Genomic DNA, 40,434 nt, shown 5'->3' on the forward strand with positions numbered 1-40,434 from the left:
TCCACCTTCCTGGAGGTCGCCTACCTGCTCATCAACGGCGAGCTGCCGACCGTCGACGAGCTTTCCGGCTTCAGGAACGACATCACGCAGCACACCCTGCTGCACGAGGACGTCAAGAACTTCTACAAGGGTTTCCCGCGCGACGCCCACCCGATGGCGATGCTGTCGTCGGTGGTCTCGGCGCTGTCCACCTTCTACCAGGACAGCCACAACCCCTTCGACGAGACGCAGCGCAACCTCTCCACGATCCGTCTGCTCGCCAAGCTGCCGACGATCGCCGCGTACGCGTACAAGAAGTCGATCGGTCACCCGTTCGTCTACCCGCGCAACGACCTCGGTTACGTCGAGAACTTCCTCCGCATGACCTTCTCGGTCCCGGCGCAGGAGTACGAGCTCGACCCGACCGTGGTCTCCGCCCTGGACAAGCTGCTGATCCTGCACGCGGACCACGAGCAGAACTGTTCGACGTCGACGGTCCGTCTGGTGGGTTCGTCCCAGGCCAACATGTTCGCGTCGATCTCGGCCGGCATCAACGCGCTCTGGGGCCCGCTGCACGGCGGCGCCAACCAGTCCGTCCTGGAGATGCTCGAGGGCATCCGCGACGCCGGCGGTGACGTCGACTCCTTCATCCGCAAGGTGAAGAACAAGGAGGACGGCGTCCGTCTGATGGGCTTCGGCCACCGGGTCTACAAGAACTTCGACCCGCGCGCCAAGATCATCAAGGCGGCGGCGCACGACGTGCTCTCGGCCCTCGGCAAGTCCGACGAGCTGCTGGACATCGCGCTGAAGCTGGAGGAGCACGCGCTCTCCGACGACTACTTCGTCTCGCGCAGCCTCTACCCGAACGTCGACTTCTACACCGGCCTGATCTACCGCGCCATGGGCTTCCCGACCGAGATGTTCACGGTCCTGTTCGCCCTCGGCCGCCTCCCGGGCTGGATCGCCCAGTGGCACGAGATGATCAAGGAGCCGGGTTCCCGCATCGGCCGCCCGCGGCAGATCTACACGGGTGTGGTGGAGCGCGACTTCGTGCCGGTCGAGTCCCGCTGACCCTGTAAGCGCAATACAGCGCAACACAGCGCAATACAGAAGGCGCCCTGGCGTCGGTCCCCCCACGGGCCGACGTCCAGGGCGCCTTCCCTTGTCCCGGTACGGATTCCCCCCACGGGATCCGGCCGGGCGTCTGGAGAACCAGCGCCTGAATCGCTGTGTTGCGGTACTGCTTGGTGCTGCGTTGAGCAGAACGAGCAAAAATCCTCGTACTACTCATGTGTGCGGTCTGCCGGGACAGCGCACGCCGGAAGGGCCGCTCAAAGCTTCCCGGTGTACGTGCCCCGGCAACGCATCTCTGGGGAAGTCCCCCAAGACATCCCCAGATGCCAGTCTGCGCCCCCCAAGACGCTGCCTGACATCGTCAACTTAGACCTTCGAACCCCTTCGATGGTTACGTTCACATCACTGTGATCTGCGTCTCTTGCATATGTCCGTTAGATACGCAAGGGCCCGGTTATGTCGAACGAGACCCAAGCGTAAGGATGATGCGCGAGCCTTGTGAAGAGCTTATGTGAGGGTGGCGCCGGACTCCAGAGGGGGCCTTCATCGGAATGCCCGCAGCCGCAGGCTGTTGGTCACCACGAACACCGACGAGAAGGCCATCGCCGCACCCGCGATCATCGGGTTCAGCAGCCCCGCGGCGGCCAGCGGCAGCGCGGCCACGTTGTAGCCGAAGGCCCACACGAGGTTGCCCTTGATCGTGGACAGCGTCTTCCGGGACAGCCGGATCGCGTCCGCGGCCACCCGCAGGTCCCCGCGCACCAGCGTCAGATCGCCCGCCTCGATCGCCGCGTCGGTCCCGGTCCCCATCGCCAGGCCCAGATCGGCGGTGGCGAGCGCGGCCGCGTCGTTGACCCCGTCACCGACCATGGCGACGGTCCGGCCCTCGGCCTGGAGCCGCTGGACGGCGTGCACCTTGTCCTCGGGCAGGACGTCCGCGACGACCTGGTCGATCCCGACGGCCCGGCCGACCGCCTCCGCCACCACCCGGTTGTCCCCGGTCAGCAGCACCGGTGTGAGCCCCAGCGCGCGCAGTTCGCGCACCGCCTCGGCGCTGGTCTCCTTGACCGCGTCCGCGACGGCCAGCACGCCGCGTGCCGCACCGTCCCAGCCGACCACGACGGCCGTACGACCGCCCCGCTCGGCCTCGTCCTTCGCGCGGGCCAGCTCGGGAGGCAGGTCGTCGAAAAGGCGCCCCACGGCCACCTCACGGCCCTCCACGCGCCCGCGTACGCCGCGCCCGGGCACGTTCTCGAAGTGCTCGGCGTCCGGCAGCGGCCCGACCCGCTCCTCGGCGCCCACGGCGACCGCCCGGGCGACAGGATGCTCGGAGGCGTGCTCCAGGGCGCCCGCGAGCCGCAGGACCTGCTTCTCGGCCGTGCCCTCGTCGTCTTGGACGACGTACACCTCCTGGAGGGTCATACGGCCAGTGGTGACCGTGCCGGTCTTGTCCAGGACGACGGTGTCGACGCGGCGGGTGGACTCCAGTACCTCGGGGCCCTTGATGAGGATGCCGAGCTGGGCCCCGCGCCCGGTGCCGACCATCAGCGCGGTCGGTGTGGCCAGGCCCAGCGCGCACGGGCAGGCGATGATCAGCACCGCGACGGCCGCGGTGAACGCGGCGACCGTGTCACCGGTCGCGCCGAGCCACCCGCCGAAGGTGGCCACCGCGATCCCGATCACCACCGGCACGAAGACCGCGGAGATCCGGTCGGCCAGCCGCTGCACCTCGGCCTTGCCGTTCTGCGCGTCCTCCACCAGCTTCGCCATCCGCGCGAGCCGCGTGTCGGCGCCGACACGGGTGGCCTCCACGACGAGCCGCCCGCCGGCGTTGACGGTGGCGCCGGTGACGGTGTCGCCGACCGTGACGTCCACCGGGACGGACTCGCCGGTCAGCATGGACGCGTCCACCGCGGAGGCGCCCTCGACGACCGTGCCGTCGGTGGCGATCTTCTCCCCGGGCCGTACGACGAACCGGTCGCCGACGGCCAGCCGCGCCACCGGAACCCGTACCTCCCGCCCGGCCCGCAGCACCGCCACGTCCTTCACGCCCAGCTCCATCAGCGCCCTGAGCGCCGCCCCCGCGCGCCGCTTGGCGCGGGCCTCCAGATAGCGGCCGAGCAGGAGGAAGGCGGTGACTCCGGCGGCGACCTCCAGGTAGATCGTGGAGGCGCCGTCCATGCGCGCTGTGACATTGGTCGCTACCGCTCCGGGGGTGAACTCGAAGCCGTGACGCATGCCCGGCATGCCCGCGTCGCCGAAGAACAGCGCCCACAGCGACCAGCCGAACGCGGCCAGCGTGCCGAGCGAGACGAGGGTGTCCATGGTGGCCGCGCCGTGCCGTACGTTCGTCCAGGCGGCCTTGTGGAACGGCCATCCGCCCCAGACCGCGACCGGCGAGGCGAGCGTGAGGGCCAGCCACTGCCAGTTGTCGAACTGCAGCGCCGGGACCATGGAGAGCAGCACGACGGGGACGGCGAGGAGGACGCAGACGACGAGCCGCTGCCGGAGGGAGGCGAGCTCGGGATCCTCCTCGTGGGGTACCTCCTGGGGTGCGTCCTGAGGCGGCGCGGGCTCCTGTGCCGTGTAGCCGGTCTTCACCACGGTCGCGATCAGATCGGCGACCTCTACGCCCGCGGGGTAGGTGACCTTCGCCTTCTCCGTCGCGTAGTTCACCGTGGCGGTGACCCCGTCCATGCGGTTGAGCTTCTTCTCGACGCGGGCCGCGCAGGACGCGCAGGTCATGCCGCCGATGAGGAGTTCGACCTCCGAGGTATCGGTTATCGGGGTCTGTGCGGTGGTGCTGGACATGTCCGTGACTCCAGGGAGCGGACCGGGTCGTGCCGTGCCTGTGCCGGCCGGCACGACCCGGGGGCAGGTGTGCGTCAGGCCTTGCCGACCAGCTCGTATCCGGCCTCGTCGACGGCCGCGCGCACGGCCTCCTCGTCGAGCGGGGCCGCGGACACGACGGTGACCTCACCGGATGAGGCCACGGCCTGCACCGAGCTGACGCCGGGAATCTCGGAGATCTCGCTGGAAACGGAGCCCTCGCAGTGCCCGCAGCTCATCCCGCTCACCTTGTAGACGGTGGTGACGGAACCGGGGGTTTCGGTCTGGGCGCTCATGTCGTTCTCCTCGTCGAGGCGTCTGGGGCTTGCGTGACCCACGGTGGGGTCCGTACCTCCCACACTATACCCCTAGGGGGTACCTCTCCAAGAGGGGACGGTGGCGCGCCTGCGAAGGCCCGGCGTTAGCGTTCCATCGGAAACCTGGAAGGGGTGCTCATGCGGGCTGTGGTGTTCGAGCGGTACGGGGAGCCGGCGGAGGTGCGGGGGGTGGCGGACCCGGAGCCCGCGGAGCACGGGGTCGTGGTGCGGGTCGAGGCCACGGGTCTATGCCGTAGCGACTGGCATGGCTGGCAGGGCCACGACCCGGACATCGCGCTGCCGCACGTGCCGGGGCACGAACTCGCCGGAGTCGTCGAGGCGGTGGGCGCCCGGGTGACCTCCTGGCGGCCCGGCGACCGGGTCACCGTGCCCTTCGTCTGCGCCTGCGGCGGCTGCGAGGCGTGTGCGGCGGGCGATCAGCAGGTGTGCGAGCGGCAGACCCAGCCCGGCTTCACCCACTGGGGCTCCTTCGCCCAGTACGTGGCGCTGGACCACGCCGACGTGAACCTCGTCGCCGTACCGGAGGAGATGTCCTTCGCGACGGCGGCCTCGCTCGGCTGCCGGTTCGCCACGGCGTTCCGCGCGGTGGTCCAGCAGGGCCGGATGGCGGCGGGGGAGTGGGTCGCGGTGCACGGCTGCGGGGGCGTCGGCCTGTCCGCGGTGATGATCGCGGCGGCGTCGGGCGCGCGGGTGGTCGCCGTCGACGTGTCACCGGCAGCCCTGGACCTGGCGCGGAAGTTCGGCGCGGCGGAATGCGTGGACGCCTCCCGCACGCAGAACACCGCGGAGGCGATCCGTGACCTGACGGGCGGGGGCGCCCACCTCTCGCTGGACGCCCTCGGCTCGCCCGCCACCTGCGCCGCCTCCGTGGGCGGTCTGCGCCGCCGCGGGCGGCACGTCCAGGTCGGCCTGCTGCCCTCGCCCGACGGCACGACCCCGGTCCCCATGGCCCGCGCGATCGCCCTGGAACTCGAACTCCTCGGCAGCCACGGCATGGCCGCCCACACCTACCCGCCGATGCTGGAGCTGGTCCGGGCGGGCGTGCTGAGGCCCGACCTGCTGGTCACGTCCACGATTTCGCTGGAGGCGGCCCCGGCCGCCCTGGCGGCGATGGGGACCGCGCCGGGGGCGGGGGTCACGGTCATCGAGCCGTGGAGCTGAGGGTCCTGGGACGACTGTGCCCCACGCGGCAGGTGGGGCACAGGTTTTTCTCCGGGAGGTCAGTCTTCTCTGCGGCCGCGGTTGTTGCCCGGGCGGGACGCCACCCATGCCCGGACGGTCTCCGGGTACCAGAAGGGTTTGCCGGCCTCGACGTGGTCGGGCGGTGGCAGCAGTCCGTGCTTGCGGTAGGAGCGCACGGTGTCCGGCTGCACCCGGATGTGCGTCGCGATCTCCTTGTAGGACCAGAGCCGTCGGTCGGTCATCAGTTGCACCTCCCCGCGCGTACCGCGGCGGCGGCCGGGAGCGGCCGGCGGGGGAGCCGGGTACTGCGCTGGCGATCACAGAGCCTGTGCCCGGTGAACGACGCGGAGTGGGGTGGGGGAGGGCCTGTGCGCCGGGTGTGACGCAAGACCCGCAGACACGCGACACACGTGACACGAAGGGGGCGTTTGTGACACGAGCGGGACAAAGGCGTACGCCGGTTCAAGGGTGCGGCAGAGCAACAGAGGCGCCAGAGCAGCAGGAAGCGGCAGAGCAGCAGAACACAGCAAGACGGGTCGGATCCGCTGCGCCGGACCCGACCCGTCGGCTTCCCCGCATCCCCCGTGCAGCCGCCCGCTGCATCCCCCCGGGTGCACCCCCGATCAGTCGGCCGGAGGCACAGCGTGCCTTCGGCGCCCCTCGCCGGTCTTGGAAAAAACCGCACTACCGGTCTTGGGAAAAACCGCTCTACCGGTCTTGGGAGAAACCGCACTACGTCAGCAACACGTCCTGCGCCCGTCCACGCGGCGCGAGGACGAGGCTCGTCGCCTCCCCGCTCATCCGGTCGCCGGCCGGCGCCCCGGCCCCGACCGGCCCCTGTCGGGCCACCACGAACTCCCGGGGCGTACACCCCGTCATCGCCTTGAACTCACCGCTCAGATGCGCCTGGTCGTAGAAGCCGCAGACCGCGGCCGTCTCCGCCTGTCCCCGCCCCGCTGCCAGCAGCCGCCGGGCCCGTTGCAGCCGCAGCACCCGCGCCGCGGCCTTCGGGCCGAGCCCGATCTGCTCCCGGAAACGGTTCTCCAGGTGCCGTACGCTCCAGCCGACCTCGTCGGCGAGCTGTCGTACCGGCATCGCGCCGCCCGTGCGCACCAGCTCCGACCAGGCCCGCACCACCCGGGCCGAACTCGGCGTGCCGACCTCCCACCAGCGCGCGAGCACGTCGTCGAGCAGCCCGAAACGGTCCTCCCACGTCGGTAACGAGGCCAGCGCGGCGGACAGTTCGCGGACGCTGCGCCGCCGGTCGCCCGCCCGGCGCGAGGCCAGGGCGTGCGGCAGCTGGTCGGGGTCGACGGTGCGGTCGGCGAGTTCGTACTGCGGGGTGCCGAAGAGGGTGAACGCGGCCCAGGGAGTGAGCAGCACCTCGATGCCGGACAGCCGTCCGCCGTGCTCGCCGACGGCCGGGGTGGTCGTGGGCCCGCAGTACACCGACACGAGCGTGTCCGTGGGGCGGCCGGCGCGCGAGATGCGGACGGGCTGGTCGAAGCCCAGCAACAGGGTCGCCGCGCCGATGGGCGCCTCCAGCCTGCGGCGGGGCCGGTCCATCGCCAGCCGGATCCCGCGGTAGCTGAGCACACCGGGGCGTAACCGGGGATGGGGCAACGCAAGGGCGGCTTCCCACGAGCCCCAGGGACCGTGCCCCGACCGGACACGCACAGCACTTGTCATCCACCTATGCTGCAACGCCCCCAGGGGCGCGGGACAGTGTCAATATGCGGCTCCGCCGCGTGGGCGCGACAAGCCACAGATCACCCGCACTCGCCCTGCAACGGAACCTGGCAGATCAGTAGGCGCCTCTAAGCCCCGCACGACCTCAGGAACGCCCGCGTCCGCCGGGCAATCGGCAACGGGGTGTCCGGCTCGCACGGGTACATGTCCTGCTCGACGATCGCGAACAGGTCGACGTCCAGCTTCTGCGCCGCCTCCAGTACGGGCCCCAGCGCCGGCACCCCGGCGGGCGGCTCGCACATCACGCCGCGGGCGACCGCCGGTCCGAACGGGACCTCGTTCGCCCGCACATCCGCCAGGATCTCCGGGTCCACCTGCTTGAGGTGCAGGTACCCGATCCGCTCGCCGTAGGTCTCGATCAGCTTGACGCTGTCTCCGCCGCAGTAGGCGTAGTGCCCGGTGTCCAGGCACAGCGACACCACCGAGGAGTCCGTCCCGTCGAGGAAGCGGACGACGTTGTCCTCGCTGTCGATGTGGGTGTCGGCGTGCGGGTGGACGACGATCCGCAGGCCGTACCGCTCCCGCACCTCCCGGCCGAGCCGCTCGGTCAGCGAGGTCAGGTTGCGCCACTGCTCGGGCGTGAGCGTGTCCGGTTCGAGGACGTCACCGGTCTTGTCGTCCCGCCAGAAGGACGGGATGACCACCAGGTGGGACGCGCCCATCGCCTGGGCCAGGGCCGCGTTGTCCGCGACGTGCGCCCAGGTCTTCTCCCACACCGCCTCGCCGTGGTGCAGGCCCGTGAAGACCGTGCCCGCCGACACTTTCAGGCCACGTCGCGCGGTCTCCTCGGCGAGGACGGCGGGATCGGTCGGCAGGTACCCGTACGGCCCCAGCTCGATCCACTCGTAGCCGGAGGCGGCGACCTCGTCGAGGAAGCGCTGCCAGGGGACCTGCTGGGGATCGTCCGGGAACCAGACGCCCCAGGAGTCGGGGGCCGATCCGATCCGGATGCGGGACAGTGAGGGCTGAGGTGACAACGACGTCATGGCCGCCAGCGTGCGGTTCCCGAGCGGGGGGTGTCAAGGCCTGGTCCGAATGTCTGGACAAAACATTGACAGGGCTCCCCGCGCGGGGCTACAAAGCCGTGGAGAGCCGATACGAAGGGAACTCGATGGCGTACGACGTGATCACCATGGGGCGGATCGGAGTGGACCTCTATCCGCTGCAGACCGGCGTCCCGCTGCCGCAGGTGTCGTCCTTCGGCAAGTTCCTCGGGGGTTCGGCCACGAACGTGGCGGTCGCCGCGGCCCGCCTGGGACGGCGGACCGCGGTGATCACACGCACCGGCGACGACCCGTTCGGCGAGTACCTCCACGAGGCCCTGCGCGACTTCGGCGTCGACGACCGCTGGGTCACCCCGGTCCCCGGACTGCCCACCCCGGTCACCTTCTGCGAGGTCTTCCCGCCGGACGACTTCCCGCTGTACTTCTACCGGCAGCCCAAGGCGCCCGACCTGGAGATCGACGCCCACGAGCTCGACCTGGACGCCATCCGCGACGCCCGCATCTTCTGGGTGACCGGCACCGGCCTGAGCGAGGAGCCCAGCCGTACGGCGACCCTCGCGGCCCTGGCCCACCGGGCGAAGTCCGGCACCACGGTCTTCGACCTCGACTGGCGCCCGATGTTCTGGAAAGACCCGGATGCGGCCCGCCCCTTCTACACCGAGGCCCTGAAGCACACCACCGTCGCCGTCGGCAATCTCGACGAGGTGGAGGTCGCCACCGGAGTGCGCGAGCCGCACGCCGCCGCCCGCGCGCTCCTGGACGCCGGCGTCGAACTCGCCGTCGTGAAGCAGGGCCCCAAGGGCGTCCTCGCCGTCAACAACAAGGGCGAGTCCGCCGAGGTCCCCCCGCTCCCGGTGAACGTCCTCAACGGCCTCGGCGCCGGCGACGCCTTCGGCGGCTCCCTCTGCCACGGCCTGCTCGAAGGCTGGGACCTGGAGAAGATCATGCGGCACGCCAACGCTGCCGGCGCCATCGTCGCCTCCCGCCTGGAGTGCTCGTCCGCGATGCCCACCCCGGACGAAGTGGAAGCGGCGCTCGCGGCAGGGGCCGTACGGTGACCGTCGACATCGCGGACCTCGTCCGCACCCGCACCCTCCAGCCCGAGGCCATCGCGGAGGCCGCCGCCCGCCGCACGCGCCGACCGCTGCTCAATGACGACGGTCGCCTGATGATCGTCGCCGCCGACCATCCGGCCCGCGGCGCCCTCGGTGTCGGCGACCGCAAGTTCGCCATGGCCAACCGCGCCGACCTGCTCGAGCGTCTCTGCCTCGCCCTGTCCCGCCCCGGCGTGGACGGCGTCCTCGCCACCGCCGACATCCTCGACGACCTGCTCCTCCTCGGCGCCCTCGACGGCAAGGTCGTCCTGGGCTCGATGAACCGCGGCGGCCTCCAGGGCGCCAGCTTCGAGCTCGACGACCGCTTCACCGGCCACCGCCCCGAGGACATCGAGCGCCTCGGCTTCGACGCGGGCAAACTGCTGCTGCGGATCGACTACGACGACCCGGGCTCCCTCACCACCCTGGAGTCCACGGCCCGCGCCATCGACGACATGGCCGCCCGCCGACTCCCCGTGTTCGTCGAGCCGTTCATCAGCCGCCGCACCGAGGACGGACGCTTGAGGAACGACCTGTCCGCCGAAGCCGTCACCAAGTCGATCGCCATCGCTTCCGGCCTCGGGGGCACTTCGGCCTACACCTGGCTGAAGGTCCCGGTCACCGAGAACCCCGACGACATGGCCGAGGTCATGGCGACCTCCACGCTGCCGGCCGTGCTGCTGGGCGGCGAGGTCGGAGATGACCAGGACGGGGCGTACGAGAAGTGGCGCGGCGCCCTGCAACTGCCCACCGTCCGGGGCCTGGTGGTCGGCCGTTCGCTGCTGTACCCGGCGGACGGCGATGTGGCCGCCGCCGTGGACACCGCCGTAGGACTGCTGTGAGGGCCGCATGACGAGCAACGACCTCTACGTCGCGAAGGGCGCCACGAGCAACGCCCAGTACACCCTCGACATCGACCCCAAGCGGGCCGGCTGGACCCACAGCGGCCTGCGGATCGTCGAGCTGGAGCCCGGTGGCACGCACACCTTCACCACCGGGGACAGCGAGTGGATCGTCCTCCCGCTGCAAGGCGGATGTACCGTGCGAGCAGAGGGCGAAGAGTTCCAACTCTCGGGCCGGGAAAGCGTGTTCAGTGGAGTCACCGACTTCGCGTACGTGCCCCGTGACGCCCGGGCACAGATCGCCTCCGGCGCGGGAGGCCGCTTTGCTTTGGCAGGAGCGAAGTGCGAGCGACGACTCCCCGCCCGCTACGGCCCCGCGCCGGAGGTCCCCGTCGAACAGCGCGGCAGCGGCACCTGCACGCGCCACGTCCGCAACTTCGCCTCGGCCGACGCCTTCGACTGCGACAAGCTGATCGCCGTCGAGGTGATCACGCCCGGCGGCAACTGGTCCTCGTACCCGCCGCACAAGCACGACGAGCACCGGCCGGGCGAGGAGGCGGAGCTGGAGGAGATCTACTACTTCGAGATCGACGGCCCGAACGGTTTCGGCTATCAGCGCGTATCCCCTTCCCGTGAGGGCGGATCGGACGTCCTCGCGGAGGTCCGCTCCGGCGACGCCGTCCTCGTCCCCGACGGATGGCACGGCCCGTCGATCGCCCAGCCCGGCCACGACATGTACTACCTCAATGTCATGGCCGGTCCGGGGGAGACTCGGGAGTGGCGGATCTGCTTCCATCCGTCCCACGTCGACAGCACAGGGGGGTACAGATGACTCCGACGACCTCTACGACGAGGCTGACGGTCGCGCAGGCGCTCGTCCGCTTCCTGTCCGCCCAGTACTCGGAGCGGGACGGCGTACGGCAGCGGCTGATCGGCGCGACCTGGGGCATCTTCGGCCACGGGAACGTCGCCGGGCTCGGCCAGGCGCTGATCGAGTACGCGGGCGAGATGCCGTACCACCAGGGCCGCAACGAGCAGTCCATGGTGCACGCGGCCGTCGGTTACGCCCGCCAGTCCAACCGCCTGTCCACGCACGCGGTGACGACCTCCATCGGCCCGGGCGCCACCAACCTGGTCACGGGCGCCGCCCTCGCGACGATCAACCACCTCCCGGTCCTGCTTCTCCCGGGCGACATCTTCGCCACCCGCGTCGCCGACCCGGTCCTCCAGCAGCTCGAAGTGCCGTACGCGGGCGATGTGTCCGTCAACGACAGCCTGCGCCCGGTGTCGAAGTACTTCGACCGGATCACCCGCCCGGAAGCCCTGATCCCGGCGGCCCTGCAAGCCATGCGGGTGCTCACCGACCCGGTGGAGACGGGTGCGGTGACCCTCGCCCTCCCGCAGGACGTGCAGGCCGAGGCGTACGACTGGCCGGAGGAGTTCTTCGCCGAGCGCACCTGGGTCGTACGACGCCCGGGCGCCGACCCCACCGAGCTCGCCGAGGCCGTACGGGCCGTCCGGGCGGCCCGGCGCCCGCTGCTCATCGCCGGCGGCGGCGTCCACCACAGCCGCGCCGAGGAGGCCCTCGCCGAGTTCGCCGCGGCCACCGGCATCCCGGTCGCCTCCACCCAGGCCGGCAAGGGCTCCCTGCGCCACGACCACCCCCAGGACGTCGGCGGCGTCGGCCACACCGGCACGGCCACCGCCAACGAACTCGCCCGCCAGGCCGACCTGGTGATCGGCGTCGGCACGCGGTACACCGACTTCACGACCGCCTCCGGCACGCTGTTCACGGGTGACGGCGTCCGCTTCCTCAACCTCAACATCGCCGCGTACGACGGCCACAAGCTGGCCGGTCTGCCACTGATCGCGGACGCCCGCAGCGGCCTCCAGGAGCTGACCGCGGCCCTGGAGATGCACGCGCACCGGGTCACGGACGCGTACGTCGGCGAGTACACGCTCGACAAGGAGCGCTGGGAACAGCGCGTCGACGCCTGCTACGAGGCCGACGAGCCCGACGTACGGCCGACGCAGCCGCAGGTGCTCGGCGCCCTGGACGCCCTCGTCGACGAGTCCGACGTCATCATCAACGCGGCCGGTTCGCTCCCCGGCGACCTGCACAAGCTGTGGCGGGCGCGCTCCCGGGACCAGTTCCACCTGGAGTACGGCTACTCCTGCATGGGCTACGAGATCCCGGCCGCGATCGGCGTGAAGATGGCCGCTCCCGAGCGCAACGTCTGGGCGCTGGTCGGCGACGGCACGTACCTGATGATGCCGACGGAGATCGTCACGGCCGTGCAGGAGGGGATCGCGATCAAGATCCTGCTCGTGCAGAACCACGGGTATGCCTCCATCGGCGGCCTGTCCGAAGAAACCGGCGCCGAGCGCTTCGGCACCGCGTACCGCTTCCGGTCCGCCGACGGTACGTACACGGGGGCGCCGCTCCCGGTGGACCTCGCCGCCAACGCGGCCAGCCTCGGTATGCGCGTGCTGCGCGCGAAGACCGTACGAGACCTCCGCGCCGCCCTCGCCGAGGCGCGGGCCGCGGACACTCCCACATGTGTCTACGTGGAGACCGAAACCGCAGACACAGTGTCGGGCCCGCCTCCGGCGCAGGCCTGGTGGGATGTACCTGTGGCCGAAACCGCGACCCGCGCGTCCGCGGTCAAGGCCCGCGAGCTGTACGAACGGCACGTCTCTACCCGACGCCGCCATCTGTGAAGGAGCACTCGGTCATGACGAAGATCGTCAACCACTGGATCGGCGGCAAGACCGTCGAAGGCGCGTCGGGTACGTACGGGCCGGTCACCGACCCGGCGACCGGCGCGGTCACTACGAAGGTCGCGTTCGCCACCGTCGACGAGGTCGACGCCGCGGTCGCCGCCGCCAAGGACGCCTATGTCACTTGGGGCCAGTCCTCCCTTGCCAAGCGCACGGAGATCCTGTTCCGCTTCCGCGCCCTGCTCGACGCCAACCGTGACGCCATCGCCGAACTGATCACCGCCGAGCACGGCAAGGTGCACAGCGACGCCCTCGGCGAGGTCGCGCGCGGTCTGGAGATCGTCGACCTCGCGTGCGGCATCAACGTGCAGCTGAAGGGCGAGCTGTCGACGCAGGTCGCCAGCCGGGTGGACGTTTCGTCGATCCGTCAGCCCCTCGGCGTCGTCGCCGGCATCACGCCGTTCAACTTCCCGGCGATGGTGCCGATGTGGATGTTCCCGCTCGCCATCGCGTGCGGCAACACCTTCGTGCTGAAGCCGTCGGAGAAGGACCCGTCCGCGTCTCTCAAGATCGCCGAGCTGCTGGCGGAAGCCGGCCTGCCGGACGGCGTCTTCAACGTCGTACACGGTGACAAGGTCGCGGTGGACCGTCTCCTTGAGCACCCGGACGTCAAGGCCGTCTCCTTCGTCGGCTCGACCCCGATCGCCCGCTACATCCACACCACGGCCTCCGCGAACCACAAGCGCGTCCAGGCCCTCGGCGGCGCCAAGAACCACATGCTGGTCCTGCCGGACGCCGACCTCGACGCGGCGGCCGACGCGGCCGTCTCGGCGGCCTACGGCTCCGCGGGCGAGCGCTGCATGGCCATCTCGGCCGTGGTCGCGGTCGGCGCGATCGGCGATGAGCTGGTGGAGAAGATCCGCGAGCGCGCCGAGAAGATCAAGATCGGCCCCGGCAACGACCCGACCTCCGAGATGGGCCCGCTGATCACCGCCGCTCACCGCGACAAGGTGGCGTCGTACGTGACGGGTGCGGCGGCCGAGGGCGCGGACGTGGTGCTGGACGGCACCGGCTACACCGTCGAGGGCTTCGAGGACGGCCACTGGCTCGGCATCTCGCTCCTCGACAAGGTGCCCACGTCGGCGAAGGCCTACCAGGACGAGATCTTCGGCCCGGTCCTGTGCGTCCTGCGCGTCGACACGTACGACGAGGGCGTGGCGTTGATCAACGCGTCCCCCTTCGGCAACGGCACCGCGATCTTCACCCGGGACGGCGGCGCGGCCCGCCGCTTCCAGCTGGAGATCGAGGCCGGCATGGTCGGCGTGAACGTCCCGATCCCGGTCCCCGTCGGCTACCACAGCTTCGGCGGCTGGAAGGACTCCCTCTTCGGCGACCACCACATCTACGGCAACGACGGCACGCACTTCTACACCCGCGGCAAGGTCGTCACCACCCGCTGGCCGGACCCGGCCGACGCCCCCTCCGGCGTGGACCTGGGCTTCCCGCGCAACCACTGACGGTCGGCGACCGAGGGAGTGAAGTCGTCCGCGCCGCGGACGACTTCACTCCGGGGGACGGCTGTAGCGCTCCAGGGTCGCCTTGCTGGTGGAGCGGGACCGGTCCCGGGTCGTCGTCGATACCATCCTCGGCATGCCTTCCGATGAGGTGCGCAGACCCCCGGCTTCTGGGAGGCGGTCGTCGGCGGTGAGGCGACGAGCCCGGCATCTGGGGACGGACGAGGTCGGAGTAGATGGTTCGTATGCCGAGTAGACGTAGGTCGGCGCTGTTCGTGACAGCGCTGCTCAGCTTGACCGGCTGCACGGCGTCAACGGACACGTCGTCACCATCGACTCACCAGGCCCCGTCGGCGACATCTTCCTCCGCGACGCCCTCCTCACGCGGCCGGACCGCGTGCGGTCGTCTGCGCTTCCCAGATCCGGCTGCGCCGGCTTATGCCGGCCGAGGGCCACACCTGGCAGTGGCGGGAGACGCCGAGCCAGACGATCTCAGCCAATACCCCATCCGCAACGTCTTCACTTCACATTCGCTGCCGGAGGAGTGGATACCGCCAGACGACGAGTCCGTTATGACAGACAGTCAACAGGACGTGTCGCGGGCGCAGCTGGTCATCTGTTTGGCGGATGTGCGGTTACGGAGCGACACACCGATTGGCACGTGCGACTACCCCACCGTGCATGCCTACGTGTATCCGGCCGTCTACACCTTCGAGGTCTACGAAGCGAAGACAGCCCGACAGGTCACGGCGTTCACGCTTCGCGGCGATGAGACCGCTGACCTGTCCTGCCCGCCGTATTTTTCCCATTACGCCGACGACAATTCGGTCGACATCGCACAGTTCTTCAAGGATGAGACCCTGCACGGCCGACTGCGCCCGCTGCTCACGCGGCCTGCCGGTTAATCAGGTTGAACTGGAAGAGTCCACGGCCTGATCATGGACGACGACGCGACCAGACCATCGGACTCCACGAGTTCAACCCGGGTAACCGAAACGTTGCCCCGGGAATGAAGTATCCGCCCCTCCAGAGCCACACGGAGGAGAAGCGGCGACTCATTCGGGAAGCAGACGAGCGGGGCCCGCGGGAGTCCCGGCGGTCAGGCCACGGTCACCGACCACCCTCCACGCGAGAAGGTGAGGGTGCCGTCCGGGGTGATCCGGACCCGCGCCCCGTACACCGGCAATCCGCCCTCGCGGTTGAGCCGGTGACGGATCCGCTCCAGCTCATCCCATAGGCGGCGAGGGCCGCCCTGGTGCACCGTCGCCGAGTCGAGGAGCGTTATGCGGGTGGAGACGCTTGAGGACGTCCTCTTGCCGGGCCTGAACCTCATGGTGCGGCAGCTCATGACCTCCGATGGCAACGAGAGTTCCGCGGGCGCCGATCGTGGGCGCACGGCCGGGTCGAGCCTCCGACGCCCGCTGCTGCGCGGATGCCATACCCGCGCGGCAGGCGCCATCCTCTACCCGAGCGTGAGCATCGCCTCGGCGACCTCGCCGACCGCCGCATTGGGGATCGCAGTGGCAGCCTCCTTGAGGAGGAGCAGCCGCGCCCGGGGGATCTCGCGCGCGATCGCCTCGCCGTTGCCGACGGGGAAGAACCGGTCGCGGCGACCGTGGACGACGAGCGTGGGGATCTCGATCTCGGGCAGGCGCTCGCGCCAACGGGGTTTGCAGTCGAGCCTGGAAAACACCATGCCCATCTGGTTGGCCATCTGGACCGGGGATGCGGTGCCGGGCGTGCGGTCCCAGATGCGCGCGGCGATCGCGCGCGCGACGACGGGGTCGTCGCCGAGGATCTCCGCGCCGGCGGCGGCGAACTCCGCAACCGCCTCGCGGTCGGTCCAATCGGGCATCGGACGCGCGAACAACCGGCTCATCGTCGCCTGGTCATGGTCGGGGAGGTCGTCGTCGGGCGGGCCGGGCGCAACCGCGCGGGTGCCGACCAGGGTGAGCGCCGAGAACGCGCCCGGATGGTCGAGCACGGCCACCTGGGCGACCATCCCGCCGACGCCGATCCCCGCTAGGTGCGCAGGTCCCCCGCCGAGCGCGTCAGCAAGGGCCGCCGCGTCGGCGGCGAGGTCGCGCAGGGTGTAGGCGGGCGCCTCCGAGTCCGTCGTCGTCGACTCTCCGCTGTCGCGCAGGTCGTAGCGCACCACGCGGCGCCCGCCGGCGGCGAGGCGCTCGCACAGCGCGTCGGGCCAGGAGAGCATCGTCGTCCCGCCCGCGAGCAGGACGAGTGGCGCGTCGTCGTCACCGAACGACTCGATGCCCAAGGCGATCTCATCAACGTTGACGGTGGTCATCGGATCACCGTCAGGACGTCGTAGGTCAGATGCGTCGCGGTAGATGTCGAGGTCACGCTCCGCTGCATCAGCGTGCGCGGCGCTCCGCCGGTGAACAGTGGCGTCCCGGCGCCCAGCACGACGGGCGCGAGGTGCAGCGTCAGTGCGTCGACCAGCCCGGCGTCGAGCGCCGAGCCGACCGTGGCGCCGCCGCCCATGAGGACGACGTCGAGGTCCTTGCCGCTGTCCGACGATGCCGCCTCGGCGCGCTCGCGCGCGGCGGTGACGGCGTCGGGCAGACCGGTGGTGACGAATGTCCAGTCGAGGTCGGTGAGCCGCACCGACTCCGGCGGCGAGCTCGTCACGACGACGAACGCGGGCTTGCCGACCTCGCCGGCGCCGTAGCCGGTCTTGTCGTCCCAGCCGTTCGGCCCGTCGACCACGTCGAAGAGTTGGCGGCCGAGGACGACGGCGCCCGAGCGGGCGGTCGCCTCGCGCAGGATCCGGCGGTCGTCGGGGTCGTCGGAAAATGCCCAGGTGTGCAGGGCCTCGCCGCCGGTGCCCAGACCGTTGTCCGGGCCGGGGTCGGGCCCGGTGACGAAGCCGTCGAGGGAGACCGAGATGTCAGCGATGATGCGAGTCATGCCGGGGCAGACCCGATCCGCCGCCCAAACTCATCGCTCACGCATGGCGGACGGTCGCCCCCGGAGTACCTCAGAGCGGGTCATGGCCCAGTAATTGGCAGATCTGTTCCACCCTGGGAGGGGAAAACCCCAGGTCGGCGGTCCTGGTGGGTGGAACAGATCTGCCAATTACCTGGTGCCATGCGGCGCCCGTAGCGGTCCCCGCGCTCGATCGCCTCACCGGCCGCCTTTCCGGAGAGCTCCGGCGCTACAGCTTCTCGAAGAGGAACTCGTGCTTGAGGAAGGACGTGTCGTACTCGTGGCCGGGGTACGGCGGGAGCAGCTGCGAGGCCTGGAACAGGCGCCAGCCGTCCTCCAGTGCCGCGAGGCCGGTCCTGTACGGCGGCTCGTCGCTGTCTCCGGTCGTCGGCCGGGTGCGGCCGGTGCCGTCGTAGCGGGACCAGCCCACCACGTCGGAGTCGAGTGCCGACGAGGCGAGGTAGAGCACCAGGACCTGCTGCTTCATGCGAGTCATGCGTGGCTCCTCAGGGCGGGCCGGTTGCGGACGCGGGTGACCCAGTAGCCGATGTCGAACGTGTCGTCCCCGGTCAGCGCACGCCACAGCAGCACCCGGTTGTGGATCTCCAGCCGGGCGGTGGCCTGCTCGTACCACGGGAAAGCGGTGCTGAGTTCCTCCGTGACCGCGGGGTCGTGCAGGTCGGAGGTGTCCCAGAGGCGGACCTGCGGCACGGTCGGGTTGAAGCGGAGCTTGTACATGTAGCGCCGCCGTTCCGTGTCGTTGCGGCGCCCGCCGTGCCAGATCCCGTGGTGCACCAGGACGACGGTGCCCGCCGGGCAGGTCAGTCTGGTCTGCCCGCGCAGGTTCTGGACGCGCCCGATGTCGGTCTCGTTGACGCGGCGCAGATGGCTCCCCGGCACGCTGAGGGTTCCGCCCATGTCGGGTGTCACTTCGTGCGGGTAGTACATGAGCTGGACGTCGAAGGCGTCCGGCCGCACGTCGATGATCGCGTCCGCGTGGAGTGCCTGGGCGTTGCCCTCGTGCGGCTCGCGCACATGCACGGCGTGATGGTCGACCGTGGGATGCGGACCGACGAGGCTCTCCAGGGCGCCGGCCACGGCGGGCAGGGCGAGCAGGCGGTGGATGAACGTGTCCTCCGCAAACGCCCCGGCCAGCGGCGTGCCGTACGGCACCTCGGGTATACCTTCCCTGGACAGGGCCGCGATGGCGTCGTCGTTCAGCTCCTGAGGCACGACCCCGTCCAGACGCAGGAATCCCTGTGCCACGAAGCGGGCCATCTGGACCGAGGTGAGCAGCTGTTCGGTGGGTGACATACGGTGAAGCTAAAGCGCGGGGCCCTGGCCGGCGTGGGTTGTAATCACCGACTGCTGGTGAGTTTCCACCGCGCACGGCGAGAGCCTCCCCGCGCCCGCCGTACCACGCCTGCGGTACACGCCGTACGGCCGTACGCCCCTGGGAGGGCCAGCGGTTCGGTCTCCGGTAGACAACTTGCCGACAGGTTGACCCCGTACCGTTGAAGCATGGATCTTCGATTGCCCGGACTGCGGGGGCGTATGCGGAGGCCGCGACGGTGGATTGCCGCCGCGGCCTCCGTCGTCGTCCTCGCCGGTGCCGGTACATGGACGGCCGTCGCCTCCGACGACGCGCCGCCGGTGCGCAGCACCGACCGGGTCATGGACATGGGCGGCGGGGTGCGGATCGACACGTCGTACTTCACCTCCTCCGCGGAGGGCCGTCGTCCCGCCGTCCTCCTCGCCCACGGCTTCGGCGGCAGCAAGGACGACGTGCGGCAGCAGGCGCAGGACCTCGCCCGGGACGGGTACGCGGTGCTGACCTGGTCGGCCCGCGGCTTCGGCAGGTCGACCGGCAAGGTCGGGCTGAACGACCCCAAGGGCGAGGTCGCCGACGTCAGGAAGCTGATCGACTGGCTGGCCGAGCAGCCGCAGGTCGAGCTGGACAAGACCGGCGACCCGCGTGTGGGCGTCGCGGGCGCCTCGTACGGCGGTGCGATCTCGCTGCTGGCCGCCGGGTACGACGACCGGGTGGACGCCATCGCCCCGGCGATCACGTACTGGAACCTCGCGGACGCCCTGTTCCCGAACGGCGTCTTCAAGAAGCTCTGGGCGGGCATCTTCGTCAACTCGGCGGGCGGCTGCGAGAAGTTCGAGACGCGGATCTGTGAGATGTACGAGCGGGTCGCCGAGTCCGGGACGCCGGACGCACAGGCCCGGCAGATGTTGGAGGAGCGCTCGCCGTCCGCCGTCGGCGACCGCATCAAGGTGCCCACGCTCCTCGTCCAGGGGCAGACCGACTCCCTCTTCCCGCTCAGCCAGGCCGACGCTGCCGCCAAGGCGATCCGTGCCAACGGCGCCCCGGTCGACGTCGACTGGATCGCGGGCGGCCACGACGGCGGCGACCTGGAGGCGAGCCGCGTCCAGGGGCGCGTGCAGTCCTGGTTCGACCGGTACCTCAAGGACGACAAGGGCGCCGACACCGGCCCCGCCTTCCGGGTCACGCGCACCCTCGGCACCGGAAGCGGTGACGGCGAGACGCGGCTGAGCGGCGTGAGTGACGACACGTACCCGGGCCTGGAGGGTGACCGGCGTTCGATCGCCCTCTCCGGGCGTGAGCAGAGCTTCGACAACCCGCCCGGCGCCAACCCGCCCGCCGTGTCGGCCCTGCCCGGCATCGGCGGCGCCGCGGGCGGCCTCGCCCAGCTGTCTACGCTCGGCATCGGGGTCTCGCTCGACTTCCCGGGACAGTTCGCCGCGTTCGAGTCGGCGCCCATGACGGACGACGTGCAGATCACCGGCTCACCGACGGCCACCGTCCACGTGAAGTCGACCAGCGACGACGCCGTGCTCTTCGCCAAGGTGTACGACGTCGGCCCCGGCGGCGGTCAGCAGCAGGTGCTGCCCTCCCAGCTGGTCGAGCCCGTCCGGGTCGAGGGCGCCAAGGCCGGAAAGGACGTCGAGATCACCCTCCCGGCGATCGACCACGAGGTCGACGACGGCCACCGCCTGCGCCTGGTCCTCGCCTCCACGGACCTCGGCTACGCCTCCCCGGCGACCCCGGCGACGTACACGGTCTCCCTGAAGGGCGACCTGAGGGTGCCGACGGCCCTCGGCGAGACGAACCAGGCGGCGCAGCTCTCCGCGTGGGTGTGGTGGCTGCCGCCGACCGGCGCGGCGATCGCGCTGGCCCTGGTGCTGTCGGCCCGACGCCGCACCGCGGCGCCCGCCCCCGACCCCGCGCTGGCCGAAGTCCCGCTCCAGATCACGGACTTGAGCAAGCGGTACGCCAAGTCGGCGGACCGTTACGCGGTCCGGGACCTGTCCTTCCGGGTGGAGAAGGGCCAGGTGCTCGGCCTGCTCGGCCCGAACGGCGCGGGAAAGACGACGACCCTGCGCATGCTGATGGGCCTGATTAAGCCGGACGGCGGCGAGATCCGCGTCTTCGGCCACGCGATCGCGCCCGGCGCCCCGGTGCTGTCCCGCGTCGGCGCCTTCGTCGAAGGCGCGGGCTTCCTGCCGCACCTGTCCGGCCGCGAGAACCTGGAGCTGTACTGGCGGGCCACCGGCCGCCCGCCCGAGGACGCCCACCTGGACGAGGCCCTTCAGATCGCCGGCCTCGGCGACGCACTGGCCCGAGCGGTCCGCACGTACTCCCAGGGCATGCGCCAGCGCCTCGCCATCGCCCAGGCCATGCTCGGCCTGCCGGACCTGCTGATCCTCGACGAGCCGACCAACGGCCTCGACCCGCCGCAGATCCGCGAGATGCGCGAGGTCATGATCCGCTACGCGGCGGCCGGCCGCACGGTGATCGTCTCCAGCCACCTCCTCGCGGAGGTCGAGCAGACCTGCACCCACCTGGTGGTCATGGACCACGGCCGGCTCGTCCAGGCGGGCCCGGTCGCGGAGATCATCGGCTCGGGTGACACGCTGCTGGTCGGCACGGCCGCACCCGTCGACGAGCCCGTCGTCGACAAGGTCGCCGCGCTGCCCGGCGTGGCCTCGGCGGTCCTCACCGACGACGGCCTGGTGGTACGGCTCGACGCCGACGGCACCGCACAGCGCCTGGTCGCCGAACTCGTCCGGCTGGAAGTGCCCGTGGCGTCGGTGGGCCCGCACCGCCGCCTCGAAGACGCCTTCCTCACCCTGATCGGAGACCCCGCATGAGCACGGTGACCGACCGCGCCAAGGCCGTCGAGGTCGCCGACGGCTACCGCGCGGGCCGTACGCTGCCCATCCGGGTCGAGCTGGTCCGGCAGCTGAAGCGGCGCCGCACGCTCGTCATGGGCGGCATCCTGTTCGCCCTGCCGTTCGTCCTGCTCATCGCCTTCCAGGTCGGCGGCGAACCGGGCGGCGGCAACGAGGGCGTGACCCTCATGGACACGGCCACCGCGTCCGGGGCGAACTTCGCCGCGGTGAACCTCTTCGCTTCCGCGGGCTTCCTGCTCGTCATCCCCGTCGCGCTGTTCTGCGGGGACACGGTCGCCTCGGAGGCCAGCTGGTCCTCCCTGCGCTATCTGCTCGCCGCTCCCGTGCCGCGCGCCCGCCTGCTGTGGTCGAAGCTCGTCGTCGGGCTCGGCCTGAGCCTTGCGGCGATGATCCTGCTGCCGCTCGTCGCGCTCGCCGTCGGCATGGCGGCGTACGGCACGGGCCCGCTGGAGCTGCCCACCGGCGGCACGCTGCCCTTCGGTACCGCGGCCGAGCGCCTGGCGATCATTGTGGCGTACCTCTTCGTGTCCCAACTGATCACGGCGGCCCTGGCGTTCTGGCTGTCCACCAAGACGGACGCGCCGCTGGGCGCGGTCGGCGGCGCGGTCGGTCTGACCATCGTCGGCAACGTGCTGGACCAGGTGACGGCCCTCGGCGACTGGCGCGACTTCCTGCCCGCGCACTGGCAGTACGCCTGGCTCGACACCGTCCAACCCCAACTGGAGTGGTCCCGCATGATCGAGGGCACGGCCCTGTCGGTAACGTACGCCCTCGTGCTGTTCGCCCTGGCCTTCCGTGGTTTCGCCCGCAAGGACGTGGTGTCCTAGGGGGTGTTTTGGAAGTCCTGTGCGGTGCCCGCGGTGTTCGGTGCGTGCCCTCGGCGTGCCGGACGAAGGCCCTCGTAGCGGAGCTACTTGGGTCTTTGGCCGGTGCGGCGAGGGTGCGTGCCGGGCGCCGTGGGTGCTGTGCGGGACTTTCAAAACACCCCCTAGGTCAACGGAGGATCACCTACCGGTCTCGACGGCCCTGCCGCGTGGCCGCTTCGAGACCCATCCGCAACGCTTCGTAGCGCACGTTCCGGCTCCCTGGCCCGTCACAGTCACGTATGTCGACGTCAACGGACCCAGGGGGCACGGACGATGGAACGGCACCGAATACAAGGCGCGCTGCTCGCCCTCATCGCGGCGAGCGGCCTGCTGCTCACCGGCTGCGGCGCGAGCGACACCGACAGCGACAGCAGCAGCACGGACCGGGCGGAAGGGGCGACCGGCTTCCCGGCCCCCCACTACAGCCAGGGGGAACAGGACAGTACCCGCCCAGACGAAGAATCCCGTGACATCGCACCGTCCCCCGACCACCTCTCCACCTTCGCCCTCGACGTCGACACCGCCTCCTACGGCTACGCCCGCCGCACCCTCGCCGAAGGCCGGCGCCCCGACCCCTCGACCATCCGCCCCGAGGAGTTCGTCAACAGCTTCCGCCAGGACTACGAACGCCCCGACGGCAACGGCTTCTCGGTGACCGTCGACGGCGCCCGGACCGAGGAGGAGGACTGGTCCCTGGTCCGCGTGGGCCTGGCCACCCGCACCGCCGAAGAGCAGGGCGAACGCCCGCCCGCCGCCCTCACCTTCGTCATCGACATCTCCGGCTCCATGGCCGAACCCGGCCGCCTGGACCTCGCCCAGGAGTCCCTCGGCGTGATGACGGACCGGCTGCGTGACGACGACTCCGTCGCCATCGTCACCTTCAGCGACGAGGCCGAGACCGTCCTGCCGATGACCCGGCTCGACGGCAACCGGGACGAGATCCACGACGCCATCGAGGGCCTGGAGCCGACGTACTCCACCAACCTCGGCGCGGGCGTCGAGACCGGCTACGCGACCGCCGTGGAGGGCCTGCGCGAGGGCGCCACCAACCGGGTCGTCCTCGTCTCCGACGCCCTCGCCAACGACGGCGACACCGACCCCGACTCCATCCTCGAACGCATCGACGGCGCCCGCCGCGAACACGGCATCACTCTCTTCGGGGTCGGTGTCGGCAGCGAATACGGCGACGCCCTGATGGAACGCCTCGCCGACAAGGGCGACGGCCACACGGTCTACGTGTCCGGGGACGACGAGGCCGAGCAGGTCTTCTGCGAGCAGCTCCCGCGGAACATCGACCTCACCGCCCGCGACGCCAAGGCGCAGGTCGCCTTCGACCCGGAGACGGTCGCCGAGTTCCGTCTCGTCGGCTACGACAACCGCCGCGTCGCCGACGACGACTTCCGGGACGACCGTGTCGACGGCGGCGAGGTCGGCCCCGGCCACACGGTCACCGCCCTCTACGCCGTCCGCACCGAGCCCGGCGCCGAAGGCCACCTCGCCACCGCGACCGTCCGCTGGCAGGACCCCGAGACCCGCACCCCGCACGAGGAGTCCGGCCAACTGGAGTCCGGCTCCCTCGACGACTCCCTGTGGAGCGCAGGCCCTCGCCTCCAAGTCACCGCTGTGGCCGCCTACTTCGCCGACGTCCTGCGCAGGGGCGACGAGCGCTGGGACTCCCTGCCCGGCGCCCCGTCCGTCCATGAACTCGCCGAAAGGGCGGACGACTTGGCGGACACCACCGAGGACGAGGCGGTACGCGGGCTCGCCGACACGATCCGCCGGGCGAGGCATCTCGGGCGCTGAGGTTCCCTCACGACTCACCTCTACGGCCGCCACCTTCGGCGAGATCAACTACTGCTGCAACGCCTTCCCCGGCTGCCCGTTCGCCCCCGCTGCAACCTTCGGCCCGGCCGCCTCACCCCCGCCAAGGACGTCTCCCACTGTGCCCAACGGCGGCTCCCGCGGCATCGTCGGCGAGCCGGTTCCGGCAGGACTATGCCTTCACGCCAGCCGTCGCCGAACGGGCCCTGTCTGCTCGTCTCCTTGTGGTGCTGCTCCTTGCCTGTGCGAGGTCGAGCAACGCCAGCCGTACCCGCCGCACGTCGGCCGCTCTCGACGAGGCAGCCCCATCAGGCACGGCGCACCGTGAGGGCCACACTGCCCCCTGCTCACGCAACCGCACGCCTGTCCCGCCCGCACGCCGGAGCACCCCAAGTGCTCCGGCGTACGTCTGTCCCCGCGGAGGGTCACCGCCCCTGTGCGCCCTGCGCCGCTGTCACTCCGTCGCCGTACGCTTTCGTTTAATCACAGAGAGTGGCGGGGAGTGCTGGATCGACCCGTCATCCTCATCCTGACGAAACGAGGGGCTCCTTATGCGAGCGTGTGACTCATCGGTCATATCGGGATTCGGTGTGGCCCTTCCGGCGGTTGTCCACCGTCAGGAAGAGGTCGTCGGCTATCTGCTGGAGCGGGATGCGAACAAGCGGCTCGCGCGGCGGATCGCATCGAACTCCGGCATCTCGCGCCGCCACCTGGCGGTGAGCCCGTTGCACGAAGACATCACGCACTGGTCCACGGCCGCGCGGATGCGCCGCTATCAGGACGAGGTGCTGCCGCTGGGCAAGGACGCCGTCGCCTCGGCCCTGGACCGCACCCGCACAGATCCGGCCGATGTGGGACTGCTGTGCGTGGCGTCCTCGACCGGCTACGCGGCACCCGGTCTGGACACCCGTCTCGCTCGGGACGTAGGCATGTCACCGACAGTGGAGCGGCTCCTTGTGGGGCACATGGGGTGCCTCGCGGCGGTGCCGGCGCTGGCCGCCTGCTCCAACTTCGTACGCAGCCACCAGCGGCCGGCCGTGCTGCTGAACGCGGAACTGTCGTCGCTGCACCTGCAGCCGCCACCGTGGGATGGCGAACAACTCGTGGTGCACACCCTGTTCGGCGACGCGGTCACGGCCACCGTCATTCAACCGGACCCGCCGGCAGAGAGCGACCGCGGCCTGAAGGTCGTGGACATCGTCGCGCACACGGACACCCAGTACGAGGACTACATGTCGTTGATGCTGGGCGACCACGGGCTACGGATGGGCCTGTCCCCGCACGTGCCCGACGTCCTCGAACGCCTGGTGCCGGACACGACGGGCGTACTGCTGGCGCGCCACTCGCTGAGCCTCACCGACGTGCACTGGTGGGCGGTGCACCCTGGAGGGAGCCGCATCATCGATGCCGTCGAAAGCAGCCTCGGCCTCACCCCGGACGCGGTCGCCGCTTCCCGGTACGTGCTGCGCGAGCACGGCAACTGCGCCTCCGCCGGCCTGCCTCTGGTGATGGAGGAACTGCAGCGCCGCACACCCCTGGCCGCCGGGCAGCACGGCATAGCCATGGCTTTCGGACCTGGCCTGACCTTCTATGCAGCACTGTTCCTCGGCGTGTGACCACCATCCACGAATGGCCTCACAAACGATATGCCCGACGCCGCCGCCGAAACCCCGACGGACCGCCCGTCCAGCGATCCTCCACCCGGGCGGCCGCGGGCCGGCCGCTCCCGGCTGGCCGCCTTCGCACGGCGCCTGGTCCGCCACCGCATCCCGGTGCTGCTGGCCACACTTGTCGTGGCGGCGGTCGCGGTCCCCTTCGCCGGGGGCGTCACCGGCCGGCTGTCCAGCGGAGGCTTCACCGACCCGGCAGCCCAGTCCGCCGAGGCCGAGGAGTTCCTCGCCGACCGCTTCGGCACAGGTGTCCCCAACCTTGTGCTACTCGCCCGCGCCCCCGGATCGGTCGACGACCCGGCAGCGGCGGACGCGGGGCGGAAGCTCACCGGGCAGGTCGCCCGGATGCCCGGAGTGCTGTCGGCCGGGTCGTACTGGACGACGCCGGACGCCACACCGCTGAAGGCCCGGGACGGGCGCTCAGCGCTGGTACTCGTCCGGCTGGGCGGCGGCGAGGACGAGGTACGGGCGACCGCCGAGCGCCTGGTCCCGAGGTTCACGGGCCGTCAAGGGGTGCTGCGGGTCTCGGCCACCGGGTCCGCGCAGGTGGCTGTGGAGATCCAGCGGCACAGCGAGGAAGACCTCCTCCAGGCCGAGGCATTCGCCGCCCCCGTCGTCCTGCTCATCCTGCTGCTCGTGTTCGGCAGCGTGGTGGCGGCGGCCCTGCCCCTGCTCGTCGGACTGCTGGCCGTCCTCGGCACGTTCCTGGTGCTGCGGGTGCTGACCACCGTGACCTCGGTGTCCGTCTTCGCCACCAACATCATCACCGCGCTCGGGTTCGGACTGGCCATCGACTACAGCCTGTTCATCGTCACCCGCTACCGGGAGGAACTCGCCCGTGGCCGCGGCACCACAGAGGCGGTCACCGAGAGCGTCAGGACCGCCGGGCGCACCATGCTGTTCTCCGCGCTGACGGTCGCGCTGTCCCTGACCGCCCTGCTGGTCTTTCCGCTGTACTTCCTGCGTTCCCTCGCATGCGCCAGCGTGGCGGTGGTCGCGCTGGCGGCGCTGGCTGCCCTGGTGGTACTGCCCGCCGCTCTCGCCCTGCTCGGGCCGCGCATCGACGCGCTCGACATCCGGCCGCCGCTGCGGCGGCTGGTCCCGCGGACGGCACAGCGGGACCGGAACCGGGACAGTGGGGAGGAGAGCGGGTTCTGGCACCGCCTCGCCACCCGGGTCATGCGGCGTCCCGTCCTGTACGGCGCAGCCGTCGTCGCTGTACTCGTCGTGCTCGGGCTGCCCTTCGGGCGGGCGTCGTTCGGCCTGGCCGACGACCGGGTCCTGCCCGCCGACGCGGCCGCGCACCGCACGGCACAGCAGCTGCGGGAGCAGTTCGCGAGCCGCGAGTCCGCGGCCCTGTCCGTCGTGCTGCCGGCCGTCGACGCCACCCGCTCCGCACAGCGGATCGACGCCTACGCCGCCCACCTCTCGGGACTGCCGGACGTCGCCCGCGTCGACACCGCCACCAGCTCCTACGAGCGGGGCCGGCGAATCGCCTCCGCCGGTCCGGCCTCCACACGGTTCACCGCCCCCGGTGCCACCTGGCTGTCGGTGGTGCCGTCCGTCGAGCCGTACTCCGCCGCCGGAACGAAGCTCGTACAGCGGCTGCGGACGGCCGACCGGGCCCCGGGGGCGGTGCTCGTCGGCGGCGAGGCCGCACAGCTCGTCGACACCCGCGACGCCCTCGCCTCCCGGACACCCGAGGCCGCGCTGATCATCGGCGGGACGACCCTGCTGCTGCTCCTGCTGTTCACCGGCAGCCTGCTGATCCCGGTCAAGGCCGTGCTGCTCAACCTGCTCAGCCTGACGGCGACCTTCGGCGCCATGGTGTACGTCTTCCAGGAAGGCCACCTGCGCTGGCTCGTCGGCGACTTCACCGTGACCGGCATGGTTACCATCACCATCCCGGTGCTGATGTTCTGCGTCGCCTTCGGCCTGTCCATGGACTACGAGGTGTTCCTGATCTCCCGTATCAAGGAGGTGTACGCCGAGACCGGCGACAACACCCGCGCCGTCGCCGTCGGGCTGGAACGCACCGGACGCCTGGTCACCGCGGCGGCCGCGCTCGTCGCCGTTGTCATGATCGCCCTGGCCACATCCGGGATCACCTTCCTGAAGCTGCTGGGCGTGGGGCTCGCGCTCGCCGTCCTCATTGACGCCACGCTGGTGCGCGGCATCCTCGTACCGGCCGTGATGCGGCTCGCGGGGCGGGCCAACTGGTGGGCGCCCGCCTCGCTGCACCGTCTCCACGCTCGACTGGAGCCACCACCAGGAGACAGGCTTCGCGCGGCGACGAACTCCACGCCTGGCACGAGCCGTTCGTGGTGAGAACAGTCCCGTGCACGGCGCGGAACTCCGCCGAATCAGGTCGCAGGAAAGCGGCGGCGCCCAATCAACGCCGCAGATCGGCGTGCCAGGCCCCGCGTCTGCGGCATGATCCGCCGGACAGGCCCTAGGGCACTAGTCGGCACAGACGGACGGCAACGCCCGCGCCAGCCCCTCCAGATGCAGGGGGTCCAGGCGATGGCCGTACGCGGATCGCGCGGCGGCGACGGACAGCCGTGGCGCGCACGAGGGCCTGGTCCGCAGCACCTCCGTCTTGTCCAACTCGGTGAGCACCTCCGTCGTGATGCGGTCCAGCTGCGGCCGAACCTCCTTCACCAGGTCCGGCCGTTCGGTGGGCCGCTGCTCGGGGTGTGCGTCCCAGCGCGCGTACAGTCCGCGCTGCACCAGCTTGTTGGCCTCTATCTGGTCCCGGAAGACGGCCTGCACGGCGTCCGGATCCAGCCCGAGCCCGACCGCCCGGGCGGCCACGTCGTCCAGTATCTGCCGCTCGCGTACCGGGTCGTCGATCGGCTTGTCGGTGCCGTACTTCGCCGCGGCCACCTTGTCGGCGAGCAACAGCCGCTCGGCGAACAACTCGGTCAGCGGGGCGAGTCCGGGCGCGACGGCGGCCGCGGGCGCGGGGGACTGCGCGACCGCGGGCGCGGCACCGGACAGGACCACGACGGTGGAGGCGCAGGCGGCGACCACGGCCGACCTGAGACGTGAGGAACGCACGGGATGTGTCCTTTCGTGGGGGGAACGCGGCGCGGGCCAACCGGGTGAACCCGCGAAACCAATTCTTATGCGTCGGGTTGATGAAGCGGTACGGCATGCGACGCCATGAGAAAGGAAAGCCCAGTGCTCAAGAAGGCAATAGTACTGAGCCGACTCCTCAGCCCGGGCCGTCCGCGGTGACGCGGGCCTTTTTGGCGTAGCCACTCGACCGGGTCGAAAACCGTGCCGAGCTACGACTGACCGCCCCACGCACCAGCCTCCCGGCTGTGTCACGGCCACCTTGGACGTCGATCTCCCTTCCAAGGCCGGTTTTCCCAATTCTCCAAGCAGGAAGGCAATCACCTTGCGACAGACCCTGAGCAGGGGAGTGTTCGCGGCGGCCGCCGCCACGGGCATTCTGTCCCTCTACGGCAGCCCCGCCTTCGCCGACACGGACACGACAGCAGTCACCAAGGATTCTGGCGGTGTGCTGTCGGGGAACATCGTGCAGGTGCCGATCAAGGTGCCGGTGCAGGTGTGCGGCAACAGCATCAGCGTGGTCGAGGTGCTCGGCCGCGCGTACGGCAACCTCTGCGTCAACGACTCGAACGACTCGAACGGCTCGTACGGCGACGACGGTTACGGCAAGAAGGAGGACACGCCCCCGGCGCCGCCGAAGGTGAGGAAGACGCCTCCGCCCGCCGAGAAGGTCACCCCGCCTCCCACGCGCATCAGCGAGACCCATCGTCCCAAGACACCGCCCACGCGGACCAGCGACGAGAAGCCGCCCGCGACCCACCCTGAGAAGCCCGTCGAGAAGCCCGCCGGCGCGCCGCCGCAGCTGGCCGAGACCGGCAGCGACACCAGCAGCGAGGCCCTGGCGGCGGCCTCGGCCGCCAGTGCCGTACTGATCGCGGGTGGTGCGCTGATGTACCGCCGCGGCCGCGCCGCTTCCTACCGGTAGCCGCGCCTGGGTGCCGGACGCGACCCGCCCGGCACCCGCTCCTCACACCGGTCGAGTACGCACCACCACACGGGCGGGCCGCTGACGACTTACTCCGTCAGCGGCCCGCCCGTTCGGGTTCTGTCGTCAGCGGCGCACCGGCGACGGCGACTCGTTGCGGCTGCTGCCTCCCGGCGCGGGGACCGTCCCGCCCGCCGGGATCGTCCCCAGCCGGCGCCGTACCCCTCGGACGAGGGTCGACGCCGTGAAGGTCGCGCCCTGGACGAAGCGCATGGCCGGGCCGAAGCCGGAGGCGGTCACCAGGCCCGCGAAGAACAGGCCGGGGTGGGAGGACTCGAAGGTGCGCCCGACCGCCGGGGAGCCGTCGGGCAGGGCCGCCAACGTCCCGCGCAGTTCGGTGGAGAGCAGTCCGAGCCGGTCGCAGCGCGCCCGGAATCCCGTGGCGGCGATGACGTGTTCGGTCTCCAGGGTGCGCAGGGCGCCCTCGTGGCTCACCGTGTCCAGCCGTACGCCGCCCGGCACCGCGCAGGCCGCGGCGACCTCATGACCCGGCAGCAGCTCCACCACGCCCTCCACACGGTCGCGCACCCACCACGCGCCCGCAGGCCCCAGCGCCGTCGTCGCGATGCGTGCCCGGGTCGGCTCAGGCAGCCGCCGGAAGAGGCCGGGGCGCTCGGAGTAGAACCAGTTCCGCCAGCCGGGGCCGAGCCCGCTGTGCGGGGAGCGGACCGACTGCCACCAGGGGCGCTCCCAGGGCGGCGGCACATCGTTCCACCGCAGCCGCTCCGCCCGCGCCAGCACCCGTACGCGCGTGCCCTGTTCGGCGAGCAGCGCCGCGGTCTCCAGGGCCGCCTGGCCGCCACCGATGACCGTGACGTCCTTGCCGCGGAAGCGTTCCAGGTCGCTGTGGTGGCTGCTGTGCGTCACCAGCGCGGGGTGCAGTCCGCGCAGGGCCGGGGGCACCTCGACGAACGGCATCACACCGACCGCCAGCGCCACCGTCCGCGCGTGCAACTCCTCCCCGTCCTCGGTGACCACCGTGAAACCGGCGGGGCCGGGCGACACGCGGGTCACCACGCGCTCGTCCACCTCCGGTACGGCATGGCGTGCGAACCACAGGCCGTACGCCGCGAACGCCTCGACCGGAATCGGCTTCGCGTGACGTGCCGTCAGGCCCTGCTCCGCGCAGTACGCGTCCAGGCGGTAGCGCCCGGCCGGATCGGAAAGGTTGGAGGCCCAGGGCTCCGACTTCAGGAACATGCCGCGGGGCATGTTGTCCCGCCAGGACGCCATGGGCCGGCCGAACACGCGCAGGCTCAGCCCGGCGGCCGCGGCGTGGGACGCGATCGACAGACCGTACGGGCCTGCGCCCACCACCAGAAGGTCGTACATCGTCAACTGCTCGCTTTCTCGTTGTCGGTAAAGGAGGGCGAGGTCGCCCGGGGAATCAGGCGTGGCGCCGGCGCCGCCGCCTCCGTCGTGCCCAACCGCTCCCGCAGCCGCTGGGACACATGACGGCCCCACATGGCCCACATCGCCCATCCGGGAACGCGGTCGTCCGGGGCGTACCAGGCCAGTTCGCGCCCGCTCGGCGCAGGACGCAGCGCGGCGAGCGGCGCGTAGTTCTCCACCACGAACGCCCGCCCGACCCTCGGGGCCCCGTCCGGCAGCGGACGGCCCGTCAGGTCCAGGTGCAGGGCCCGTACGACGTCCAGCCCCGCGCTGTCCGTGAAGAGCCGGAACTGGGCGCCGGGGCGCGGGTTGAAGTCGAGCAGGTGATAGCGGCCCGTCGTGCCGCAGCGGCGGAAGTCGAGGTCGAAGATGCCGCGGTAGCCCAGCTCGCCGGCGAGCCGCTCGGCCAGCGCCTGCACCTGCGTGTTGGGCGTCCAGCAGCCCACCGCGGTCAGCCCCGCTCCGCGCGGCCAGGACAGCTGCTTGCGGCCCGGCCCGCCGGCGCGCACGGCACCCGAGTGGTCGGCGTAGCCGTGGAAGAACCAGTCCCGGTCCTCCCCCGGGGGCAGATACGCCTGCAGCAGCAGCCGGCTGCCCGCCTCCTCGACGCGCAGGTACAGCTCCTGCGCCTGCTGCACGGAGTGCACCAGCACCGTGCTGCGCAGCCCGCTGCCGGCGGGCAGCAGCCAGGGCCGGCTCCACTTCGCCACCAGCGGCAGCCCGAGTCGCCGTACGTCTTCGGCGACCCGCGCCGGACTGTCCGGGACCAGCGTCACCGGGTGCGGGACGCCCGCGGACGCGCACACGGCGGCCAGTTCCGCCTTGTCGGCGACGCGTTCGGCCAGCGTGCCCGCCATCGCCGGCAGCAGGTAGGAGGGGACGAGTTCGTCCCGCATCCGGCCCACTGCGATCGCGCTCGCGTCGTCCAGCGGGACCAGGACGGCGGGACGCGCGACCCGGTCGGCCACGCGGCGCAGCACGGCGAGGATGTCGTCCGGGGACGCTCCCGGGAGCGGCGGGGGATGCATCTGCCGTACGTAACGGGAGGAGTGGACGGGACTTCTCGCCGAGTCGGCGACGACATGCACCTCCACTCCCGCCCTGCCGAGCGAACGCACGGCCCCCAGCGTTCCGTGGTGAAAGGGATTCCGGTCGATCCGCAGCAAAACGGCGGGGACGCGGGTGTCGAGAAGCGACACGAATTCTCCTCCTTCTTTCGGATCGGCTCACCCGCACGGGCGAGCGTCAGCACTCGAAAGCCCCAACGGCAATGGCGCCATTGGCTTTTCTGTGCCTGACTTCATATGACTGCTCGTCAATAAGCGGAACTGAGGCAGAAGGCCGGACGAGAGCGAAGAAAGGAGCAGGCATGGCCCCACAGCACAAGCGGGTCCGGGTCGGCTGGCTGGCCGCGGGCGCGGTGGCGGTCACCGCGTCGGCCGCCCTGGCGTCCGGTCCCCGGGCGGGGGTGGAGGTGGTGCGCCCCGACGACCCTCGCCCGCCGGTGCCGACCCCGACGACCAGCCCGGTGACCAGCCCGACGACCACCCCCGGGACCACCCCGCCACCGGGCAAGGAGGTCCCGGCCTTCGGTGCCTTCCTCAAGTCCGACGAACGTGGCGTGGCCCGCATGGCACTGTTCAGCCACTGGCTGGGCGGCGCCGAGCTCCGCGTCGGCCACACCTATCTGCCCGGCCACCGCTGGCGCGACATCGAGGGCGCCCCCGGCTTCCTCGACGCGTGGGCGAACTGGCGCAACAAGAAGGCCGACCGGATGCTCGTCCTCAATGTCCCCATGCAGGAGCGCAACGAGGAGGGCGTCTCCGACGACGAGGTCCGGCAGCTGGTGCGGCAGGGCGCTGCCGGGAAGTTCGATCACCACTTCCGCGCCCTCGCCGAACGGCTGGTCGAGCTGAAGGTGCCGGACACGGTCCTCGTGCTCGGCTGGGAGATGAACGGCACCACGTACACCCATCGCTGCGGGCCGGACCCGGAGGCCTGGAAGAAGTACTGGAACAGGATCGTCACCACCATGCGTTCGGTGCCGGGCCAGAAGTTCCGGTTCGATTTCACGCCGACCCGTGGCCGGGACGCGATTCCCTGGACGCAGTGCTATCCGGGAGACGACACGGTCGACATCATCGGCATGGATTCCTACGACCAGCCGGCCGGGATGTCCTTCGACGAGCAGGTGAAAGAGCCCTACGGCCTTCAGGCACATGTGGATTTCGCGAAGGCCCACGGCAAACCCATCTCGTATCCGGAGTGGGGACTCTTCCGCAACGGCGACAATCCCGAGTACATGCGGCGCATGCTCGCGTGGATCGACGAGCACAGGCCGCTCTACAACACGCTGACCGACTACTGCCCGCACGGCGTGTGGCAGTGCGAGGCCAACCCCAAGTCGTCCCACCTCTACCGGTCCGCCCTCCTCGGCCGCACCGAGGCGACCCCGACCCCGAACCCGAACCCGACGACCACCTCCACACCGAAGCCGACCACTCCCACCCCACCGCCGTCCCCGGCGGACTGCACGCCGCTGGAACTGGGCAGCTGGGTGGAGCACTGGCTCGGCGGGCAGCTCTGCGTCCGCTTCGACTGGTGGTAGCCCACCCGTTGGCCCACCCGTCGGCGCACCGGCCGGCCCGGTCGTCCCCGCCGTCATCGCACATCGGCGGCGGCGGCCGGGCCGGGCACCGACGCGGCGGGGACGGGATCGTCGTCCTGGCCGGTCTTCCTCGGCCGCGCCAGCAGAGCCAGACCGCACAGCAGCCCGCCCGCGCTCGCACCCACCAAAGAGGTCACCGCCGGTGACGCGGACGTCGGCTCCGTCGGCTTCACCGCCCGCGAGAACTGCACGAGCCGGACCTGTGTGTTGCCGCTCGTGTGGTCCGCGTGCCGGGTCAGCGCGCGGGAGACCGCGTTGGCCATGTCGACGGCGAGGCCGGGGCGCGCGGAGGTGGCCGAGACGGCGACCATCGGCGCGTCCGGCGAGGTCGCCGTGCGCACGCTGCGCTGCAGTGTCCGCACCGGCACGCCCGCCCACACCTGCGCGTCCCCGAGCACCGCGAGCTGCGTGGCGACCCGGCCGTACGCCTGCGCGAAACCGAGGGCGGAGTCCGGGCCGGAGCCGGCCTTCGCGGTCGGTACGGCGATGACGTAGCTGGTGGCCGTGTACGTCGGGGGTGTGAGCAGGCCGTACGCGCCGCCCACCAGGCCCCCGACGAGGGTGCCGGCCGCGAGCACGGACCAGGACGGCAGCCTCCCGACACGGGCCCTGACACGGGCCCGGACACGGTCCAGGGACAGGCGCTGCTGACGGGTCGGGGTGTCGGTCATGACGGGCTGACTCCCAGAGGTGACAGAGGTGAGAGGGACGAGGACGAACCGGAGACCGCGGCCGCGTACACGTCCATGAGGCGCGCCGCGCTGCGGGTGATGCTGTGGCGGTGCGCGGCCTCCGGTACGGTGCGCGGCCGGGGGCCCGCCGCCCGGACCTCGGCGATCGCGCGGGCGTACGCCTCGTGTCCGCCGCGCACGCGCCGGGCGCCGGAGGCGGACGGCGGCAGGTCCTCGATCGCCGGGCAGGAGGCGTAGAGCACGGGCAGGCCGGAGGCCAGCGCCTCCACCGCCGCCAGGCCGAAGGCCTCCTCCGGCGACGGGGACGCGAGCAGGTCCATCGCGGCGGTGAGCGAGGGCAGGTCGGGGCCGGGGGAGCCGTCGGCGACGTAGGGACGCTCGCCGGTGAACAGGACGCGGTCGGCGACGCCGGCCTCGTGCGCCGTGCGGCGCAGGACGTGCTCCTCGGGGCCGCCGCCCACCAGCAGCAGCCAGTGGTCGTCCGGGAGCCGGGTGAGCGCGTGGATGAGGACGTCGAACCGCTTGCCCCGGGCGAGCCGGCCGACGCCCCCGACGACCCACGCGCCCTCCGGCAGGCCGAGGCGCCGGCGGGTGCGCTCGCGCCGCTCCGCGTCGAAGCGGAAGCGGTCCAGGTCGATGCCGTTCGGGACGACCTCGATGCGGGGCGCGGGCACGCCCCAGCGCTTCAGGCGCTCGGCCACCGCCGAGGAGACGGCGACCGTCGCCGAACCGAGCCGCTCGCTGGCGAGGTACAGCGCGCGCACCCCTGCCGTCAGCCTGCGGCCCTCCATCTGCGAGTCGCCCAGGGAGTGTTCGGTGGCGACGACCGCGCGGACCCCGGCGACGCGGGCGGCCAGACGGCCGTAGACACAGGCCCGGTACAGGTGCGTGTGCACCAGGTCGTAGCCGCCGGAGCGGATCAGCTTCACCAGGCGCGGGAGCGCGGCCAGGTCGCGGTTGCCGCCCATGCCGAGATGCACGACGCGGACGCCGTCGGCGGTGAGGCCCTCGGCGACCGCACCGGGGTTGGTGAGCGTCACGACGTCGCAGTCGACGGGCAGATGACGCAGCAGCAGACGCAGCTGCTGCTCGGCCCCGCCGACGCCGAGGCCGGTGATGATGTGCAGAGCCCTCATCTCACAGGCCCTCCACCGGGCGCCGGCGCAGCCGGTGCAGCCAGTGCTTGAGGTGCAGGCGCCAGGCCGTGTCGTCCTGGCCGACGTACACGCGCGGCAGGGCGTGCGGACCGGTCAGCGGGCCGGGGTCGATGGCGCAGGCGTAGGCGTATCCCGCTTCCCGTACGGCCTCTACGGCGCGGGCGTCGACCGTGCCGTACGGGTAGCAGAAGCCGTCGACCCGGGTGCCGGTCAACTCCTCGAGCCGCGCGCGGCTTTCTGCGACCTCGGTCTTGAGGGTGAGGTCGTCCGCCTTGGTGAGGTCGACGTGCGTCAGCCCGTGCGAGCCGATCTCCACGCCCTCGGCGGCCGCGTGCCGGATGCCGTCCGCGGTCAGCAGCGGCTTGCGCGGGCCGAGCGGGTCCCAGGCGTTGTCGCCGCCGAGTCGTCCGGGCAGTACGAAGAGGGTCGCGCCGCAGTTCCAGCGGCGCAGCAGCGGCAGGGCGTCGGTGACGAAGTCGGCGTACCCGTCGTCGAAGGTGAGCCCGACCATGCGCCGCCCCTCGCCCCGGGCGCGGGAGGCGAGCAGCTTGGCCACGGACACGCCCCGCAGCCCGCGCCGGCGCAGCCAGGCCAGCTGCCTCTCCAGCCGCTCCGGCGTGACCGTGATGCGGTACGGGTCGTCCGAGCAGTCGCCCACCGAGTGGTACATCGCCACCCATGGGACCGGGGCCGAGCCCGGGCGCGGGGCGGGGAGTCTGCCGGCGTGGACGGAATCAACGGAAGCGACCATGTGTGAGCCTTCGGGTGAGGGTGCGTACGAAGCGCAGTGCGGACGGGGAGCCCTGGGCGCCCAGCGCCCAGGAGAGCGGGATGAAGACGACGGTCACGGTCACGCAGCCGGACACCAGACCGGCCTCCGGGGACGGAAGCCGGCCGGCGACGAACGCCCCGGCGACGGTGGCGACGACGGCGGCGCACACGGGCCTGCTCAGCTCGGCCAGTACCTGCCGGACGCGGATCGAGACGCCGTAGGGGGTGTTCGGTCGCGTCGTTCGCAGGCCGGCGAGCATCAGGGCCGCCGTGACGGTGATGCCGAGGGCGTTGGCGGCGGCGATCCCCTCGACGCCCCAGGGACGCACGGTCGCGGCGCCGACCAGGGACGTCACGGCGATGCCCGCGGCCATCGCGCCGAAGGGATACCAGGTGGGCCGGCCCGCCGAGAAGTACGAGCGGAGCAGGGCGCCCACCAGGGTCTGGCCCAGCAGCCCGAGGGCGTACACGCGCATGACGTCCGCGGTCGCCGCGGTGTCGCTCGCGGTGAACGCGCCTCGCTGGAAGAGCAGTTCGACCATCTGCGGGGCACAGGCGATCACCGCGCACATGCCCAGCAGCACCAGACAGGAGGCCAGCGACAGATCCCGCTCGACGCGGCTGCGGGCCTTTTCGGTGTCGCCGTCCGCGAGCGCCCGCGCCACCACCGGGAAGGTGACCGTGCACACCATCAGCGACAGCGTCATCGGGATCTGGGCCACCTTCTGCGCGTAGTTCAGGTGCGAGATGGCCCCGGAGTGCAGGGTGGAGGCGAGGAAGCGTTCGACGAGGACCTGCGACTGGCGGCACAGGGCGAACAGGAGTACGGCGGCGACCAGGGCGAGTTGCATCGGCCGCGCCTCCACGTCGGCCCCGGCCGCGCCGAGGGCCGGCCTGCGTGACACCAGTTGCCGCCACAGCGACGGCAGTTGCACCGCCACCATCAGGCAGCCGCCCGCCGCGACCCCGACCGCGGCGGAGCGCACGCCCCAGCCGTCGCCGAACAGGAACATCGCGGCGATGATGCCGGTGTTGTAGGCGATGTAGATCGCCGCGGGCGCGAGGAAACGGCGGTGGGCCCGCAGAGCGGCGCTGCAGTACCCGGCGAGCCCGAAGGTCAGCACGCAGGTCGCCGTCAGCCGGGTGCAGTCGGCGGCGAGGCGGGGGTCCGGCAGGCCGGGCGCGAGGGCCTGGACCAGGTAGGGAGCCGTGCCGGCGACCAGCGCGGCCACCGCGGCGAAGGCGAGACACAGGCGGGGCAGGGTGGCGGCGACCAGGGCGCGGACCGGGTCGCCGGCGGCGCCCCGGGCGCGGCGGGCCAGCGCCATGCTGAACGCCGGGATCAGCGCGATCGCCAGCCCGTCCTCGATCAGCAGCGTCGCGGCGAACTCCGGCACTGTCCACGCGACCAGGAAGGCGTCCGTGTCGCTCCCGGCACCGAACAGCCGCGCCAGCGCCTGGTCGCGCACCAGGCCGAGCAGGGAGGCGGCGATGGACAGCGACGCCGTGACGAGCGCGGCCCTGGCGAGGAACTTCCGGGAGGACGGGGCCGAGGCCGGGTCGGCGCCGTCCCCGGCCGGGGTGGCGGCACGCGCCGCGGGTACGGTCGCCGCGGAGTCCTTCTCGGATCCGGGGGGTTGCGAAGGCACCACCGTCATCGCGCCAGGGCCCCCTCGACGCGCTCCGGCGCCGCGCCCCGCGGCATGACGTCCCCCCGCTTGTCGCCGGCCAGCGCCCACCACGCCACGAGCCCCAGGGCCACCCCGGTCAGCACGGTCGAGGGGCCGCCGATGTCTCCGTACACGAAGTCGGTCAGCAGCCAGACCAGCAGCCCGCAGGCGACGAGCGCGCAGTCGGGTCCCGGCCCGCGGCCGCGGACGCGCAGCAGCCTGCGCAGTGCGCACACCAGCAGCGCCAGCCAGCTCCCGGCGAGCCCGAGCAGCCCGATCAGGCCCTGCTCGCTCAGCACCAGCAGGTACATGTTGTGCGGCGACAGCAGCGGCTGCCTGTCATACGTCACTCCCGCGCCGTTGATGTCGCTGGCGGACGACAGCGCCAGGGTGGCGTGCCCGTCCCGGTACTCGGGAAAGCCCTTCAACCCGACGCCGGTCAGGGGGTGTTGGCGCCACATGTCGGTGGCGGACGCCCACAGGGTGTACCGGTCGACGACGGACTGGTCCGGGGCGTCCGTGACCTGCGTGATGCTGTCGATCCGCTGCTGCAAGAGCTCCGTACCGACGCCGAACCCGCCCACCAGGACCACGCCCGTGGCGGCCACGGCGGCGGCCACCTTCAGCGCGCGCCGCAGCCCGGCCAGCGCCAGCTGCACGGCGCAGGTCAGGGCGGTCGCGATCCAGGCGCCCCGGCTGAAGGAGAGCGCGAGCGGCACCAGCAGCGCCAGAGCGCACCCGGCGGCGGTCGCCCGCCGCCGTACCGACGCCGGGCCCAGCGCGATGCCGACCGCGCACACCAGGCCGAGGGAGACCGCCGTCGCCATGCCCATCACGTCGTGCGCCCCGAAGGTGCCCACCGCCCGGATGTTCTCGCCCTGGTAGGAGGCGCCGGTCCCCGTGACGTACTGGTGCACGCCGACGGCGCCCTGACACAGACCGAGCCCCACGAACGACCAGGCCAGCAGCCGGAAGTCGGCCCGGTCGCGGAGCAGCAGCAGCACGGCCGCCGGGACGAGCACGAAGATCTGCAGATAGCGGCCCAGGCCGGTGAGCCCGGCCGCCGGCGAGGACGCGTCCACGGCGGCGAGCGCGAGCCCCACGACCGGCAGGCCCAGCACCACGGCCGCGGCGGGCGACAGCGGGCGCCGCCGTTCCCGCAGGAGAAGGATCACGCAGTACACCACCGCCAGCCCTGAGACCACGTCGGCGGGCCCGGCGCCGTCCGGCGTCAGCGGCAGGGCCAGCAGGACGGGCACGGCCACCACGGGCAGGACCGGCGTCAGCGCGGCGGCCCGGCGCGGGAGCGTTGTCAGGGCGTGGCTCACGTCTCTCAGCTCCCCGTCGGACGCACCAGCAGGGACGCCGTGCGCAGCAGGATGCAGATGTCCTGCCAAAGCGACCAGTCGTCGACGTAGGCGTTGTCGAACCGGCAGCGGTCCTCGATCGAGGTGTCACCGCGCAGCCCGTGGATCTGGGCGAGGCCGGTGATGCCGGTCCGCATCCGGTGGCGGGCCGCGTAACCGGGGTAGGTCTGGCTGAACTGCCCGACGAAGTAGGGGCGTTCGGGCCGCGGCCCGACCAGGCTCATGTCGCCCCGGAGCACGTTCCACAGCTGGAGCAGCTCGTCGAGCGAGGTGCGCCGCAGCATCCGGCAGAACCAGCGCATCTCGTGCTCGTTCGCCACGCTCCACCGGGTCGCCGACTCATGCTCGTCGACCGGGCGGTGCGTACGGAACTTCAGCAGCGTGAACGGTTTTCCGTTCCTGCCGATGCGCTCCTGCCGGAACACCACGCCCGGCCCGTCGCTGATCCGCAGGGTCACCGCGCACGCCAGGAGCAGCGGGCTGACCAGCAGCAACAGCGTCCCCGACACCAGGATGTCGAGCGCCCGCTTGCCCGCGCCGCCGCGGCGCGCCGGGAACATGTCCAGACGCCGGCAGGAGAACCCGGCCAGCCGCTCCCGCGTCGCGTACGACGGGGAGTCGGCGTCGACCTCCCAGACCACGCAGCCCGACTCGGCCAGCGCCCGCAGCAGCGGCCCCTGTTCGGCGCGTACGGAGGGGTCCACGGCCAGCACCGCCCGCACCCCGTTCTGGATGACCGCGCGCTCGACCTCCTCGCCGGTGGTCAGCACCGGCAGGCCCTCGCCGCCGTCCTGCTGCCCGGCG

33 protein-coding genes and 1 pseudogene (1 of these 34 only partly in view) are annotated in these 40,434 nt (G+C 71.6%); 15 read left to right on the forward strand and 19 right to left on the reverse strand.

The annotated features are described in order from the left end of the window. Positions 1–1,050, forward strand: the 3' portion of a protein-coding gene (locus CLM62_RS14280; protein WP_095750236.1) for a citrate synthase. It extends 240 nt beyond the left edge of the window; the window shows 1,050 of its 1,290 coding nt (coding positions 241–1,290); its start codon lies beyond the left edge, outside the window; the stop codon is at positions 1,048–1,050. 546 nt (positions 1,051–1,596) lie between these two features. Here CLM62_RS14280 and CLM62_RS14285 read toward each other — a convergent pair. Next, entirely contained in the window at positions 1,597–3,864 is a 2,268-nt protein-coding gene (locus tag CLM62_RS14285; RefSeq protein ID WP_095750237.1) for a cation-translocating P-type ATPase, read from the reverse strand. A 74-nt stretch (positions 3,865–3,938) separates the two neighbouring features. Continuing rightward, positions 3,939–4,178: a heavy-metal-associated domain-containing protein gene (locus CLM62_RS14290; protein ID WP_095750238.1), complete on the reverse strand. Its 240-nt coding sequence runs from the start codon at positions 4,176–4,178 to the stop codon at positions 3,939–3,941. Positions 4,179–4,337: 159 nt separating this feature from the next. Here CLM62_RS14290 and CLM62_RS14295 point away from each other — a divergent pair, with 159 nt between their 5' ends. Then, positions 4,338–5,381, forward strand: a complete 1,044-nt coding sequence (locus tag CLM62_RS14295) for a zinc-dependent alcohol dehydrogenase family protein (protein ID WP_095750239.1) — start codon at positions 4,338–4,340, stop codon at positions 5,379–5,381. A 59-nt stretch (positions 5,382–5,440) separates the two neighbouring features. Here CLM62_RS14295 and CLM62_RS14300 read toward each other — a convergent pair whose 3' ends face one another. From CLM62_RS14300 to CLM62_RS14310, 3 genes are all read right to left on the reverse strand, one after another. Then, entirely contained in the window at positions 5,441–5,644 is a 204-nt protein-coding gene (locus tag CLM62_RS14300) for an AlpA family transcriptional regulator (protein ID WP_095750240.1), read from the reverse strand. Between the two features lie 490 nt (positions 5,645–6,134). Then, the gene (locus CLM62_RS14305) at positions 6,135–6,968 is read right to left on the reverse strand and encodes a helix-turn-helix domain-containing protein (RefSeq protein WP_257003841.1); all 834 of its coding nucleotides are present in this window, start codon (positions 6,966–6,968) and stop codon (positions 6,135–6,137) included. Positions 6,969–7,219: 251 nt separating this feature from the next. Then, positions 7,220–8,137 (reverse strand): sugar phosphate isomerase/epimerase, encoded by a 918-nt coding sequence (locus tag CLM62_RS14310; protein ID WP_095750242.1) that lies wholly within the window; start codon positions 8,135–8,137, stop codon positions 7,220–7,222. Between the two features lie 125 nt (positions 8,138–8,262). Between CLM62_RS14310 and iolC the strand changes: the two genes are divergently transcribed. The 6 genes from iolC to CLM62_RS14340 all read left to right on the forward strand — a co-directional run bounded on the left by iolC (position 8,263) and on the right by CLM62_RS14340 (position 15,231). After that, positions 8,263–9,213 carry a 5-dehydro-2-deoxygluconokinase gene (iolC, locus tag CLM62_RS14315; RefSeq protein ID WP_095750243.1) on the forward strand — a complete coding sequence of 317 codons (951 nt, stop codon included), beginning with the start codon at positions 8,263–8,265 and terminating at the stop codon, positions 9,211–9,213. After that, positions 9,210–10,091, forward strand: a complete 882-nt coding sequence (locus CLM62_RS14320) for a deoxyribose-phosphate aldolase (protein WP_095750244.1) — start codon at positions 9,210–9,212, stop codon at positions 10,089–10,091. The genes iolC and CLM62_RS14320 overlap by 4 nt, the downstream gene beginning before the upstream one ends. Before the next feature lie 7 nt (positions 10,092–10,098). Continuing rightward, a complete protein-coding gene (gene iolB, locus CLM62_RS14325) occupies positions 10,099–10,923 on the forward strand; it encodes a 5-deoxy-glucuronate isomerase (RefSeq protein ID WP_095750245.1) in 825 nt (274 codons plus the stop codon). Then, the gene (iolD, locus tag CLM62_RS14330) at positions 10,920–12,812 is read left to right on the forward strand and encodes a 3D-(3,5/4)-trihydroxycyclohexane-1,2-dione acylhydrolase (decyclizing) (protein WP_095750246.1); all 1,893 of its coding nucleotides are present in this window, start codon (positions 10,920–10,922) and stop codon (positions 12,810–12,812) included. The genes iolB and iolD overlap by 4 nt, the downstream gene beginning before the upstream one ends. A gap of 14 nt (positions 12,813–12,826) precedes the next feature. Then, complete coding sequence (gene mmsA, locus CLM62_RS14335) at positions 12,827–14,329, forward strand: CoA-acylating methylmalonate-semialdehyde dehydrogenase (protein WP_095750247.1); 1,503 nt, start codon at positions 12,827–12,829, stop codon at positions 14,327–14,329. Between the two features lie 461 nt (positions 14,330–14,790). Beyond that, positions 14,791–15,231 (forward strand): hypothetical protein, encoded by a 441-nt coding sequence (locus CLM62_RS14340; protein ID WP_143659069.1) that lies wholly within the window; start codon positions 14,791–14,793, stop codon positions 15,229–15,231. Positions 15,232–15,425: 194 nt separating this feature from the next. Here CLM62_RS14340 and CLM62_RS14345 read toward each other — a convergent pair. The 5 genes and pseudogenes from CLM62_RS14345 to CLM62_RS14365 all read right to left on the reverse strand — a co-directional run. After that, positions 15,426–15,599 (reverse strand): annotated as a pseudogene (locus tag CLM62_RS14345) (protein-L-isoaspartate(D-aspartate) O-methyltransferase); the annotation flags it as partial. Between the two features lie 189 nt (positions 15,600–15,788). Further along, entirely contained in the window at positions 15,789–16,631 is an 843-nt protein-coding gene (locus tag CLM62_RS14350; protein WP_095750249.1) for an alpha/beta fold hydrolase, read from the reverse strand. Next, on the reverse strand, positions 16,628–17,254 hold the full coding sequence (locus CLM62_RS14355) for a dihydrofolate reductase family protein (RefSeq protein ID WP_095750250.1): 627 nt from the start codon (positions 17,252–17,254) through the stop codon (positions 16,628–16,630). Before CLM62_RS14355 ends, CLM62_RS14350 begins: the two co-directional genes overlap by 4 nt. Positions 17,255–17,501: 247 nt before the next feature. Continuing rightward, positions 17,502–17,759: a hypothetical protein gene (locus CLM62_RS14360; protein WP_095750251.1), complete on the reverse strand. Its 258-nt coding sequence runs from the start codon at positions 17,757–17,759 to the stop codon at positions 17,502–17,504. A 5-nt stretch (positions 17,760–17,764) separates the two neighbouring features. Beyond that, positions 17,765–18,586, reverse strand: a complete 822-nt coding sequence (locus tag CLM62_RS14365) for a phytanoyl-CoA dioxygenase family protein (RefSeq protein ID WP_179382096.1) — start codon at positions 18,584–18,586, stop codon at positions 17,765–17,767. Positions 18,587–18,793: 207 nt separating this feature from the next. Here CLM62_RS14365 and CLM62_RS14370 point away from each other — a divergent pair, with 207 nt between their 5' ends. The 5 genes from CLM62_RS14370 (at position 18,794) to CLM62_RS14395 (ending at position 28,178) form a co-directional block, all read left to right on the forward strand. Continuing rightward, complete coding sequence (locus CLM62_RS14370) at positions 18,794–21,451, forward strand: CocE/NonD family hydrolase (RefSeq protein ID WP_095750252.1); 2,658 nt, start codon at positions 18,794–18,796, stop codon at positions 21,449–21,451. Further along, positions 21,448–22,320 (forward strand): ABC transporter permease, encoded by an 873-nt coding sequence (locus tag CLM62_RS14375; RefSeq protein ID WP_095750253.1) that lies wholly within the window; start codon positions 21,448–21,450, stop codon positions 22,318–22,320. Before CLM62_RS14370 ends, CLM62_RS14375 begins: the two co-directional genes overlap by 4 nt. A gap of 312 nt (positions 22,321–22,632) precedes the next feature. Further along, positions 22,633–24,162, forward strand: a complete 1,530-nt coding sequence (locus tag CLM62_RS14385) for a VWA domain-containing protein (RefSeq protein WP_095750254.1) — start codon at positions 22,633–22,635, stop codon at positions 24,160–24,162. 569 nt (positions 24,163–24,731) lie between these two features. Further along, positions 24,732–25,796 carry a type III polyketide synthase gene (locus CLM62_RS14390; RefSeq protein ID WP_095750255.1) on the forward strand — a complete coding sequence of 355 codons (1,065 nt, stop codon included), beginning with the start codon at positions 24,732–24,734 and terminating at the stop codon, positions 25,794–25,796. 30 nt (positions 25,797–25,826) lie between these two features. After that, positions 25,827–28,178, forward strand: a complete 2,352-nt coding sequence (locus CLM62_RS14395; RefSeq protein ID WP_095750256.1) for an MMPL family transporter — start codon at positions 25,827–25,829, stop codon at positions 28,176–28,178. 132 nt (positions 28,179–28,310) lie between these two features. Here CLM62_RS14395 and CLM62_RS51475 read toward each other — a convergent pair whose 3' ends face one another. Beyond that, on the reverse strand, positions 28,311–28,910 hold the full coding sequence (locus CLM62_RS51475) for a chorismate mutase (protein WP_257003839.1): 600 nt from the start codon (positions 28,908–28,910) through the stop codon (positions 28,311–28,313). A gap of 343 nt (positions 28,911–29,253) precedes the next feature. Here CLM62_RS51475 and CLM62_RS14405 point away from each other — a divergent pair, with 343 nt between their 5' ends. Further along, the gene (locus CLM62_RS14405) at positions 29,254–29,853 is read left to right on the forward strand and encodes a chaplin (protein WP_095750257.1); all 600 of its coding nucleotides are present in this window, start codon (positions 29,254–29,256) and stop codon (positions 29,851–29,853) included. 126 nt (positions 29,854–29,979) lie between these two features. On the opposite strand, the gene CLM62_RS14410 is transcribed toward CLM62_RS14405, so the two are convergent. Then, positions 29,980–31,245: an NAD(P)-binding domain-containing protein gene (locus CLM62_RS14410; RefSeq protein WP_095750258.1), complete on the reverse strand. Its 1,266-nt coding sequence runs from the start codon at positions 31,243–31,245 to the stop codon at positions 29,980–29,982. Between the two features lie 2 nt (positions 31,246–31,247). Further along, entirely contained in the window at positions 31,248–32,504 is a 1,257-nt protein-coding gene (locus CLM62_RS14415; RefSeq protein ID WP_095750259.1) for an ATP-grasp domain-containing protein, read from the reverse strand. A 170-nt stretch (positions 32,505–32,674) separates the two neighbouring features. Here CLM62_RS14415 and CLM62_RS14420 point away from each other — a divergent pair, with 170 nt between their 5' ends. Then, on the forward strand, positions 32,675–33,913 hold the full coding sequence (locus CLM62_RS14420) for a glycoside hydrolase family 26 protein (protein ID WP_095750260.1): 1,239 nt from the start codon (positions 32,675–32,677) through the stop codon (positions 33,911–33,913). 53 nt (positions 33,914–33,966) lie between these two features. Here the strand turns inward: CLM62_RS14420 and CLM62_RS14425 are convergent, their stop codons facing one another. From CLM62_RS14425 to CLM62_RS14450, 6 genes are all read right to left on the reverse strand, one after another. Then, a complete protein-coding gene (locus tag CLM62_RS14425; RefSeq protein ID WP_095750261.1) occupies positions 33,967–34,644 on the reverse strand; it encodes a lipopolysaccharide biosynthesis protein in 678 nt (225 codons plus the stop codon). Further along, the gene (locus CLM62_RS14430) at positions 34,641–35,801 is read right to left on the reverse strand and encodes a glycosyltransferase (protein WP_095750262.1); all 1,161 of its coding nucleotides are present in this window, start codon (positions 35,799–35,801) and stop codon (positions 34,641–34,643) included. Before CLM62_RS14430 ends, CLM62_RS14425 begins: the two co-directional genes overlap by 4 nt. Before the next feature lies 1 nt (position 35,802). Continuing rightward, positions 35,803–36,573 carry a polysaccharide deacetylase family protein gene (locus CLM62_RS14435; RefSeq protein ID WP_095750263.1) on the reverse strand — a complete coding sequence of 257 codons (771 nt, stop codon included), beginning with the start codon at positions 36,571–36,573 and terminating at the stop codon, positions 35,803–35,805. After that, complete coding sequence (locus tag CLM62_RS14440; protein ID WP_095750264.1) at positions 36,557–38,251, reverse strand: lipid II flippase MurJ; 1,695 nt, start codon at positions 38,249–38,251, stop codon at positions 36,557–36,559. The genes CLM62_RS14435 and CLM62_RS14440 overlap by 17 nt, the downstream gene beginning before the upstream one ends. After that, positions 38,248–39,591: an O-antigen ligase gene (locus CLM62_RS14445; RefSeq protein ID WP_095750265.1), complete on the reverse strand. Its 1,344-nt coding sequence runs from the start codon at positions 39,589–39,591 to the stop codon at positions 38,248–38,250. The genes CLM62_RS14440 and CLM62_RS14445 overlap by 4 nt, the downstream gene beginning before the upstream one ends. Before the next feature lie 5 nt (positions 39,592–39,596). Next, positions 39,597–40,434: sugar transferase (locus tag CLM62_RS14450; RefSeq protein ID WP_257003840.1), on the reverse strand; the 838-nt coding region annotated here is incomplete at its 5' end.

This window comes from Streptomyces sp. SA15, assembly GCF_002291145.1.
In the GTDB taxonomy this organism is placed as follows: Bacteria; Actinomycetota; Actinomycetes; order Streptomycetales; family Streptomycetaceae; genus Streptomyces.

Coding starts and splice junctions, on each gene's coding strand:
- CLM62_RS14435 (WP_095750263.1), bottom strand. CDS start 36,573: ATGGTCGCTTCCGTTGATTCCGTCCACGCCGGCAGACTCCCCGCCCCG.
- CLM62_RS14355 (WP_095750250.1), bottom strand. CDS start 17,254: ATGACTCGCATCATCGCTGACATCTCGGTCTCCCTCGACGGCTTCGTC.
- CLM62_RS14440 (WP_095750264.1), bottom strand. CDS start 38,251: ATGACGGTGGTGCCTTCGCAACCCCCCGGATCCGAGAAGGACTCCGCG.
- CLM62_RS14370 (WP_095750252.1), top strand. CDS start 18,794: ATGGATCTTCGATTGCCCGGACTGCGGGGGCGTATGCGGAGGCCGCGA.
- CLM62_RS14385 (WP_095750254.1), top strand. CDS start 22,633: ATGGAACGGCACCGAATACAAGGCGCGCTGCTCGCCCTCATCGCGGCG.
- CLM62_RS14360 (WP_095750251.1), bottom strand. CDS start 17,759: ATGAAGCAGCAGGTCCTGGTGCTCTACCTCGCCTCGTCGGCACTCGAC.
- CLM62_RS14310 (WP_095750242.1), bottom strand. CDS start 8,137: ATGACGTCGTTGTCACCTCAGCCCTCACTGTCCCGCATCCGGATCGGA.
- CLM62_RS14375 (WP_095750253.1), top strand. CDS start 21,448: ATGAGCACGGTGACCGACCGCGCCAAGGCCGTCGAGGTCGCCGACGGC.
- CLM62_RS14410 (WP_095750258.1), bottom strand. CDS start 31,245: ATGTACGACCTTCTGGTGGTGGGCGCAGGCCCGTACGGTCTGTCGATC.
- CLM62_RS14430 (WP_095750262.1), bottom strand. CDS start 35,801: ATGAGGGCTCTGCACATCATCACCGGCCTCGGCGTCGGCGGGGCCGAG.
- CLM62_RS14305 (WP_257003841.1), bottom strand. CDS start 6,968: ATGGACCGGCCCCGCCGCAGGCTGGAGGCGCCCATCGGCGCGGCGACC.
- CLM62_RS14350 (WP_095750249.1), bottom strand. CDS start 16,631: ATGACCACCGTCAACGTTGATGAGATCGCCTTGGGCATCGAGTCGTTC.
- CLM62_RS14390 (WP_095750255.1), top strand. CDS start 24,732: ATGCGAGCGTGTGACTCATCGGTCATATCGGGATTCGGTGTGGCCCTT.
- CLM62_RS14395 (WP_095750256.1), top strand. CDS start 25,827: ATGCCCGACGCCGCCGCCGAAACCCCGACGGACCGCCCGTCCAGCGAT.
- CLM62_RS14425 (WP_095750261.1), bottom strand. CDS start 34,644: ATGACCGACACCCCGACCCGTCAGCAGCGCCTGTCCCTGGACCGTGTC.
- CLM62_RS14300 (WP_095750240.1), bottom strand. CDS start 5,644: ATGACCGACCGACGGCTCTGGTCCTACAAGGAGATCGCGACGCACATC.
- CLM62_RS14290 (WP_095750238.1), bottom strand. CDS start 4,178: ATGAGCGCCCAGACCGAAACCCCCGGTTCCGTCACCACCGTCTACAAG.
- iolD (WP_095750246.1), top strand. CDS start 10,920: ATGACTCCGACGACCTCTACGACGAGGCTGACGGTCGCGCAGGCGCTC.
- mmsA (WP_095750247.1), top strand. CDS start 12,827: ATGACGAAGATCGTCAACCACTGGATCGGCGGCAAGACCGTCGAAGGC.
- CLM62_RS14295 (WP_095750239.1), top strand. CDS start 4,338: ATGCGGGCTGTGGTGTTCGAGCGGTACGGGGAGCCGGCGGAGGTGCGG.
- iolB (WP_095750245.1), top strand. CDS start 10,099: ATGACGAGCAACGACCTCTACGTCGCGAAGGGCGCCACGAGCAACGCC.
- CLM62_RS14365 (WP_179382096.1), bottom strand. CDS start 18,586: ATGTCACCCACCGAACAGCTGCTCACCTCGGTCCAGATGGCCCGCTTC.
- CLM62_RS14420 (WP_095750260.1), top strand. CDS start 32,675: ATGGCCCCACAGCACAAGCGGGTCCGGGTCGGCTGGCTGGCCGCGGGC.
- iolC (WP_095750243.1), top strand. CDS start 8,263: ATGGCGTACGACGTGATCACCATGGGGCGGATCGGAGTGGACCTCTAT.
- CLM62_RS14285 (WP_095750237.1), bottom strand. CDS start 3,864: ATGTCCAGCACCACCGCACAGACCCCGATAACCGATACCTCGGAGGTC.